The 52,232-nt window shown below is 61.7% G+C and carries 42 protein-coding genes, 1 tRNA gene and 1 rRNA gene (1 of these 44 only partly in view); 17 read left to right on the forward strand and 27 right to left on the reverse strand.

Annotation, left to right across the window (positions count from 1 at the left end; genetic code table 11):
* A protein-coding gene (locus tag VSR34_RS17530; RefSeq protein WP_342963073.1) for a patatin-like phospholipase family protein crosses the window boundary here: on the forward strand, positions 1-81 show its end. The gene continues 1,050 nt to the left of window position 1, outside the view; 81 of the gene's 1,131 nt are visible here — the last part of the coding sequence; its start codon lies off the left edge, out of view; it ends in the stop codon at positions 79-81.
* 40 nt (positions 82-121) lie between these two features.
* Here the strand turns inward: VSR34_RS17530 and VSR34_RS17535 are convergent, their stop codons facing one another.
* On the reverse strand, positions 122-355 hold the full coding sequence (locus VSR34_RS17535; RefSeq protein WP_081716071.1) for a hypothetical protein: 234 nt from the start codon (positions 353-355) through the stop codon (positions 122-124).
* A 522-nt stretch (positions 356-877) separates the two neighbouring features.
* Here VSR34_RS17535 and VSR34_RS17540 point away from each other — a divergent pair.
* The gene (locus VSR34_RS17540; protein WP_028231402.1) at positions 878-1,246 is read left to right on the forward strand and encodes a DUF2784 domain-containing protein; all 369 of its coding nucleotides are present in this window, start codon (positions 878-880) and stop codon (positions 1,244-1,246) included.
* Between the two features lie 60 nt (positions 1,247-1,306).
* Here the strand turns inward: VSR34_RS17540 and VSR34_RS17545 are convergent, their stop codons facing one another.
* The 6 genes from VSR34_RS17545 to VSR34_RS17570 all read right to left on the reverse strand — a co-directional run bounded on the left by VSR34_RS17545 (position 1,307) and on the right by VSR34_RS17570 (position 7,224).
* The gene (locus tag VSR34_RS17545) at positions 1,307-2,971 is read right to left on the reverse strand and encodes a sialidase family protein (protein ID WP_342963074.1); all 1,665 of its coding nucleotides are present in this window, start codon (positions 2,969-2,971) and stop codon (positions 1,307-1,309) included.
* A gap of 525 nt (positions 2,972-3,496) precedes the next feature.
* Positions 3,497-3,700: a cold-shock protein gene (locus tag VSR34_RS17550; protein WP_028212843.1), complete on the reverse strand. Its 204-nt coding sequence runs from the start codon at positions 3,698-3,700 to the stop codon at positions 3,497-3,499.
* 298 nt (positions 3,701-3,998) lie between these two features.
* Positions 3,999-5,180 (reverse strand): TIGR03118 family protein, encoded by a 1,182-nt coding sequence (locus tag VSR34_RS17555; protein ID WP_342963075.1) that lies wholly within the window; start codon positions 5,178-5,180, stop codon positions 3,999-4,001.
* A gap of 229 nt (positions 5,181-5,409) precedes the next feature.
* Positions 5,410-6,327 (reverse strand): methyltransferase domain-containing protein, encoded by a 918-nt coding sequence (locus tag VSR34_RS17560; RefSeq protein ID WP_028212845.1) that lies wholly within the window; start codon positions 6,325-6,327, stop codon positions 5,410-5,412.
* A gap of 208 nt (positions 6,328-6,535) precedes the next feature.
* A complete protein-coding gene (locus VSR34_RS17565) occupies positions 6,536-6,895 on the reverse strand; it encodes an antibiotic biosynthesis monooxygenase family protein (protein WP_342963076.1) in 360 nt (119 codons plus the stop codon).
* Positions 6,823-7,224, reverse strand: coding sequence for a hypothetical protein (locus VSR34_RS17570; protein WP_342963102.1), 402 nt, complete (start codon positions 7,222-7,224; stop codon positions 6,823-6,825). The genes VSR34_RS17565 and VSR34_RS17570 overlap by 73 nt, the downstream gene beginning before the upstream one ends.
* A gap of 70 nt (positions 7,225-7,294) precedes the next feature.
* Here VSR34_RS17570 and VSR34_RS17575 point away from each other — a divergent pair, with 70 nt between their 5' ends.
* From VSR34_RS17575 to VSR34_RS17585, 3 genes are all read left to right on the forward strand, one after another.
* On the forward strand, positions 7,295-7,666 hold the full coding sequence (locus tag VSR34_RS17575) for a YciI family protein (RefSeq protein WP_342963077.1): 372 nt from the start codon (positions 7,295-7,297) through the stop codon (positions 7,664-7,666).
* Entirely contained in the window at positions 7,663-8,961 is a 1,299-nt protein-coding gene (locus VSR34_RS17580; protein ID WP_342963078.1) for a DUF6596 domain-containing protein, read from the forward strand. Before VSR34_RS17575 ends, VSR34_RS17580 begins: the two co-directional genes overlap by 4 nt.
* A 150-nt stretch (positions 8,962-9,111) precedes the next feature.
* Entirely contained in the window at positions 9,112-9,528 is a 417-nt protein-coding gene (locus tag VSR34_RS17585; protein ID WP_028212847.1) for a universal stress protein, read from the forward strand.
* A gap of 54 nt (positions 9,529-9,582) precedes the next feature.
* On the opposite strand, the gene VSR34_RS17590 is transcribed toward VSR34_RS17585, so the two are convergent.
* The gene (locus tag VSR34_RS17590; RefSeq protein ID WP_342963079.1) at positions 9,583-10,416 is read right to left on the reverse strand and encodes a glyoxalase/bleomycin resistance/dioxygenase family protein; all 834 of its coding nucleotides are present in this window, start codon (positions 10,414-10,416) and stop codon (positions 9,583-9,585) included.
* 400 nt (positions 10,417-10,816) lie between these two features.
* Between VSR34_RS17590 and VSR34_RS17595 the strand changes: the two genes are divergently transcribed.
* Positions 10,817-11,839 (forward strand): hypothetical protein, encoded by a 1,023-nt coding sequence (locus tag VSR34_RS17595; protein WP_342963080.1) that lies wholly within the window; start codon positions 10,817-10,819, stop codon positions 11,837-11,839.
* A 570-nt stretch (positions 11,840-12,409) separates the two neighbouring features.
* Here the strand turns inward: VSR34_RS17595 and VSR34_RS17600 are convergent.
* From VSR34_RS17600 to VSR34_RS17615, 4 genes are all read right to left on the reverse strand, one after another.
* The gene (locus tag VSR34_RS17600) at positions 12,410-15,148 is read right to left on the reverse strand and encodes a glucosidase (protein WP_342963081.1); all 2,739 of its coding nucleotides are present in this window, start codon (positions 15,146-15,148) and stop codon (positions 12,410-12,412) included.
* A gap of 111 nt (positions 15,149-15,259) precedes the next feature.
* Positions 15,260-17,227 (reverse strand): amylo-alpha-1,6-glucosidase, encoded by a 1,968-nt coding sequence (locus VSR34_RS17605; RefSeq protein ID WP_342963082.1) that lies wholly within the window; start codon positions 17,225-17,227, stop codon positions 15,260-15,262.
* Between the two features lie 20 nt (positions 17,228-17,247).
* Complete coding sequence (locus VSR34_RS17610) at positions 17,248-18,150, reverse strand: NAD(P)-dependent oxidoreductase (RefSeq protein WP_342963083.1); 903 nt, start codon at positions 18,148-18,150, stop codon at positions 17,248-17,250.
* Between the two features lie 108 nt (positions 18,151-18,258).
* Complete coding sequence (locus tag VSR34_RS17615) at positions 18,259-19,734, reverse strand: sigma-54-dependent Fis family transcriptional regulator (protein ID WP_028231396.1); 1,476 nt, start codon at positions 19,732-19,734, stop codon at positions 18,259-18,261.
* 339 nt (positions 19,735-20,073) lie between these two features.
* Between VSR34_RS17615 and VSR34_RS17620 the strand changes: the two genes are divergently transcribed.
* Positions 20,074-21,474: a GntP family permease gene (locus VSR34_RS17620; RefSeq protein ID WP_342963084.1), complete on the forward strand. Its 1,401-nt coding sequence runs from the start codon at positions 20,074-20,076 to the stop codon at positions 21,472-21,474.
* Between the two features lie 24 nt (positions 21,475-21,498).
* Positions 21,499-22,290, forward strand: coding sequence for a 3-hydroxybutyrate dehydrogenase (locus VSR34_RS17625; protein WP_342963085.1), 792 nt, complete (start codon positions 21,499-21,501; stop codon positions 22,288-22,290).
* Positions 22,291-22,611: 321 nt separating this feature from the next.
* Here VSR34_RS17625 and VSR34_RS17630 read toward each other — a convergent pair whose 3' ends face one another.
* Positions 22,612-23,172, reverse strand: a complete 561-nt coding sequence (locus tag VSR34_RS17630) for a hypothetical protein (protein ID WP_342963086.1) — start codon at positions 23,170-23,172, stop codon at positions 22,612-22,614.
* 443 nt (positions 23,173-23,615) lie between these two features.
* On the opposite strand from VSR34_RS17630, the gene VSR34_RS17635 reads away from it, so the two are divergent.
* A complete protein-coding gene (locus tag VSR34_RS17635) occupies positions 23,616-24,347 on the forward strand; it encodes an MBL fold metallo-hydrolase (RefSeq protein ID WP_342963087.1) in 732 nt (243 codons plus the stop codon).
* Positions 24,348-24,380: 33 nt separating this feature from the next.
* On the opposite strand, the gene VSR34_RS17640 is transcribed toward VSR34_RS17635, so the two are convergent.
* Entirely contained in the window at positions 24,381-24,722 is a 342-nt protein-coding gene (locus tag VSR34_RS17640) for a hypothetical protein (protein WP_028212856.1), read from the reverse strand.
* Positions 24,723-25,303: 581 nt separating this feature from the next.
* Here VSR34_RS17640 and hpnJ point away from each other — a divergent pair.
* Positions 25,304-26,725: a hopanoid biosynthesis associated radical SAM protein HpnJ gene (gene hpnJ / locus VSR34_RS17645; protein WP_342963088.1), complete on the forward strand. Its 1,422-nt coding sequence runs from the start codon at positions 25,304-25,306 to the stop codon at positions 26,723-26,725.
* Positions 26,726-26,759: 34 nt separating this feature from the next.
* Here hpnJ and VSR34_RS17650 read toward each other — a convergent pair whose 3' ends face one another.
* Together VSR34_RS17650 and VSR34_RS17655 are read right to left on the reverse strand one after the other, a co-directional pair.
* Positions 26,760-27,668: a lysozyme inhibitor LprI family protein gene (locus tag VSR34_RS17650; RefSeq protein ID WP_342963089.1), complete on the reverse strand. Its 909-nt coding sequence runs from the start codon at positions 27,666-27,668 to the stop codon at positions 26,760-26,762.
* A gap of 69 nt (positions 27,669-27,737) precedes the next feature.
* Positions 27,738-28,232: a hypothetical protein gene (locus VSR34_RS17655; protein ID WP_036019509.1), complete on the reverse strand. Its 495-nt coding sequence runs from the start codon at positions 28,230-28,232 to the stop codon at positions 27,738-27,740.
* 347 nt (positions 28,233-28,579) lie between these two features.
* Here VSR34_RS17655 and VSR34_RS17660 point away from each other — a divergent pair, with 347 nt between their 5' ends.
* Positions 28,580-28,804 (forward strand): hypothetical protein, encoded by a 225-nt coding sequence (locus tag VSR34_RS17660; protein ID WP_036019511.1) that lies wholly within the window; start codon positions 28,580-28,582, stop codon positions 28,802-28,804.
* 104 nt (positions 28,805-28,908) lie between these two features.
* On the opposite strand, the gene VSR34_RS17665 is transcribed toward VSR34_RS17660, so the two are convergent.
* From VSR34_RS17665 to VSR34_RS17695, 7 genes are all read right to left on the reverse strand, one after another.
* Positions 28,909-29,157 (reverse strand): hypothetical protein, encoded by a 249-nt coding sequence (locus VSR34_RS17665; RefSeq protein ID WP_028212860.1) that lies wholly within the window; start codon positions 29,155-29,157, stop codon positions 28,909-28,911.
* A gap of 113 nt (positions 29,158-29,270) precedes the next feature.
* On the reverse strand, positions 29,271-29,429 hold the full coding sequence (locus tag VSR34_RS17670; protein WP_167334426.1) for a hypothetical protein: 159 nt from the start codon (positions 29,427-29,429) through the stop codon (positions 29,271-29,273).
* Between the two features lie 104 nt (positions 29,430-29,533).
* On the reverse strand, positions 29,534-29,731 hold the full coding sequence (locus VSR34_RS17675; RefSeq protein ID WP_028212861.1) for a hypothetical protein: 198 nt from the start codon (positions 29,729-29,731) through the stop codon (positions 29,534-29,536).
* A 107-nt stretch (positions 29,732-29,838) separates the two neighbouring features.
* A complete protein-coding gene (locus VSR34_RS17680; RefSeq protein ID WP_342963090.1) occupies positions 29,839-30,330 on the reverse strand; it encodes a phasin family protein in 492 nt (163 codons plus the stop codon).
* Positions 30,331-30,460: 130 nt separating this feature from the next.
* Positions 30,461-33,487 (reverse strand): EAL domain-containing protein, encoded by a 3,027-nt coding sequence (locus VSR34_RS17685; protein WP_342963091.1) that lies wholly within the window; start codon positions 33,485-33,487, stop codon positions 30,461-30,463.
* On the reverse strand, positions 33,484-34,728 hold the full coding sequence (locus VSR34_RS17690) for an extracellular solute-binding protein (protein ID WP_036045348.1): 1,245 nt from the start codon (positions 34,726-34,728) through the stop codon (positions 33,484-33,486). Before VSR34_RS17690 ends, VSR34_RS17685 begins: the two co-directional genes overlap by 4 nt.
* A 392-nt stretch (positions 34,729-35,120) precedes the next feature.
* On the reverse strand, positions 35,121-35,417 hold the full coding sequence (locus VSR34_RS17695) for an H-NS histone family protein (protein WP_342963092.1): 297 nt from the start codon (positions 35,415-35,417) through the stop codon (positions 35,121-35,123).
* Positions 35,418-35,696: 279 nt separating this feature from the next.
* Between VSR34_RS17695 and VSR34_RS17700 the strand changes: the two genes are divergently transcribed.
* Complete coding sequence (locus VSR34_RS17700) at positions 35,697-36,038, forward strand: H-NS histone family protein (protein WP_028212865.1); 342 nt, start codon at positions 35,697-35,699, stop codon at positions 36,036-36,038.
* Between the two features lie 2,530 nt (positions 36,039-38,568).
* Here VSR34_RS17700 and VSR34_RS17705 read toward each other — a convergent pair.
* Together VSR34_RS17705 and VSR34_RS17710 are read right to left on the reverse strand one after the other, a co-directional pair.
* Positions 38,569-39,537 (reverse strand): ParB/RepB/Spo0J family partition protein, encoded by a 969-nt coding sequence (locus tag VSR34_RS17705; RefSeq protein WP_342963093.1) that lies wholly within the window; start codon positions 39,535-39,537, stop codon positions 38,569-38,571.
* On the reverse strand, positions 39,534-40,745 hold the full coding sequence (locus VSR34_RS17710) for an AAA family ATPase (protein ID WP_028231388.1): 1,212 nt from the start codon (positions 40,743-40,745) through the stop codon (positions 39,534-39,536). Before VSR34_RS17710 ends, VSR34_RS17705 begins: the two co-directional genes overlap by 4 nt.
* Positions 40,746-41,667: 922 nt before the next feature.
* Between VSR34_RS17710 and VSR34_RS17715 the strand changes: the two genes are divergently transcribed.
* Entirely contained in the window at positions 41,668-43,092 is a 1,425-nt protein-coding gene (locus tag VSR34_RS17715) for a replication initiation protein (protein WP_342963094.1), read from the forward strand.
* Positions 43,093-43,230: 138 nt separating this feature from the next.
* On the opposite strand, the gene VSR34_RS17720 is transcribed toward VSR34_RS17715, so the two are convergent.
* Entirely contained in the window at positions 43,231-43,947 is a 717-nt protein-coding gene (locus VSR34_RS17720; protein WP_342963095.1) for a GNAT family N-acetyltransferase, read from the reverse strand.
* A 381-nt stretch (positions 43,948-44,328) separates the two neighbouring features.
* The gene (locus tag VSR34_RS17725) at positions 44,329-44,802 is read right to left on the reverse strand and encodes a hypothetical protein (RefSeq protein ID WP_028212870.1); all 474 of its coding nucleotides are present in this window, start codon (positions 44,800-44,802) and stop codon (positions 44,329-44,331) included.
* Positions 44,803-45,323: 521 nt separating this feature from the next.
* Between VSR34_RS17725 and VSR34_RS17730 the strand changes: the two genes are divergently transcribed.
* From VSR34_RS17730 to VSR34_RS17745, 4 genes are all read left to right on the forward strand, one after another.
* Positions 45,324-47,537, forward strand: coding sequence for a glycoside hydrolase family 3 C-terminal domain-containing protein (locus VSR34_RS17730; RefSeq protein WP_342963096.1), 2,214 nt, complete (start codon positions 45,324-45,326; stop codon positions 47,535-47,537).
* Between the two features lie 301 nt (positions 47,538-47,838).
* A complete protein-coding gene (locus VSR34_RS17735) occupies positions 47,839-50,121 on the forward strand; it encodes an EAL domain-containing protein (protein ID WP_342963097.1) in 2,283 nt (760 codons plus the stop codon).
* A gap of 438 nt (positions 50,122-50,559) precedes the next feature.
* A 16S ribosomal RNA gene (locus VSR34_RS17740) occupies positions 50,560-52,090 on the forward strand.
* Positions 52,091-52,155: 65 nt separating this feature from the next.
* A tRNA-Ile gene (locus VSR34_RS17745) sits at positions 52,156-52,232 on the forward strand.

Consider the following 52,232-nt stretch of genomic DNA (forward strand, 5'->3'; position numbering starts at 1 on the left):
TCGCCCGTTGACGTCAAAGATACGTTGCTCGATCCGATGCTCAAGCAACGTAACGCGCCGCAAGCGCAACAAGGTTCGTAAAGCACGAACGCCACGACACAACGTCGCCGCGTGCGTCAGTTCAATGACCTGTTCTCTCGAGCCGATCGAGGCGACCGAGCAGATCGTTCGCCTGCTGCTGGACCTGCATGGATAGCAAAGGGATGGCCAGGATGCCCCGGACGCGGCCGCGCCAGTAGTTCAGGTTGACCATCATGCCCTTCTCGATGGCGCGAAGGCTGTCTGCCGAGTGCTCGAGATGGCAGAGCACGTTCCGGATATGAGCCAGATCCCTTTCAGCAAATTCGTCGCGCATGATGGAGTCCCCGTTCCTTGTGTCCGCCCCGCTCTTGTTTCCCTGTCCACCTTCCTGCATCGGAGCCGCCTGCCCTACGCGCTGCACCGTGGGTCCGTTGCCACCAGGCGTGATGATCGAAATTGCGCAGAACGTCCGCCCGACGCCGCTCACGAAGGTAGTGCGCCGTTACGCCAACCACGGCGATGACAAGCACGGTTGTGCCGGCGGCCATACCCAGCCACGTTTGGTCCACGTCAGCCTCTCCAGTTGCACGACAGCGCTACTGCGCCTCATAGACAGGGTGCTTGCAGACCGGTCAAGCAACCGGCCGCCCGCAGCAGCGCACGATGCAGATGTCATGCCATCCGGGCACGAACCGCGCAGAGCGCAGCCCAACGTGAATTGCGATGTTGCGAGTCTGGGCGCGACCATCACTTGCCTGAACGGTGTTGGAAAATCGCCGACATGGGCCGGTTTGGCTCGCGCGAGCTGTGCATCGCGCCCGCCTGCTCGCAGCGAGGGGCACACACGGGGAACGTCATGAACTGGCTGGCCAATACCGTTCTCGTCTTGCACGCGCTGGTCGTGTTATTCATCGTCGGCGGGTTGTTCGCGATCTGGGCAGGCGCATGGCTACACCGTGCCTGGGTGCGCAACCGCGCATTCCGGCTCGCGCATCTGATCGCCATAGGCGTGGTTGCGATGCTCGCTGCTCTCGACATACCGTGTCCGCTAACGGTCCTCGAGGACTGGCTACGGACCGGCAACATGGGGCCGCAGGGCTTCATCCAGCGCTGCGTCAGCAACTGGCTGTATTACGACCTGCCCGGCTGGGTGTTCGCGACGGCCTATGCAGTGTTCCTGCTGGTTGTGGCCGTCACCTGGTTTCGTGTCCCGCCGCGGTCGTAGTGGCAGACCGGCCGCTGCGAGAAACGGGCGGCGACTTTCCGCAGCCGCCGCCGTTTGCGCTCACGGCAACGTGATCGTGCGCGTGAATTCGCCTGTCACGTTCGCACTCGTCGCAACACCGAAGACCGGGTGTACCGTCTTGGCGCCGCTAGCGGCCAGGCCCATGTAGTCGCCGAGGAAATGACCCTCCGCAAAGGGAGCGTCAAGGATGTTGAACGAAGCATCGGTCAGCTTGCGTTCGTTACCCCAATTGGCGGCGTTCTTGCACGCCGTGGCGGTCGAGCAGAAGACCGCGAAATAGTCGGTGCCCTCGAATCCGGCAGGTGTGTTCGTGTCGTTACGGAAATCGTAGTAGGTCACCACGATCGTACTGCCGTCGCCCGACGCTACCACCGCTGGAATGAAAGCCTGCTGCCGGCAGGGGTTCGTCCCGTTCGCCGGCGTCTGGTTGATCATGACGGGTGTCGACCAGCTAGCCCCGCCGTCATCCGATTCGCTGAAGACGATCCCTTCAATCGGAATCGAGCCCGTGGGTGTGGTGCAAGTCGCGGATGAAAAGCGATCGTCCTGCCAGGTGAGGTAGATCGCCCCCGAAACGGGGTTCACCGCGGCACTGTAGAGAATGGCGGCATCGCGTACCGGCTTGCCGCTGTCAGGCGTGACCACGCCGTTTCCGGCCTCGTAGATATCGTTGGTGAATGTCGGCGCCGACCAGTGGCCGCCTTTATCCACGGACTTGATATAGCCAATGCTCAAACCCGTGGCCGGCGTCACATTGATCGCCGTGAAGAAGTCGAGCAGGGTTCCATCGGGCAACACGCGCACCATGTTGTCGATGGTCTGTGCGTTCGTGCCCGGCTGGTAGATCGGCGCGGCCGTGCTCCATGTCACACCGTTGTCGGTGGACCGCGAGAAGAAGCTCGGGCCGGTGTAATTGAACTTGAAGACGGGCGCGCCGCCCGCGGCGGACGCTGCAGCGTTGCGCAATTGCTGCGCGATCAGGACGCCATCGTTTTGCGCGAGCAACTGGGCGCCTTCCTTCGTTTGCGGGAAAACACTCAACTGATCCCAAACCGCATAGACGTACTTGTTCGCAGTCGGATCCGCAGTGAGCGAATTCTTGTCGTTGAGCACGTGCGGCGAGTTGCTGCGGATGAGCGTAGCGGGAGGCTGCCACGTTGCGCCGTGGTCGGCGGAACGGCTGACCAGCATGCCGCTATTTCGCGCACCGAACGGCGTCGTCGGCTTTGCGGGATCCAGTACCAGCGAGAAGAAAAAGGCCGTTCCGTCCTGCGCAAAGTCTACCCAGGGATCGGAAGCGCGCCGGAACTTACCGCCGGTACAGTCGGTCACCCCGGACGGAATCGTATTGGTCCACGTGCTCCCTCCATTGGTGGAGACGACGCCGACGAGTCCGCGCGAACCGCCGTTGCTCCAGCGGTCCTGCTGGTGGCCGGCGAGCAGGCGAGACGGGTCGGTCGGATCGACCGCGACCCAGGGCTCGATCGAGGTGGCGGGAAAGAGGACGCTGCCGAATGCCGATTCCTGCGCGTGCACCTGGTCGGCGGTGCAGCCGCTAAACGGGTCGCCCCCGGCGACCTGCACGAGCGATCCCAGCGTTTGCGCTTGCGCGCCTGGGCCGATCAGGCATGCGAGCGCGATGACGCCGCCCCCCGCAATGCCCTGACAAACGAACCGGGATAGGCAACTGCAATGGATTTTCATTCGGAGCCTCGCGAAAAAGGTATGCAGATGGCCGCCTGTCGATTACCGGCGCCGTGGTGTCTGCACCGTCAACTCCTGAGGGAAGCGAAAACGACCTGACGCAGCAAAAACCGAACCTGGTTCGTTCGCCTGGACAGATAGCGGTGCATCGACCCAAACACACTAGTTCGTGGTCGCCCCAATCGTGTGAAAAATTCATCGCGTATGCCGCTTTGACGCGCCGCGTCCCCGATTCTATTGAACTGGTATGAGGAATGCAGGGCGAACGCAGAAGCATGTATGCGCTTGCAGAAACAGCGGTGATAGCTGCGCCTTGGCCCAACCGGCTCAGTCTCGGGCTTTCAAAGACGTCAGTCTTCTATTTGGAATACTTATTTATCAGGCCGCGCAAGGGCGACGAAGGCGGGGATTCAAGCGAAGGAGAACGGAGCGCGAGAACGCGCGCACGGAACGCGTGGCAATCAACCGCCACGGTTTGAAGCAGAGGTTCGCGCCGCCCACATGGGCAGGCGCGATGCTTACGCTTTACAGCGGCGTAATGCTCGAGGCTTGGAGCCCCTTCGGACCACGCTTGGTCTCGTAGCTGACCTTCTGGCCCTCGGCAAGCGTCTTGAAACCCGTGCCGCGCACTTCGGAGAAGTGAGCGAAGAGGTCGTCGCCGCCCTTGTCCGGGGTGATGAAGCCAAAGCCCTTGCTGTCGTTAAACCATTTAACGGTACCGGTTTCCACTAGAAAATCCTTAATTTGACAAATAAAAACACGCGCGCCCTGACGAGCGGCGAATAAAAAATCGAGCGGGAGAAGTCAACGAGAGCCGCGAGTCGCGGCAAATGATGAGCAGACACACCTGGAAGATTCGAACGGTGAAGGTACGCGGTATCGGTGGCCACGTCAAGGAATTTTCTGCGGCCCGCCCGAGAAGGCGCGCCCGCCCCGCCACATCGCAGCATCCGAGGTCATAACGCCTTCCAAAAAGAGGGCCGCCGCTCTCGCATGGAGAGCGGTCGCTTCCGATGCGCGTTCAGCACTACATGCCCATGCCCGTTCCTTCTCCGATGCCTGCGCCCGTGTTCGAACCGGTGTTCGTCCCCGGAATCGGAGTTGTATTCAGGTCGATCCGCCCATACACCCCATCGGCTTCGTCATTCGGCCCCGCCGCGAAGAACAGCGTATTGGAAGGCTGATTGCTGAGGTCGTTGCCGAACGCGATGCCCCACACGCCGTGTTCGACCAGCGGACTTCCGTTCGACGCGCTGAGTGGTCCCATCGACTGCCCGCTCGATGCGTTGAACGCGTTGATCGTCCCGTCGCCGAAATTGCCGATCAGTATCGCGCCGCTCATCGAGCCGAAGTTCCCGGGCGCTTGCGCGACGCCCCATGGCGCGTTTAGCGGACCGCCCGTCGCGAACCGTTGCTTCAGGTTGCCGGCCGTGTCGTACATGTCGACCATGCCGAGTCCCGTGCCCGCAACGTCGTCGTGCTTCGCGGCGTCTTGCATCGCGTAAGTGACGAACAGGTTTGCACCGATCGCCTGGATGCCGAACGGTGCGAACCCGGCCGGAATCGCCGGGTCCGAGAACGCACCGGGCATTGCGACCTTTGCGAAAGCGGTGTTGAAGACGTCGATCTTGTTGTTATGAAAGTCGGTCGCGTAGAGGAAGTTGCTGTTGTTCATCGCGGCGAGCGCGAGGCCCTTGTACACGGCGCCCCCCGTCCCATCGTCGTACATGACGAATGCGCTGGTCGGCGCGACGGCGGGCGCCCACGCCGTAATGGTGCCGCCCTCGCCCGCGAAAATGAACGCCGCGGCCCCTGACTTGCCGGTTTCCGTGACGGTGAAGCTTTGTGTGCCGTTGAAAACGATGCCCGTGGGCGATGCCGAGCCGTTCTTTCCCGCCGGTATCGTCACGATCAGCGATTGCGGCACGCCGTTGCCGTCATAGAGCGTCGCGACATTGGTGCCGTTGTCGGCCACCCAGGCGAACCCTTTCGGATTGAAGGCGACGCCCCAAGGGTTCTTCAGATTGACGTCGGTATGCGCGGCGGGCACCGCGCCGTCGGACACGAGGGCCGTCGCGGTGAACGACGACAACTGGATGGGCGGGCTCGTGCTGCTGGAACTGGAGCCAGACCCGCCACCGCATGACACGAGCGTCGCGATGGCCGCGCCGCATGCTACGACACCGAATACGTCGAATCGTGACTTCATGACCGCACTCCTTCTGCCCAAAGGACCTTACGGTCAATGAACGAGAAGGACGCGACGATTATTCCTGCGGCCAGCAGCTTGTTTCGCGACGTAATGGCGTGCGATCGCCATCGCTGAACCGGCTAGCCAGGCGCGAATGAAGGGAAACGAAAACTGCATCCAGCCTATTCCAACCGGCGGGAGAGACAGTGTATGCGCGCAACGTGCCGTCCTCCGGCGCGACCAGCGTCTACGGCCTTTTCGCCGTCAGGTAAGCAATGCGCTCGGCGCCGAACTGTTGTCCGCTTTCGAAAATCGCCCGCATTCGCACTTCCAGGTACGTGCGCTCTTCGCGGGTGAAATTCTCCTCGAGGACTTCTTTCAGGGTGGGCGCCAAAGGGTGGGGCGAGGTGAGAAGAAACGTTTCCCAGGGGAGGCTGTCCTCCGTTCGCACATCGATATGCAATTCCAGATGAATATCCGTGAATCCGGCGTCGATGGCAAAGCGAACAAGGTCGCGCTCGCCGTAGTTCGTGATGGGCAGCGCGCGCACCTTCTCCTCCGTATCGGGGTACTGTGCCGCCCGGCATCGCAGCAGGAGGGGGAAAAACGGATCGTCGGTGTTGAACGCACGCTGATCGACCAGTCGCTTGAGCATGCAGACCTCGAGCGCTTCATCACGCAGGATCGGCTCCGCGATGGCCAGGCGGCCACCCGGCTTGAGGATGCGGTACAGCTCGCGCATTGCAGCGGGCTTGTCTTCCACATACGCCAGAACCGCGCGCATCGTCGCCGCATCGACTGCCTCATCGGCAATGCCTTGCAGATTCTCGGCAGAGCCGTGTACGAATGCGCACTGCCCGTTCACCCCGAGCGTTCGGGCAGTCGCTTCCGCGTGCCGCAGCAAGGGGCGCGAAATATCTGTCATGACCACCCGGATCGCAGCACCAGCCCGCTCGATTGCCCGAAAGCCGACCAGACCGTCACCCGTACCGATGTCGGCCAACACTATGTCGGAACGAAGGCTAACGGAATCCAGCAAACGGTCAGCGTACTTCGTGATCTCGGCACGGACGGTATGCTCATGGGCGCGATCTTCGCCGTGGCGCTGCCCGAGAATCCATGCGGACCAGTTGTCATGAGTGACATCGTTCGTGAGCGGCGACAAAGTAACTTTCCAGGAGGCGTGAGCGATCCGCGCGATGGTAGCTTGGTATGCTGACGAACACCTTAACGAAAGCAGATTTTCGACACGGGCGCCGAGCTTTTTGAGGCAAAGGCGTGTCCGCTTTTAACCTGAATGAAAGTCGCTTTCATTCCGTGAAACTGCGCCAACGATTTTGCGCATCGGACGGTGGCCGCCAGGGCTTCTACCCCTAACCCACGCAAATACCTGGCACTGCGACCTTTTGAAAGAGATGCGGCGAAGCGACGGCCGAGGAAGGATAAGCCGCGAGGCTCGATCTTAGATCCGGATGAGAAAACGCCGCACGAAAGTGTGCGGTGGATTCCCAGACAGCGGAATTCATGTACGTTGGCTTTTCTCCGAGTGCGCGATGAAGCTGAGTCGAAATGAACCCGGCTTGTTGCTTCATGAACGCTGCGTCGTCCTGCCAGACCTTGAGGAATATCGGCTCATCGGCGGGATCGAGTGTGAAGACGTTCACGAGCACAACAGGAGCGGCCTCGGTCGCCAGTTGACGGTCGATCGCAAAGGAAGGGTCAAGCGGTCGCAACTTCCGATGGGTTGACTGTCAACGAGATCAAGGCCGCGCATCGGGTCATCATGAAATTGCAGAAGAATCTGGACGCAATGACCGAAGCCGATGACATCGATTGCGCGCTCCATCATCGTTCCCTCGCGGGCCGCTGCGGCATGCAATGCGGCGGAAATACGTGATCGAGTCCTCTGCCACGCGGCAATCACAGGTGACAAGGCGCGCCGGTCGCTCGACAATGCTTTGCGAAAGACGGCCGTATGCGCTGGTTTCCAAACGTCTTTTTCAATGCGGCGTAGCGCGCGACTCCCGCCAGCGGATTTTTTTGACTTCGTGTCCGTCGGCATGCGGCCCGTGCGTCATTGTGATGGCGGCCCGTTGCAATTCATCCGCCTCAACCCCATGACGGAGGCTCAAATGGAATACCTGTTGATGATCTATTCGGAAGAAAAGCGCTGGAGCCAGATGACTGACAGCGAGCGGCAGCAAGGCGTTGCCGCCTATCATGCATACACCGAATCGTTGCAGAAGGCGGGCGCGCTGGTGGGCGCAAACCGGCTGCAGAACACGAACACGGCCACGACCGTACGGCTCGTCGACGGCAAGCCGCAGGTGCTCGACGGGCCGTATTCCGATTCGAAGGAGCAGCTCGCCGGTTATTACCTGATCGACGTGCCCAACCTCGATGCGGCAATGGCGTGGGCGTCGCGTTGTCCCGGCGCGGCGCACGGCATCATGGAGGTGCGCCCGGTCTGGACCGCACCCTACGATGCGCCAGCGGGTGCATGAGCCAGTCCGGCGGCGGCCGTCACGCTGACGCCGCCGCGCATTCGATAGCCGAAGCGGTCGCGCGCCGCAGCTACGGCAAGCTCGTCGCGCTGCTCGCCATGCGCACGCGCGACGTCGCCGCGGCCGAGGACGCACTCGCCGAAGCGTTCGCGGCCGCGCTCGCAACCTGGCCGCAGCACGGCTGCCCGGCCAGCCCCGAAGCGTGGCTGATGACGGTTGCGCGCCGTCGGGCGATCGATGGCGCGCGTCATCGCCAGGTCGGCGACGCGGTGGCGAACCAGCTCGCGATCCTCGCCGACGAAATCGACGAGTGCGAGCCCGGCGCGTTGCCCGACCGGCGGCTCGCGCTGCTGTTCGCGTGCACGCACCCCGCGCTCGAAGCCGCGATTCGCACGCCGCTGATGCTGCAGGTGGTGCTGGGACTCGAGGCGAAGACGATTGCGTCCGCGTTCCTGACGTCGCCCGCCGCGATGGGCAAACGCCTCGTGCGGGCGAAGACCAAGATCCGCGAAGCGGGCATTCCGTTCAGCGTGCCCGAGCGCGAGGAGCTGCCCGGCCGCCTGGCTGCAGTGCTCGAAGCCGTCTATGCGGCGTACGCCGAAGGCTGGACCGACCCGGTCGGCGGCGACGCCGAGCGTCGCGATCTCGCCGACGAAGCGCTGTATCTCGCACAGCTGCTCGTCGAGTTGCTTCCCGATGAACCAGAGACGCTGGGCCTGCTCGCGCTGATGCTGTTTGCGCAGGCGCGGCGCGGTGCGCGACGCGATGCGGCCGGCGATTACGTGCCGCTCTCGGCTCAGGATCCGGCTACATGGAACGCGCCGATGATCGAAGCAGCCGACGCCCTGCTCCGGCGCGCGAACGCGCTCAACGCGATCGGGCGCTTTCAGCTCGAGGCCGCGCTGCAGTCTGCGCACGTGCATCGCTGCTTGACGCGCCGCCCGAATTGGCACGAGATCGTGCAGCTCTACGATGGTCTGCTCGCCATTGCAGCATCGCCGGTGGTTGCGGTGAACCGCGCGCTGGCACTGGCGGAACGCGACGGCCCGCAGGCGGCGCTCGACGCGCTCGCGCCTTATGCGGACGATCCGCGGCTCGCCGACTACCAGCCCTACTGGGCCGCGCGCGCCGATCTGCTCGCGCGTGCCGGCGCAACGGCCGACGCGCTCGGCGCATACGATCTCGCAATCGGCCTCGAACGGGACCCGGCCGTGCGCCGGTTCCTGCAGCGCAAGCGTATGGCGCTTTCATTGGCGAACGTGCACGGCCGGGATGGACGGCAAGACCATGAATGATGATGCGGCGTCGAGCACGTCGCCATGCCCCAACTTTTTGCACCATATTTACGGGCTTGTCTCTACGCTATACGAAGGCGATCCCTGGATCGATCTTCGTGCTTCCGTGCTCATGCGGTAACGCTGAGCCTCTTCGTGACGAGAGCGAGCGTGCTGAAAATCCTCATACCCATCTTCGACCCCCACGGCGCGGAAAAAGCCGCGCGCCATAGCGCGTTCCTCTTCGCCCGGCGCTGCGTGGCCGAAGTCGAAATCGTGGAGGTCCTGGAAGACGTCACCATCGAACGCACCAGCGCGTTCTGGTCGCAGGACGAACTACGCGAACAAAGCCAGCGCCACCTGAGCCGCGCGCTCAGTGAAACCTGCGCGATTCTCGACGATGCCGGGGTGCCCTATACCTCGAGCTACATGTGCGGGCCCTTCGTGCGAAGCGTGTCCCGTCGCGTCGAAAGCGGCCATGCCGACATCGTCGTCGTCGATGCCAGCCATCTCGGCATGCTGCGCAAGCTGGGCATGCTCTTGAAGCTTTGGCGGCTGCGCGCGACACCGGTCACGCTGCTGCATTGAGGCGCCGGTGCGCTTCCCCTGCGCGCGCCCCTTGAGGGATGCGCCGACCAACGTCTAGAACGCGCCGCTGCGCATATCGCCGCCCTTGCGGTAATTTCGGTTGCTTTGCTCGGGATCGCGGTTCACCAGAGGTCGCGCATAGAGCGGATGACGCAGGCTCCGCACCTCGTGTTCGAGCTTGAAGCACTGCCCTCCGGTCACGGGATCGGCGATGTCGGCGAAGCGATATTGATGAGGCTCCTCGCCGTATGTCAGCCCGCGTTGCGCGAGCCAGGCGTAGGGTTTGGAGAAATTCGCGACGTACACCTGAATATGATGCCCGTCGTACTCCGGGATCGCCGCGCGCGTTTCAGCAAAGACGAGTTGCTGATGCGTTCCCACGGCGACTACCGCTTGCTGCAAACCGTAGCTGTCCCGAACGTCGGCGGGCGCATCGAAGACCTCGTGGTAAAAGGCGGCAATCGATTCCGCGCTGCCGGCCGGCACATCGAGCTGCACATAAGCGATGCCGAGATCGAGGTCCGACCACGGCGCTTGCCCCTGAAAAGCATCCCGATCGAGGCAGTCGTAACGGTTTCCCCAGGGACACGTCACCTCGACGCGATCGTCGCGCTCCACCCATCCGAACGCGGTTCCGTCGAGCACCGGCTGAACTCTGTGCAGTCGTGCGACGAGCGCCTCGCGCGGCCCCACGACCAGCCCGGCGTGCCCGCGCAAGCGCTGGGCTTCGCCTTGTGGCAAGTGGATCTGTGAACGGCCAATGTTGATCCACATATTGGTCACGCCCGTCATCACAAAGGGATCGCGCGTGAGCCCGAGCCCGCTGACGTAGAACGCCGTCGCGAGACGCTGGTCCGGTATCGTGAGGTTGACGTGCTCGAGCAGCACGAGGTTGCCCGTGTCCTCGAGTGTGTACGCTGAACGTTTCATCTTTTCGCCTTCGGAGAATGCATCGCGTCGGGAGACGCCATGGTAACGAAAGCGCACGACGGATGTCGGCTAGCCCAAGCCGCGATGACTCCGGCACCGTTCAAAAATGTGCGGCGTCCCGCACAATTTCGTTTTTGTCCACTCGACCATGGGATTTGATTCCCGCTATTATCGCGCGTAGTGCATCACGTCTTTTCGCCGGCGCTGGCCACTCGGCGCAGGCATCCTGATTCATCAGTTTTTTTTCGAAGCATGCAGCACATGCCTGCATGAGCGGCGCTTTACGCGCCGGCGCCTGAATCCTCTGATCCCCGCAGGACTGCCGGGCAACGGTCACCGGCGACAGGAGAGACGTGGCATGATTGGCAACCTTATCGACATTGCAAGGCAAATCCGGCAGAGCGAAGGTTTCAAGAACGCGCTCAACACGCCGGTACGCCTTTCCCTGCATGCGCGGCAGCGCTTGAACCGCGGTTACTTCGTCATCGAGATCCGCGCCAATTCAGGCTTTTTCTCCGTGATGCAAATCGTTTTGTGCTGCCTCCTGTATTGCGAGGAAAGGAATTTGACGCCCATGATTTCGGCGCGTGGCGGCAGTTATGGCGACGCCGAAGGCAAGGTGGACTGGCTCGGCGAATGCTTTGACAACATCACGCCGGTACCCGTGCCGCCCTCGGGCCTGCATTTGCGAACGTCCATCGTGAGCGATCTGAGCGATCTGGGATTTCGTCGTTACGAGCTGGGCCTCGAACTCAAGCGCGCGAGCACAGTGTTCCTGTCGAACTTTCGGCCGGCAACGGCGATTCGCGCAGAAGTCGAAGCAATACGGCGGCGGCTCCACATTGGTGCGTCGACGTTAGGGGTGCATTTTCGCGGCACCGACAAGAAATACGAAGCGCATACCATCGAATGGGATGCGCTTTGCCGCAGGGTCGAGGAAACGCTCGCCGCCGAGCCCCAGCTGACGAACATCTTCGTATCGAGCGACGAACAACCCTTCCTCAATTTTTTCGTGAATCGCGGTTTCGCCGTGCCCGTCAACGTGGCGCCCGCCAGGCTGCTCTCGACGGGCGAGAAGCCCGTGCACTTCAGCGGCCATCCCGGACTCGCCATCGGCCGCGAGGCACTCGTCGCGAGCCTGCTGCTCGCGAGTTGCGGGTATCTGCTGAAGACCCCTTCGTACCTCTCGGGCTGGTCGAAGGTTTTCAATCCATCGCTGCCCGTGAAGCTCGTTGTGCCGCCGCGCGACAGTGCTTTCTGGTTTCCCGATAACCAGATATGGACCGAACAGCAAACGAGCGGCGGCGACCTCGCGAATCTCGAGGATCTGCAAATCGCACAATCGGATCCGCCTCTCACTGAAACCGGCTCGACCGCCTGAAGTTGCGGTTTTTCATCGCCCTTGGCACTCTCGCGCTTCGTTCTCGAGAACGGCGGCAAACCTGCCTCGCGCTACGAACCCGAAAGTGGCAGGCGCTAGTGGACGCGCTACGCGACGCACTTCACGCGGCCGCCAGACGCGACGGCGCGAACGCGCCGAACGCGTTGCTGCGCAGTCACGCAATCGGGACAGGCCGCTTTCGCCGCCCATAGTGGCTTCATTTAAAGCGCTGGACGGCACGTCGATGGATGGGAGCTCCGTACCTTGCTGCGCCGGCACGAAAACACGGGCAAGTTCGAAAAGGATGCGTCTGAACATCGGACATTCTCCGGGATGACTACTGCTCCGGACGCCCTTGCCCGATGAGTGTCTAATCTGTCCGCCGCGATGCCTGTGATCGCATTGGGCCAGCGTCGATGCTGGCCACGTGTCCGGACCGCTTGCATCTGACATTCCATCAGCGTGCATTCTCCGTGGACAAAATTCCGGGGACAAGCCTTTGCGCGAAGATCGATTGCCGGCATGGAGGCAACCGCGAACGACGAGGTATGCATCGCCTGGCAACGCGCCTCACTTGAGCGCCGCCACCGCTTCGATCTCGCCCGCGACCGGCACGCTGCCCGACGGGCTCATCATGCGCGGCTGCAGCATCAGCGCGACGAGCCCTGTCCAGCCGGTCTGGTGCGAGGCGCCGACGCCGCGCCCGTTGTCACCGTGAAAGTACTCGTGAAACAGCACGAGATCGCGGCAACGCGGATCGGCCTGCAGTAGCGGGTACGTGCCCATGACCGGGCGCTCGTTGTTGCGGTCGAGCAGGAACAGCGTCGTGACGCGATGCGCCAGCTCGTCGGCGATTTGCGCGAGCGACAGCTTGCTGCCCGAGCCGGTTGGATACTCGACGAGAAAGTCATCGCCGTAATAGCGGTGGAATTCGTACAGCGACTCGATCAGCAGATAGTTGACGGGCATCCACACCGGACCGCGCCAGTTCGAATTTCCGCCGAACACGCGCGTATCCGATTCGGCGGGAAGGTATTTGACGGAGAAGTTACAGCCGTTGTGCCGATAGACGAAAGGCGTTTCGAGATGAGCGCGCGATAGCGCGCGCACGCCATGGTCAGAGAGAAACTCGGCTTCGTCGAGCACGCGGCGCAGCAGCGCCTTCATCCGGTGCCCGCGCAACAGCGAGAGCAGCAGCGTGTTGCCCTTGCCTGGCTCGTTCCAGCGCGAGACGAGCCGGGCAAGATCGGGCCGGTGCTGGAGGAACCAGACGAGCCGGTCGCGCAAACCCGGCAGGCCGCCGTGCACCCGCTCCTCGAGCACGCGCACCGCGAAGAAGGGAATCAGCCCGACAATCGAGCGCATACGTAGCGGCACGCTGGTGCCGTCCGGCAGCCTGAGCTTGTCGTAGAAGAATTCGTCGATGCTGTCCCAGAGGCCCGTATCGCAGCCGTCGTCGCAACTCACCGCGCCGGCGATATAAAGAAAGTGCTCGAAGAACTTCACGCCCATGTCGACGAACACGTGATTCGCAAACGCGAGTTCGAGCGCGATGCGCATGAGGTCGAGTGCGTATGCGGCCATCCATGCGGTGCCGTCCGCCTGATCGATGTGGCCGCCCGTCGGCAGCGGCGACGAACGGTCGAAGATGCCGACGTTGTCGAGCCCCAGAAAGCCGCCCTGGAAGATGTTGTGGCCGTCCGCATCTTTGCGATTCACCCACCACGCGAAATTCAGCAGCAGCTTATGGAAGATCAGTTCGAGGAAATCGCGGTCCGCCTTGCCCGTGATCGAGCGGTCGATCTCGTACACGCGCCATGCCGCCCACGCGTGCACCGGTGGATTCCCGTCGCCGAACGCCCATTCGTACGCGGGCAGCTGTCCGTTCGGATGCTGATAGCGGTCCTTCACCAGCAGCAGCATCTGCTTCTTTGCGAACATCGGATCGACCAGCGCGAAGGCGACCGCCTGGAACGCGAGATCCCATGACGCGTACCACGGGTACTCCCACTTGTCCGGCATCGAGAGGATGTCCGCGTTACACAGATGCCGCCAGTCGCCGTTGCGCCCGTGCTGGCGTGCCGCGGGCGGTGTGGGCTGCAGCGGGTCGCCTTCTATCCAGCGATTCACGTCGTACTGGTAGTACTGCTTCGACCACAGCATGCCCGCGAGCGCCTGGCGCTGCACGAGCCGCGCGTCGGCGCTTTCGATGTCGCGCTGCAGGGCCTCGTAGAACGCATCCGCTTCGGCGATGCGCTGCGCGAACAGCCTGTCGATGTCGAGCGGCACCTCTTCCCTGGGCGCGGACAGCGAGCGCCAGCGCAGCGTGACGGCGGCGCGTCCGTGCGCCGCCAGTTCGAGACGAACGCGCGCGGCCGCCTTCGTGCCGGTGTCGCGGCGGATCGCGTCGTGGCGGCCATGCACGACATAATCGTTGATGCCGTCCTTGAACGGGCCGGCGCCGTCCATGCCGAATAGCCGCTGCACGTTGGTGTCGTTCTCGCAAAAGAGCCATTCGACACTCGCCCCCTCGTTCGACGCAGCCGTCACGACAAGCGGCTCGTGCGAGTTATCAGCGCCGCAGTGCGCGACCACATGCTCGCCCGCCGACGACGAGACGAGCGCGAGCGACGGCTTGCTGCTCGTGGGCTTCCACGACCAAGTATTGCGCGCCCAGATCTGCGGCAGCACGTCGATCGACGCATGCTGCCCCGCGCGGTTCTCAACCGTCACGCGCATGACGATGTCATCCGGCGTGTGCTTCGCGTATTCGATCTGCACATCGAAATAACGTTCGTCGTCGAATGCGCCTGTATCGAGGATCTCGTATTCGGGCAAACCGGCGCCGCGCCGCGCGTTCTCCTCGATCAGATCCTGGTAGGGAAACGCGGCTTGCGGGTACTTGTATAGCATGCGCATATAAGAATGCGTCGGCGTGCTGTCGAGGTAGAAGTACAGCTCCTTCACGTCCTCGCCGTGATTGCCCTCTTCGTTCGTGAGGCCGAACAGACGCTCCTTCAGGATCGGATCGCATCCGTTCCACAGCGCGACCGAGAAGCACCAGCTGAGCCGCTCGTCGGCAAAACCGGCCAGGCCGTCCTCGCCCCAGCGATAGGCGCGCATGCGCGCGTGATCGTGCGGAAAGTAGTCCCACGCGGTGCCGTGCTCGCTATAGTCCTCGCGCACCGTGCCCCACTGGCGCTCGCTCAGGTAGGGGCCCCAGCGTTGCCAGCGGGCATAGTCGCCCGAGTACAGGCGTTGGCCTTCAACGGTGTGGATGAGGCCGGCGGCGCGCTGCAGCATGGGCATCTCCTTCTACTCGGACCTTGGCGTCGGATATTGCGCGGCGCGCGAGCGCGTCGAGAGTCACATGCTAGCGCGGTTTGTCCGCACACTGGGAATACAGCGGATGCTGCGGTCTTAGCACGCGTCGCCGAGCCGTTCGAGCACGCGCAGCAGTTCGCCAAGCGACCACGCCTGGAACGGTGTGCCGCCCGGCAGATGCGGCGCATCTCCATCGGCGACTTCGGAAACATGATCGAGCCCCGCATGGTCGAGATGCGCGAGCAGCGGCGCCACGAAATGCGCATGCGCGTGCGCGCGTTGCGCCGCGCCGTCGCCATTCACGCGCAGCCACGCCTCCACGAAGGGTCCGAGCAGCCAGGGCCAGACGGTGCCCTGATGATAGGCGCCGTCGCGCTCCAGGACACCGCCCCGGTATCGGCCGCGATAGGCGGGGTCCGACGGCGAGAGCGTGCGCAACCCCATCGGTGTGAGCAGATGCGCTTGAACCTGCGCGACGACCGCGCGCGCCGCATCGCCTTCGAGCAGCGCGAACGGCAGACCGCCGATCGCGAAGATCTGATTGGGCCGGATCGAGCGATCGACGGCGCCCTGAACATGATCGACGTCGATCACGTCGAACAACGCGCCCGTCGACGGATCGACGAAGCGCGCGGCGAACGAGGCGCTGGCGCGCGCTTCGAGTTCGCGCCAGCGCGTGTCCCATGCGCAGGCAATGCGCAGTGCGTTGATCCACAGCGCCTGAATTTCGACCGGCTTGCCGATGCGCGGCGTGACGACCCAGTCCCCCGCCTTCGCATCCATCCACGTGAGCTGCACGCCCGGCACGCCGGCGCGCAGCAGCCCATCGCGCGGATCGACGGCGATCGCATAGCGGGTGCCGCGCGCATAGCCGTCCAGGATCGCGTCGACCGCGCCTCGCAGCACGTGCCGCGCCGCGTCCGGCACGTTCGCTGCGGCGAAATAATCGTGCACGGCGACGACGAACCACAGCGATGCATCGACCGAGTTGTATTCGGGCGCACCGCCGGCGTCGGGAAATCGGTTCGGCAACATGCCTTCGGAAACCGTCGACGCCCATTCGAGCAGGATCGCGCCCGCCTCTTCGTAGCGGCCATTCGCGAGCAACAGGCCACGCATCGCGATGAAGGTGTCGCGGCCCCAGTCGGTGAACCATGGGTAGCCGGCGACGATCGTGCGGCCATCGCCGCGCGTGACGACATAGGCATCCGCCGAGCACGCCAGGCGCGAGCCGCGCGACGCCCGGCGCAAGGCCTCGAAGCCGGCGAGCAGCACGGCGCGGCTCGCGGCGCTTTCGCTGGCTTCACGCACCGTATTGGCCGTGTCACCGAATGGTTCCGCGCGCAACAGGATCACGGCGTCGCCTTGGCCGAGATCGAAGGAGAACACGCCGGGCGTCGCGAGGTCCTCTACGCAGTCGAGACCGCGCTCTCGTTCGCGCACATAGCAGAAGTTGCGGTACCAGTCCGGCGCATGCGCATAGCTTCCGTTCGAGCGCGCGACGATGGCAGGAAGATTGCCGTACGGTTGCCAGCGCACCCGCTCGCCGTCGATCTGCGCGTCGAACACGAACGCCGGATTCTCGTGATGCAGCGCGTGGTAATCGCGGCCGGACATCAACGGGCGCACTTTCAGCACCGGCGCGGCTGCATCGCTGCGCGCCGCTGCTTCGAGGCGCCAGCGCAGCACGGTCTCGCAACTGGCCTTTGCAACGAAGACTTCGGCGGTGAGCACGCCGCCGTCGTCCAGCCGGTAGCGCCATGTCGGCCACGGCGACGTGTCGAAGCTCGCCATGCGCTGCGTGGTATCGGGCGCGAGGATATCGGGCGCGTAGCGCTGCATCGTCAGCGCAGTCTTGGAGCCCCCGTATTCGAGCCACGCCTCGATGCCGTTGACGAGCACCACGCGGCCGGTGGGCGGCTGCGTCGCCGCCAACAGCAGTGCGTGGTAGCGGCGCGTACGCGCGGTGCCGGCCGTGCCCGACGCGAATCCGCCCGAGCCGTCGGCTTCGAGCCACTCGTCGTCGAGGCGGGCAGCATCGATGGGGCTCTCGAGGCGCGTCATCGGATTGACCAGGCGCTCGCCTACGGGTTGAAGCGTTTCACTTCATCGCGCCAGTAATGCTGCTGCCGCCAGCCGAGCAGACCTTTGAGCTTTTCGTTGCTGAGCAGCGTCTCGAACTCGCCGAGCGCCTTCTTGACCGGCACGCCGGGATAGTACCGGTCGAGCAGCACCTGGGTCGGCAGGTCGGAGGACACATCGTCCGCAGCGACATTCATGATCTCGAAGCCGAGCCCGTCCGTTTCGATCGCCAGCCTGCACGCATTGGCGAGGTCCCGCCCGTCGATATAACTCCATGCAATGCGCTTGCGCAGCGCGGGATCCTTGAGCCATGTAGAGAACTTCGCGTAGTCGTCGGGATCGAGCACGTTGCCAATGCGAAAACAATAGATATCCGAACCCGTGCGCGCCTGGAACGCTTTTGCCGTCACTTCGTTGACCACTTTCGACGTGGCGTAGCTGTCCATCGGATCCACCGGATAGTCCTCGTCGAGCGGAAAATACGCGGGATCGCGATGCCTGTGAGCGAACACCACGCCGTACGTCGTCTCGCTCGACGCCACGATCACCTTGCGCACGCCCAGCTTCGAGGCCGCATCGAGAATGTTGTACGTGCTCATCACGTTGATGCGGTAGACCTCGTTGTCGGTCGTCAGCATGATGCGCGGGATCGCTGCAAAGTGAACGATCGCATCGATCGGCTTCGGCTCCAGGTCGTCGGCGAACTCCACCGGCGCGGTGGTCGAAGCGATCGCATTGAAAACCTGGCCGGCGTCGGTGATGTCCGCGATCAGCGTGCGCGCCGTGCGCTGCGGCATGGGCACACGGTCCAGATTCAACACTTCGTAGCCATGCTTGACCAGGTCCTCGACCACCCATTTTCCGGCGAGGCCGCTGCCTCCCGTCACAATCACTCGCTTCGTCATGTGCTTCTCTCCTCCAGTCTGTTTTCAGGGGCGACCGCCAACTGTCGTGATGGTCGCGCAATTTCAGCCGCGCTGCTTCGATCGAAAAATCATTGAGTGACCCGGCCGTCAAACCTCGATACCGAGCGCAACGATCCGCCGGTACAGCGTCGCGCGCGCCATGCCGATCTGCGCGGCGGCTTTCGTGACGTGGCCGCCCGCCGCGCGCAACGCATCGGTCAGGAAGCGACGCTCGAAATCGTGCATCGCCTCTTCATACTGTTGCACACCGGCGCGATCGGGCGAGGCGGCAAGCGGTGTATCGCGCCGGTCGTGAGCCATGTCGCGCGCCTCGTCCTCGGCCCGATGCCCGCGCCCGTCGCCGATGAAGCGCGCGAGCGAACGCGCATCGATTCGCTCGTTCTCCGATAGCAGCACCGCGCGCTCGAGCGTATTGCGCAGCTCGCGCACGTTGCCTGGCCAGCTGTACGCGCACAGCACCGCGAGCGCATCGCGGTCGAGTTCGAGATGCACGGCTCCGCTTTCCACGGAAAGCTTGTCGAGGATCGCATAGGCCATCGCCTCGATGTCGGCGAGGCGCTCACGCAGCGGCGGCACGCGGATCGTCAGCACGTTGATGCGGTAGTAGAGATCCGCGCGAAACCTGCCCTGCGCTACCAGCGCGGGCAAATCCGCCGAGGTTGCCGCGATGATGCGCACGTCGGTATGCACGATGCGATTCGAGCCGAGCGGCTCGAATTCCTGCTCCTGCAAGACTCGCAGCAGTTTACCCTGCAGCGCCAGGGGCATGTCGCCGATCTCGTCGAGAAACAGCGTCCCGCCCTGTGCCAGTTCGAACTTGCCGATGCGCCCCTTGCGGTCCGCACCCGTGTAAGCGCCGGCTTCCGCGCCGAAGAACTCCAGTTCCAGCAGCGTGTCGGGAATCGCCGCCACGTTCACCGTCACGAGCGGCCCGTCCGCGCGGCCGGACGCGCCGTGTATGGCGTGCGCAAGCAGTTCCTTGCCCGTGCCCGTTTCGCCGAGCAGCAGCACGGGCGACGCGAGACGCGCGGCCCGGCGCGCCTGGCGCTTGACTTCGAGACTCGCGGCGCTCGTGCCGATCAGGCTGGAGAAGCTGTACTTCGCGCGACGCACCTGCGCAAGCGACTGGCGCGTGCTGATCAGCTCGGCGCGCAACCGCGCGTACTGGCTGAAGAGCGGCGAGAGCCCCTTGAGCTCGTTGAACAGCACGAAGCCGACCGCGCCGATCGTTTCGCCGTTGTCGTCCTTGATCGGCAGTCGCGTGACGACGATCGGGTCGCGATCGGTTTCGAGAATGTCGAGGAGGATGGGCTCGCCGCCCTTCACGACCTCGCGCATCATGCTGTTCGGAATGACGCTTTCGCAATCGAGGCCGATCACCGCCGCCGGGTCGTCGAATCCGAAGCGTGCCGCGTAGTCCTTGTTGATCCAGACGACGCGCGCGTTGCGATCGACGATAACGGTGCCTTCGCTGAACTTGTCGAGTGATTGAAAGAGCGATTGCATCGCCAGCTTGCGCACGTGGTCGAAGTCGGCCAGCAGCGCGGTCGTTTCGATTTCCATTCGGTTCTTTTCGTCGGTCGGGCCGTTGCGGCCATGGATTCTCGTTTTCGGGACCGATTATCCCAGAAATGAGAATGCGCCGCGCGCCCGAGATTCATGGGCCTGCGCGGCGGATCGGATTGCGGGCGCGTGCTTTTGCGCCCATGCCGTCTCAATTCCGGGACACCTTGCGGCCACAACCATCCCGGCCGATGCCGGGCACCCGCCGCTGGCCGGCATCGCGCCCTCTCCCGCTGGGCTTGCAGCCCCTTGGCACATATCGTGCTGTATTGCGCGGTCGTGCCGGCAACGGCGCGCAGAACAAACACACCTGCACGAATAAACCCAACTGGAGACAAGATGTCCTTTGTGATCGTGATCGCCGCTTTGGCGTTCCTGATGTTCGTGGCCTATCGCGGCTACAGCGTCATCCTCTTCGCGCCCATCGCCGCACTAGGCGCCGTCCTGTTGATCGAACCCGCCGCTGTCGCACCCGTCTTTTCCGGCATCTTCATGGAAAAGATGGTGGGCTTCGTGAAGCTCTACTTTCCCGTGTTCCTGCTAGGCGCCGTGTTTGGCAAGGTCATCGAACTCTCGGGCTTTTCCGAAGCGATCGTCCACGCCGCCATCCGCTATATCGGCCGCTCGCGCGCGAATGCCGTGATCGTTGCCGTATGCGCACTGCTCACGTACGGCGGCGTGTCGCTCTTCGTCGTCGTGTTCGCGGTGTATCCGTTCGCCGCCGAACTCTATCGCCAGAGCAATATTCCCAAGCGCCTCATGCCCGGCGCCATCGCACTCGGCGCATTCACGTTCACGATGGATTCGCTGCCCGGCACGCCGCAGATCCAGAACATCATCCCCACCACGTTCTTCAAGACCACTGCCTGGGCCGCGCCCTGGCTCGGCGTGATCGGCTCGCTCTTCATCATCGTGGTCGGCCTTTCGTACCTCGAATGGCGCCGCCGCAGCGCCATGGCGAAGGGTGAAGGCTATGGCACGTCGCTCGTGAACGAGCCCGACCGCGTGGAGACGGGCAATCTTCCGCATCCGGCGCTGGCCATTGCGCCGCTCGTGCTCGTTGGCGTCGCCAACTTCGTGCTGACGAAATGGATTCCGCAGTGGTACGGCGAGAGCTTCACCGTGGCACCCGACGTGCTGCCCGGCATTCACGCGCCCGTGACCGTGGCCGTAAAAAGCGTCGTGGCCATCTGGGCCGTGCAGGGCTCACTGCTGCTCGGCATTCTGCTTGTCATCGCGACGGCGTTCGGCCGCGTGAAGGCGCGTTTCGCGGCCGGCACGAAAATGGCCGTGAGCGGCGCGCTGCTCGCCACGCTCAATACCGCTTCCGAGTATGGCTTCGGCGGCGTGATCTCGGCCCTGCCCGGCTTCCTCGTGATCGGCAATGCGCTCAAGGCCATTCCGAATCCGCTCGTCAACGCCGCTGTGTCAGTCTCCGCGCTCGCGGGTATCACGGGCTCCGCTTCGGGCGGCATGAGCATCGCGCTGGCCGCGATGTCGGACACCTTCATCAAGACCGCGCAGACCATGCACATTCCGATGGAGGTCCTCCACCGTGTCGTGGCCATGGCGAGCGGCGGCATGGACACGCTGCCGCACAACGGCGCGGTGATCACGCTGCTCGCGGTCACGGGCCTCACACACCGGGAGTCATATCGCGACATCTTCGCCGTGACCATCATCAAGACGCTCGCCGTCTTCTTCGTCATCGCCGTGTTCTACCTCACCGGTATCGTCTGACCGGCATTCACACGAGGCTCACTCATGCACCACACCAACAGGCCCGCCCTCGCGGGAAAGACCGCCGTCGTCACCGGGTCGACGAGCGGCATCGGGCTCGGCATCGCGACCGCGCTGGCCCGCGCGGGCGCCAACCTCGTCCTGAACGGATTCGGCGACCCGACTGGCGCACTCGCCCAGATCGAAGCCACCGGCGTGCGCGCCGTGCATCACAACGCGGACATGAGCCGGCCGGCCGAGATCGAAGCGCTCATCGCCTTCGCAGCACAGACGTTCGGCGGTCTCGACATCCTCGTCAACAACGCAGGTATTCAGTACGTCGAAACAATCGAGAACTTTCCGGTCGAGCGCTGGGATCAGATCATCGCGATCAATCTGAGCGCGACGTTTCACGCGACGCGCGCGGCGCTTCCCATCATGCGCGCGGCGGGCTGGGGACGCGTGATCAATGTCGCGTCGGTGCATGGGCTCGTCGGGTCGGTCGGCAAGTCGGCGTATGTCGCGGCCAAGCACGGCGTCATCGGGCTCACCAAGGTGGCCGCGCTGGAAACGGCGCGCAGCGGCATTACCGTCAATGCGATCTGCCCGGGCTGGGTGCTCACGCCCCTCGTGCAGAAGCAGATCGACGACCTCGCCCATCGCGAGGCGCTGTCCATCGAAGATGCGACCCTCAAGCTGCTGGGCGAGAAACAGCCGTCAGCACGCTTTGCGAGCGTCGAGCAGATTGGCGGCGTGGCCGTGTTCCTGTGCTCGGAGGCGGCCAGCGAAATGCGTGGCGCAGAGCTCAAGGTCGATGGAGGATGGCTCGCGCAGTAAGGGCGACAGCGGCGCGGGCTCGCGCAACGAGTTGCCCTGAACGATACGACGGCTGAATGCCAAGGGCTGGCCGGGGGGGCCGGTCATCCATCGACGACTTTAGCGGTGCGCTTGCATTCTGGCCGCCAGGTTCTCACCCACACGCGCGGGTTCGCCGCGATGATTTCGGTGGCTGATCGGTCTCGTGAACGTCACAACCACCTGCCCGACCTGCTTCGACGGCTGCTCGATCGCCCTCGCAGGCAGGCTCCGGGCTACACTCCCGCCCGCCGGATGGGCTCTGGGCGGCGCAACGGCGGCCCACCCCCGCAACGCCCAGTTCTAGTGCTTTTGCGAGCCGGCGCCCTGGCCGGTGCTGCGATCCGAGGGCTGCTCCGTCTGCCGCCCCGTTTTTCCGGCTTCCGCCACGGTGCTGGCCGTGTCCCTGGCGTCCCTCGCGCTGCGCTCCGCGAGGCTCGACACGTTTTCGGCGTTCTGGCGAATCACGCCCGAAAACTCGTCCGCCGTCCTGGCGGCCGAATCGGACACTCTACCGACCTGCTCGGCCAGTGTTCGCATGCTTTCTTGCTGGGCGCCCAGCTGTTCCCGGGTCCACTGAGCCAACCCGGCCTGCACATCACACGCAAGCTCGAACATTTCGCGTGCATAGGACTGTGCCTTGTCCGGCGAGGGGAAGGCCGCGGCTATCAGATCGGGGCGGGTATCGGCACGTCTTTGTTCCGCGGCAACCCGTTTGGCGTCCTCATGCGCCGCATTCATCATTGACCGCGACGCTTCGGCCGCCAGATCCGTGGTGGTCTTAAAAGCGTCGATCCCTTTCGAAGCGAGTCTGAAAAACAGGTTTGCATTGGCCTGCTGCAAATTCCAGAACGTCGAATACATATGGCTGCTCCTCATGGTTATGCCGCTGATTGCGACTTCCGTGGTGCAGCAATCGGGATGCCTCGAGTCGCAGATGCCGCGCCGGGGATCGCGCCCTGGATCAAAATCCTTCCGTGGAGCTATGGCTCGAACCTGACGCGGCTAACCAGTTCGCTGCCCGCTGGCGACCCGCGATCGGCATGCCCGTGAGGCTTCACGCGCTCACCAGGCTTCTCGCACGATAAAGCCGATCAACCATGGATGCTGCATTGGCTTGCCGCCGAAAGGCGTTGGCGGGACGTGGCCGGGCTGGACGGTTAGTTGCACGATACGCATGAAATATCTACGCGGAATCCATGTTCTACACTCTGAGGGTCGTCTTTCGACATCCGTATCCGCATGATCGACAATCGGCGAACACGCACTTTGTGAGTGACATCAGTTGTCCAGGAAAGGAGCGCACCATGGCGACCCCATCTCTGCCCGGCGGTACGACGGTCGATGAAATCGCGGACGACATCTATCGCATTTCCACTCCGGTCGAACTGCCGGGTGGCGGCGGATTCTCGTTCAACCAGTACCTGATAGTCGACGACGAGCCGCTGCTATTTCATACAGGATTGCGCGCGCACTTTGCGAGCGTGGCGGAAGCCGTCGAGCGGATCATGCCGCTCGACCGGTTGCGCTATATCGGGCTCTCGCATTTCGAAGCCGACGAGTGCGGATCGCTCAACGCGTTTCTCGCAGCGGCGCCGCATGCGGAGCCGCTATGCGGCAAGATCGCGGCCATGGTCTCCGTGAGCGACTATGCCGACCGGCCGCCACGCGCGCTCGAAAACGACGAAACGATTTCGCTGGGGCAGCGCAGCGTGCGCTGGCTATATACGCCGCATCTGCCGCACGCGTGGGAATGCGGCTTCCTCATGGAAACTACGTCGGCAACGCTGCTCTGTGGTGACCTGTTCTCGCAGGGCGGCTCCCGTCACCCGGCGCTGACTGAGGGCGATATCCTCGAACCGAGCGAGGCCTTCCGTCACAAGATGGATTACTTCTCACACACGAGAAATGCGCGCGACATGCTCGAAGGCCTCGCTGCGTTACAGCCAACGACTCTGGCCTGCATGCACGGCAGTGCCTGGCGCGGCAACGGCGCGGCCCTGCTGCTCGCGCTCGCCGATAGCGTCGAACATAGGTAGGCGCCAAGGCGGGATCGCGCGCGGGCGCCGCGATCAGGCATCCGCCTCCAGCGTGACGCCGGCACCGCGAATCACCTGAAGATACGCGAGCGTATCGCCGACGGCTGCCGTTGCCTGCTCTGCGAGCCTGCGCATCTGCGCGGATTTTTCTGCGCTTGCCATCATCGATTCGAGCGCGTCCGCGTGCGCGAACCCGTGAGCCGCGGCGGCACCGAGCACGGCATCGAGAACACGCCGGGCGGCCACGCGGGCGTCGATCGGCGCGAGCGATGCGCGGTACGTGAGAAAACCCGCCATCAGCAGAAACTCGGCAGGGCTGATATGCCGGCCATTGCCAACCGGCACGCCGTTCGTATTGCCGTGATCCAGCGCCATAAATCGCCTCCCACTTTGGGACACCGAGCATCGTGAACGCACGCGCGGTGTCATTAACGTAAGGGATTTCCCGTAATCCGGGTTGCCGCGCGCGGCGCCGCACGCCGCGTAGAGAAGATCACTCTGCCAACCCCCGTACCGCTGTGGAAAGCAGGTTCCGGAAAATATAGTACAGAAAGGATCGTGCCCGCCAAAGAATGCGACAAGGTTCGACTTGGGGTTAATACCAGCCCCGGCATTCGAACTTCTCTTCGGTGCCACAAGCGGCGGCCGCATACGTCCATATTTTTCGGCATTCCGGGATCGCAAGTCGTAGTATTCTTGATCCGCCGCTGGTTCCCCGGTGAGAACATCTCGCCAGCTCGCGTTATTCGATCGCGCGGCTCGAAAAGGATGGTGATGTGGCCCCCGCCACGCGTCCTGATTGATCCAAAGGTGAGAACGGCATGGCAATGCCGCTCTCCTGCAACACTGTCATGTTTTTGAAGGCTTCGAAATAATTCGTGAACGTCGCCGATGCATGGCGAGTCCCTGCGGATAACTAATCAAGTCCGCGCGGACGATATTCTTCGAGGGGATTCATGAAAACGTTGTTTTTGCAGGCGCCTTCCTATGAAGGCTTCGATGGCGGCGCAGGTTCGCGCTTCCAGACGAAGCGCGAGATCAAATCGTTCTGGTATCCAACGTGGCTCGTCCAGCCCGCTGCGCTGGTCGAGGGCAGCCGTGTCGTGGATGCCCCCGCCGACGATCTGTCGCTCGAAGCGACGCTCGACATCGCGCAGGCATACGAACTTGTCATCATCCATACGAGTTCGCCGTCGTTCCAGAGCGACATTCAATTCGCGGAGCACTTGAAGCAGCGCAAACCCTCGATCCTCATCGGGATGATCGGCGCCAAAGTGGCCGTCGATCCTCATGGTTCGCTCACCGCAAGCAATGCGCTCGATTTCGTATGCCGTGAAGAATTCGATTTCACTTGTCGCGAGATTGCGCAGGGACTTCCGTTCGAATCGATTCTCGGCCTGAGCTACCGTCTGCCAGACGGCGGGATCATGCACAACGACGCCCGGCCCATTCTCGAAGACATGGACCAGTTGCCGTTCGTCTCGCCCATCTACAAGCGCGACCTCACGCCGGAGCATTACTTCAGCGGCTACCTCAAGCATCCGTATCTTTCGCTCTATACGGGGCGCGGCTGCAAATCGAGGTGCACCTTCTGCCTCTGGCCGCATACGGTCGGCGGCCATCGCTATCGCACGCGCTCGGTCGAACACGTCCTCGAAGAAGTGAAGTGGGTCAGGGACAACATGCCCGAGATCAAGGAGATCATGTTCGACGACGACACCTTCACGGATCTCAGACCGAGAGCCGAGGAGATCGCTCGCGGACTCGGCAAGTTAGGCGTGACGTGGTCGTGCAACGCGAAGGCGAATGTGCCCTACTCCACCCTCAAGGTGATGAAAGAGAACGGGTTGCGGCTCCTGCTCGTCGGCTATGAATCCGGCGACGACCAGATTCTCGTAAACGTCAAAAAGGGCCTGCGCACCGATATGGCGCGGCAGTTCAGTGAGGACTGCCGCAAGCTAGGTATCAAGATTCACGGCACGTTCATCCTCGGGCTGCCTGGCGAGACGCACGAGACGATACAGAAGACGATCCAGTATGCGAAGGAGATCAATCCCCACACCATCCAGGTGTCGCTCGCCGCGCCGTATCCGGGCACTGTCCTTCACAAGCAGGCCGTCGAAAATGGATGGCTGAATGACACCAAGGTCATTACGCTCATCAATTCCGCCGGCACCCAGGCCTCCACGATCGGCTATCCGCACCTGTCGCGCGAAGAGATTTACCTTGGCGTCGAGGAGTTCTACAAACGCTTTTATTTCCGGCCGTCGAAGATCTGGGAAATCGTGCGCGAAATGCTGATGAGCTGGGAGATGATGAAGCGGCGCCTGCAGGAAGGTGCGGAGTTCTTCAGATATCTTCGCGCACGCAAGGTATGAAGCAGTCACGCCGCCGGCGGTGACCGTCACATCATCACGGCTGCGTCCGCTTGAGTTCGGCGACGCGGAGCTGATAGCTCCGCAGCAGGCACGCTTTATCCTCGCACACGTTGCGCGAATTGCGTAGCCACGCTCGTTGATCCGCCCGCAGCTTTGTCTTGTTGGCCGAGGTCTTTAGCTTCTGGTTAAAGACCTCGGCCATTGTTTTATCCAGGCGGGCAAGCTCCGGATCTGTGCAAACGATCTGCGCCTGAACGCTCAGGAGCCCACTGCAATCGAGGCTTTGGGCCAGCGCATCTTTGGTCCCCGATTGCGTTTCGAGCAGCCCCGGGCGGCAAAGTCCACGAAGCGTCGTGCAAGCAATGTTGCGCCCGACCCATGCCATTTCGCTCGCGCCATACTCCTTGACGAAACGATTGATGGCTGCGTGACTCACTCCCCTTCGCATGGCGTTCGCCGCGATGATTTCGTTGCACAGGGAGTCTTCGGTATAGGTTTTTCCGTCGCGCCGATAGCAGCTGTGAAAGCCCAGCATGCCCGTGCCAACAACACTGCGACGCTCCCCGGAGGCGAACAGGATCGAGGCGCATGCGGAGGCACACTTCGCGTTATCGGGGACGATCGTATAGACACGCACTTGATCCATGGCATCCACGATCCGGAACGCGGCCTCGACATTGCCGCCCGGACTATCTAGAACAAAGGGGACGAGCCCTTCGCCATCGCGACCCGCGAGTTTGGCGACCGCCAGGAATTTATCTGCGTCGCCACTCTGAATCCGTCCCTTCCCGATGATCATGTTCAGCTTGAGCTCGGGTTGGTAGTAAATCTTGAAGTCCATTCCCGCCGACATACCCGGCAACATGAGCAGCGCCCAAACGAACCAGGCAGCCAGGCAACGAACCCGCGCGACCATGGCTGTCGGGTGCCGAGCGCTGCACATGCCGTCCTCCTCCTTGCAGCCCATACCGCCGAAACGGGCTGTTGGGCAATTTCGCAATGTCGGTCGATGCTAGAACCCGCGCCTCAGGTTCCGGTCCCGCATGGGATCTGGCGTTTTTTGCGTGAGCCGCAGAATGCCCTGATCGTCGAAGTAGAAGTGGAACATCATGTAATCGATGTTGTTCTCCATGTACCGGTAGGACCAGACTTCCCGCTGCATGCGCGAAAAGTATGCGGTCTCCGCGGGGCGCCCAAAATGGATCAGGACGTCATCGCGCGTCCACTCGTTGACTTTCGCGCGGTTGAACTCGCTTTCCTGCAATACCTGGCGCACGCTCAGGATCTTGCCGTTGATATCGATGTCCGCGGCGGTCGTCGTCGTGCCCATCGGCTGCGTTGGCCACATGAGGCGCTTACCGCCCCCCGGCAGGTTATAAGTCTCGCGGGGCGGGCCAAGACGAGCGATCAATGCCGACTGGTCCGCGCCTGGCTCGACGCTCTGCCACGGCTGGGCGCAGCCGGCCATGAACGCCGCCGCGACGATGACCCACGCGAGCTTCATCATGTCGAACCCCTCCTCGTTCCCCTCCCAGGCGCGCCGAGCGCCTGTGCAATCGTGAGGGAAGTCCCGGATCAAGCCAATCGGACCATGGTCCTACCGGGCGCCACAGCGGGCGGTGCTAGAGGACTGACCGGGTTTTCATATCGTGCAATGCCTGTTCAGTTTGCGAAGACAACGATACGTCAACGAGCGCGCGGAATTGCGCATCGGAAGACCTCGTCCCTTATGGTGAAACAAGATTGGCAAGCCTTTGAATATCCGGGATATTTAATCTCCGGGGGCGCGCGCATTGCCGATGTTTCACTGCGATAGACTCAAACCCATCACCTTCTACTCACTGGAGATTGACGATGGACGTGTATATCGAACCGTTGCCGCGCGGCCAATGGGGACCAATCGATGGCTACTCTCTCGAGTTTGCCGATGGCAGCAAATTCACTCATGACATATTTCGCTCGGAGCTTCTCGCGATCAGCGAGGTCATCCTGCGAGGCTACAAACCGCTGCTGGCAAAAGTCCGCATAACGGACAAGCAATCGACCGCGCATTGGCAGCGCCCGGAAACGGCACGCTAATGCGCTCGGGCGCTAGCGCGCTCGCTGTTATTCGATGCGTTGGAAACTTCCCGGCTCGACGGCTTGCTGTTGCCGTCGAGCGGCACACATGCCGGATGCGCGATTCAAGCGTTGTTCGAGGTGTATCGCGAGGCTTCCAGATGGTCGAGGCGCCCCAGCAGGTCGATGCCCTGCAATTCGATCTGGATGGGTAGCCGGGGCATGGCCAGGACCGTGCGAATTCTGGCCCGCCAATCATTCACGCCGACGATCGCCCCTGAATCGTAAGCGCGCAGGAAGTCGGCCGAGTGCTCCAGATAGTTGAGCACGTTGCGGATCTGCGCCAGATCCTTTTCTGCCAGGTCGTAGCCCACGGGGGGCCCCCTATCGGTGTGATGGTGCAATGTCTCGCTCGTTCATCGAGGCGATGAACGTGAGGGCACAGGTGGCTCGACGTCGGTGCTCGATGCATCGCGTCCCGAACCGTTCAGTGTCGCGAGCGAGTCCAGCGGCACCAGTCATGATGGTCGAGATTGCGTAGTAGATCCGCACGACGACGCTCCCGGCGGTAATGCGCCGCGACGCCAAATACCGCTATTGCCAGCACGATCGTGCCGGCAGCCATACCCAGCCAGGATGGATCCATGTCAGCCTCCTCAGGAACATACAGGATCGCAGCCCCTTTTTGGGGCGGCTCGCACGGAAAATACGCGCGGCCTGAATGACGGCCTGTTTGCGCTCGACCGCCCGTCAGCGTACCCGCGCGATGGCGCGCAGGACTGCATCGCCGCGCGGCGTGACGCGAGGAATGAGAAACCCGGCTTCAGGTGAATCATTGGCAATCAACTGAAGCGCGCGCAGCGCACCCAGTTCGGCGCGGTCGGCCTCAATACGTTCGGGCGCGTCCTTCACCAGCAATAACGTGGCGACTTCGTGCGGGCTCAACATGGCGTCTCCGTTTCGAAGGGCAACTGTGAAAAGAGCAACTAATTCGGACTACATACCGAAAGTCTGCGAGAACACACGGCGAAGGCAGTAGAAGCGTTAGAAATCTTCTATCTGGATAGCGACAGCGGCTCCTGGGAGGTCCTTCGTCGCTTCGCAGCGGTTGGCGCCGCATTGTCGGGAGCGGCAGTTGAATCGGCGCGCGCAGGATTCATCGCATCGACACCCCCTTCGCACTTCGTGACGCCATTGAGCATCGTGCTTTCATGGCGCGCCTGCCCGTGATGGACATCACTGGCGGAGCGGTTCAGGCTTGCCGTCGTTCGCGACGCAATATCCATCCAGCCCTCGGTGTAGCCCGAGATTTGCAGCGCAAGCCAGGGCAGTGCATCGGTCTGATGTCTGACCCACTGCTCAGGTGTCTGCGCCCGTAGCACGTTTTCCCAGTGCAGGACTGCGCCGGCCTGTACAGAACGGCAGGTCTCCAGATTCAAACGCATCCACTCACCGAAACTGGCAAGCAGTTGAACGCTGGCCAGCGAAAAATTCGTTACGCAGGATTCATACGGCGTGGCTAGGGATGCTTGCTCAGGAGTACTCACGGAATCTCCCCCCTTTTTCTCATCGTCGTTAATTGGCCGCTGCCACGAGGCGGGTGACCAGCATGTGTGCAAAGACACGCTGCCCTTCGCGGGCGGTCGCCGCCGATCTAGAGCCTCGATTCTAACTTTGTTAAATCGCCGTTGTTGCGGCGTCTTGACCAGGGACTTTCCCCAATATGTGGGATGCAGCGGGACTCCCAGGGCTAGCTTCGCCGTTGGGCGTCGGCCGCCCTTCCGCGATCAGCGGCCATACCAGCGGTGCGAACCGGTCCGCCGGGATCGGCCGGGAGTACAAGAAGCCCTGGGCAAAATCACAGCCCATCGCCTTGAGAAAATCGCGTTGCTCGACGGTCTCCACGCCTTCGGCAATGACCTGGATACCGAGTTTGTGTGCGAGCACCACCATTGCCTCGCAGAGCACCTGATTATTTTCGTCGACGCTCAGGTTCTGTACGAATGAACGGTCGATTTTCAGGTAATCGATGTCGAAGCGCTTGAGGTAGGCAAGCGAAGAATACCCCGTGCCGAAGTCGTCTATCGAGATTCCAATGCCGGCGACACGGAAGTCCAGCAGCTTTTCGTCGATGTTGGATTCGGCCTGCAGCAGCAGCCCCTCGGTGATTTCCACCACCACGCTCTGGCCCGGCATGCCCTCGCGGTCGAGATATTCGTGCCACCGCGCACCCATGCCGCTGTCTTGACGGACCTGCACGGGAGACATGTTGACGCTGATCTGGAACGACGGATCATACTGCTCTCGCCACTGCCGCACCTGTTGCACCGCTTGCCTGAAAACCCAGTCGCCGATCGGAATGATGAGACCCGTGTCTTCGGCCAGCGCAATGAAGTCCAGCGGGTTGATCATGCCGCGCTCAGGATGCAGCCAGCGGATCAGCGCTTCGGCTTTGCGAATCCGTCCCGTTGCCAGATCGACAACAGGTTGATAGAGCACCTGGAACTGATTGCGAGAAAGCGCTGCGCGCAAGTCGCTCGTCAAGCGCAAGCGCGTTTGCGCCTCCAGCTGCATGTCGGGCGTGAAGTAACTGAAGCGGTTCCGCCCGGCATTCTTGGCCGCATACATGGCCTGGTCGGCGTTCTTGAAGAGCGCATCGAGTTCGGCAGTGTCATCGGGGAAAACGGTGACGCCGATGCTGGCCGAGATGTACACCTCGTCCGCACCGAGCTTGAATGGCTCGGTCAGTTTGCGATTGATGCGTTTCACTGTCGTCTCGACGGCCTCGATGTCGTCGAGATCGGGGAGGATGACCGTAAATTCATCGCCGCCGAGTCGGGCTACGGTGTCCAGATCGCGCACGCACGAGGTGATGCGCCGGCCAGCCTCGATCAGCAGGATGTCCCCCGTGTCGTGACCCAGTGAGTCGTTGACCTCCTTGAAGCGATCGAGATCGATCAACATCAAAGCCATACGCTTTTCCGAACGGCGCACGCGCGTGGCTTCCTGACTCAGACGGTCCTGAAACAACTGCCGGTTCGGAAGACCCGTCAGCGCATCGAAATTGGCCTGCTTCCAGATGGTGGCCTCGAACGCCATCCGGTCGCTGAGGTCGCGACCGACGGCTAGCACCGAAGTGATGCGGCCGCTGCGATCGATCTCGGGCGTGATGCGGATATGGGTGCAATATTCCTGCCCGTCCTTGGCCGCCCACCTCAGTTCGAACTGCGTGCTCTTGCCGGTGGCGATCACGTCGCCAATCCTTTTTTCGTAGACCAGCGCGTTAGGGCCGCCGGGGAGCTCCGAGGGCCGCTTGCCGAGCGCAGTGGCAAGATCGCACCCAGCCGACGAACAAAAAGCGGGATTGGCGTAAGTGCGGCGCAACTCCCTGTCGTATCGCGTGATCGTATCGGGCGAGTTCTCGATCAGCGTGCGCGATTCCCGCTCGCGCGCGACGAGTTCCGCCGTTCGATCGACGACGGTCTGCTCGAGCGATGCATTGATCTCGTTGATCTTCTGGATTTTCTGCCGGATCGCAGTCCGCATTCGCTCGAAGCGGTGAGCCAGCCGGGCCAGTTCGTCCAGTCCGCCGACGGTGCCTTGCCCGTCCTGCACGCCGTCCTCGACGGCACCGGCATCTTCACCGGTGTCATGCATCCTGCGAACGAGATCCCGTAACGGGGCCGAAATGCTATTGGAAATGAAGTAGGCCAGGAAAATCGAAAGCAGAAACCCGGAAATGCCAACCAGCACGATCTGGTTGCGTACCGCCTGTGCCTCCGCAGTCAAGTTTCGCTCAGGGATCATGCTGACGACGAACCAGCTCGTGCCGGGGATGTTCGCGTAGGCGGCAAGGTAACGTCCGCTGCCTTTCCCGGCCATCGGGATACACCGGCTTGCCTCACCCGATGCGCCGTGGCGGGCGATATCGTCGATCAAGTCCGGTGCGGGCGTGGCGCCAGCATTGGGCGACGAGCCGTTATTGGGAACGACGATGATCTTGTTGTTGCTTGAATCGAACACGTAAATCGCCGTGCCGCTGCCCGAGGCGACGTCGTTGAAAATTGTCGAGAAATACTCGGGGCGAACGACAAGAACCAGATTGCCGATCTTCCTGTTGCTGCTCTTGTCGTAGATGGCGCGCACCATCCCCAGGTTCTGTTGCCCGACTCCGTTGTCGTAGCTGCCCCAGTATGTGTGCTCGTGCGCGCGTTCCGCCAGACCGACGAGCGTCGTCACGCCCGTGGTCAATTGGGCGAATGCCTGCGTATCCAGAATCCGGCCTTCATGGTCGAGCAGATACTTCTGGTTGATGAAGTCGACCGATCCGTAGTGATCGAGCAGCATTCTCGCGAGGTCCTGCCGCGCTTCGCTCTGTTCCGTCGCGCTTGCGTTCGCCGCTTTCCCCAGCGCGCCCTGGACACGACCCGAAAGCACCAGGAGATTGCTTTCCGTTTCGATCTGTTGCATCCGCAGCTGGATGTTTCGCGAAACCTGCCTCACCACTTCTTTGGAAAATATCTCCGCGTTTTCCTTGATTGCCGCGATCGACTTCACATACGAAATACAGCCCGAAATGATAATGGGCAGCAACGACAACAGAATAAAAGCGCCAATGAGTCGATAGCGGATCTCGACGCGCCGAAGCAATTCCTGGCAGAGGTAGTCGGAAGCGCGCCGCAGCAGCGCGGAGATCGAGTTCATTTGTAGTGCATCTTCGCTTCAGTCTTGACCGAGACATCGAGGCGCTCCGCAGCCTGCCCGGGCGTCAATTTCCTGAGCAGCACATCCTGCATCAGTTTATGCAGCAGCTCGATCGTGTTGGAAGGAAGCGACGAATAATAGGGACTCGCAGTGACCGGAGAGCGGCTGACCGTGTTCGTGTAGTCGACGATCTCCGCGTCGGTCACGACGGTTCCGATCCCCCGCTGAAACGGCGAAATGTTGTGACGCTTCTTCTGGAGAATCGGAAATCCCTTTCCGGCGATGAATTCCAGAAAGCGCATGGCGGCAGCCTTGTTGGGCGTCTCGCACACGCCAAAACCGGTTTCGCTGCCGAGCACCGGCACTGCCCGTTCTCCTCGTGCATTCCAGGGTGGAATGAAAACTCCAACCTCGAAGTCGTTCCCGTGCAGCATGATGCCGGCGGCCCAACTGCCCTGAAACGCCATTGCAACCTGACCTTCCTTGAAAAGCCGCATGCCTTCGTCGTACCCCGTCGTCATGAACGATGGCTGAGCGTAACCCCGCTGGGGAATCATGGCGATGCGCGCGAAGATTTCGGCCACCTCCGGCGTATCCAGATTCAGCGTGCCATCCGCCATTTTTTCTTTCCAGCGCGGCTCGTGTGCAACCACGCCGTTGGCAAAGCCGGAAGCGAACGGCCCATTGCCGAGCATGTTGGGAAAGCCTCCGTTCCACATGATCGGGACTATCCCCGCCCGCTTGAGCTTCGCGCAAACAGCGAGAAATTCTTCGAAGTTGGTTGGCAGCGTGTCGATTCCTGCCTTCGCGAACATGGCCCGGTTGTAATAGATCATCGTTGTCGCCACGCCGCCGGAAATGCCAAATCCCTTGCCGCGGCGACTGGTCCAGTCGGGCTTGAGCGGATCCAGCATGTTCTTCCATGCCGAGGTCTCGCTGACGTCGGCAAGCACGCCTTGTTCGGCCAGTTCGGCCGAGTAGGCATTCGGGTTGATACTGACGAGATCCGGCAACGTGCCGGCTGCCACGCGCGGCTTGATATTCTCCTCGACCGAATTGCCGATCATGAACTGCACGTTGACGTGCAGATCGGGATTGAGCTTGCCGAATTCGGCAGCGATCTGGAGCATCTCCTCTGGCCAGTCAGGCGCCCAGACCAGTGCGGTAATGGTGGTTTTTGGCGCCGGCGCCTTGCTGCGTGGCGCGTCGGTTTGCTGATCGCAACCGAAGAGCAAAACCATGCCGATCAGACCAGACAGCAGCCAGGCAAACTTGATTCCGTGCACGCAACGCTCACTATTCAGTTCGGGTATGGCAACCCAGGCGTCAGGCGAACTGGCGTCAGATAATGAGCCGTCTCGCGAAACGGAGGGTCAGTCGGCTACGGCTGCCCTGATCCAGACAGGACGCAGAAGAGCCAAACTGCATATCGGCCGAAACTGTGAGCCACTTTAGGGGGGATTGATTCGCCGCGTGTGGCGGCGACCATGTGGTTTCCGGGTGTTATCTTTCACGTTTCCGGAAACGGACAGACGAACGTTCATGCATGTTGCCAGACATGTTCGCGCTGTACTGGCAAACGGCCCCTTGTGCTTCGGAGTAAGGGGCAAGCATCGGAACGTCGGCAACCGATCTATCCGGAAATCAGGAACCGGTCGCGATTCTTTGCATCCTTGATCCAGTTCGGCGCGCGCCCCCTGCCAGACCAGGTCGCGCCGGACGCAGGATCACGATATCTCGCGGACGTCGCGCCAGGCGACTGCCCCGCCCTGCCTCGGCGACTGCCGAAGATATCTCGCGGCGTATATCCAAACTCGGCCACCTTCTCGCGAATATCCGCGAGAACCGTCTCGAACTCCTGCTGACGGACGGCGGCGGCCTGACTCTCGAGTTCCGCAATTTGCGCCTTCAGTTCTTTGTACGTTGCCACGAGTCGTCTCCCACAGCGTGGATGCCACACGCCAATCATAGTGGCTTTCGCACGACGCTGACCGCAATCGGGATGGCCACCTGGCGCGCGTCGTCCCTACCGCTGGCATCCCGGATATCCGGGTGCGCGACAGCCCGCAAACGACGCGGAACGCCTGGAGAATTCCCGCGTACCGGTCAGCCTCCGTTAGCTGCCGTGCTATTCTTGCGGCATGCGACTTGCGACTCAATAACGGTGTGGTGCAGCTAGGCAGTCACTCGCATGGAAGGAGTTTTAGACGTGGATGAACGAAAACGAGAAAGTATAGTTTCATATCTCCGCCGCCGAATGGCGGAATTTGGAATCGAGCCAGACGATATTGCGGCTTCGATTGCGCAGGACCAGCTGCGACTGCGCGCTGCGCGTTACCAGAATGCGGCTGGCAACACATGGGACGGCAACGGTGAGATGCCGCAGTGGCTTGTTCAGGCGATCAGCGCCGGACAATCGCTCGAACACTTCGCCATTGGGAATTCCGACGAGAAACACGCTCCCCAACGCGCGCGCGTCGATTGGGCGAACGATCCGTTCGCCGGCAGCCGGCTGGCCACGGAAAATCCGGAGCGCCTGGGCGCCCGCTGACTCTTTGCGTACACATCTACGGTCGGGCAAACGTTTGGACTTGCTCAAACGCGGCCGAACTGTTTTCTGTTCCATTTCTTTCGCCGACCAACTCGTCGTTGCGACCGCGATCTTCCGGACGATCCGGTGAATGGCCGGCGTCTCGTGCGTGAAGCTTCGTTGGCAAACATCAAACGCATGCGGTTTGCCTGGTGCCTGGTGCCTGGTGGCTGGCCGCCATTGACACAGGAGCCCCTGGCCGTCGCGTCGTGCGAACGCACTTTGGCGATTTAGAGCGAAGGGATTCGGCTGCGCCCCACCGCGATGGATAACAAGCTGCGAGTCGCGGTCATTGGACATGTTTTGGCGCGAAAGCTTTCACTGGATCTGCGAGCGCAGTCTTCCGAATTTTAATTCGGATAACGAAACATATTGGATGTTGCGCCTCACGGCCGGTGCGAAGGACTCCGGGGGATGCGTGCGCCAGCCGGCGGCCTTTTCAGTGGAAGGAAGCGGTAGGCGGGGCGCTCATGCACCCAACTTGCCCGGCAAGCGTGGCAAATGGCGGCGCGCCGCCGGCGCGATGCGCTTCGTCGAACGCGGGGTCACTGCTGATGCACATCTGGGCAAAGAATTTTAAAACGTGCTGATTTGCGAATGGTGCCAGGCCTGTCTCGCGCGCTCCCTGGCAAGCTAGCCGACGACCAGGAACGTCGCGCGACGTTTCACTACAAAATACGTGTCGTCTGTTACGCCGAAGGCGCGGCGGTCGTTGCGTTCCCCAATGATGCGTTTGTCTCGACTATTTCAGCTGCGGATCTCGGCTAGCGCGTGAAACAATTTCGCGAGAATTCTCGGAAACGTCCTTTGTGTGGGGCGTTGGAGCTTTTGAAACTTTGACCCCGAATGTTTCACGAAACAAAGCGGTCAAACTGCCCGCGCTGACCAGGCGGTTCGATCAAGAGGGTCGGCATGTTCTGCACGATAGGCGGCGCGGCGATACGGTAGCTGCGTCGTTGTACGGTTAGTTGCATTAACTGGACAATCTTGAGGGACTGGGCGTTTGACGCGCCGCTCCTCCTGCACTGACCAAAGCACTATCTGTACGCTCATCGGCTCGAAGCTTCGCGTTCAAGAAGAGGATAGCGACATTCAAACGAGCATCGAGATCCGCAGCTAAAGAACCTGATGAGCTGTTGTACCGCCTTTCGCTGATCAATCGCCGAGCTTCGCATTGCGCCTGATATCCAGGCTTTGTCGGCCCCGTGCATTCGACGCGTCATTCCAGCCAAGTGGTCCGAGGTGTTCATCCCAGTCGATTCTCGACCTCAGCACGGGCGAAGCAATCTTGGTCAGATAGTGGGTGGGCTACTGAACGATTTCCAAAGCCGTCGGCAAAACACCAGCGAGTCGGAAAAGCGGAACGCTCGGGAAAGAAATCACTGCAGGGGAATGGTTCGGAATCGCTCTTGGCCGATCTCTGCCCGGGGAAAAAAGCACGCTTGCGCATCGTCGTCTGCTGTGGGTGCCAATCAACCCCGTCCGGGGGACGAGCCAAGTGGCATCCGTCCAGGTTCGAGCGAGACAGCAGACGCGTGACTAGACGTCATTGCGCCTGCCGAGCGCCTCGGGCTCGGCGTAGCAGAGATGACAACAGACCGCCCACTAGATTGGGATTGGGCGGCCAAGAGGCTTCGCGCTCAGTCGGCCTCGACGCCGCAAAAGGCAACAGCCGCGTGCAGATCGCGGCGTTCCTGCGCTTTCGAATAGTGTTCGGCACATCGTACGGGAAGGGCAGGCGCGGTGGCATCTGACGCAGTTCCGCCGTTGAATTCAATCGCACAAAATCAATCCCTTGCTCGACTAACCAGGGCTTCTGTTTGCACTTCGCCTCAACGCGGTGATTTGTTTCACTCTCCACCTATTCGCTTTCGTTTGCGCGATGGAGGCCCACCCCAACCCATCTTCCCGGCGCGTAATGTGAGGGAGTCCGAGTCCATAGTACGGACTCGTTGTCGGGTTATTTTCGGCAATTTGTTCGACGCGGCGCTGCACGGCCGACGTACTCCGCGTTGCTCCGCGTTGCTCCGCGTTGCTCCGCGTTGCTCCGCGTTGCTCCGCGTTGCTCCGCGTTGCTCCGCGCTGGCGAACGTCGTTTGCGCCCAACCCGGGTCCAATGGCCGACAGTCCATACTATGGACCGGTTCGCATCGGACTCTAGCCTTCTATGCTCGAGAAACCAGCCAATTGCGCCGGCCGCGATTCCCCGCATGGATCGCCGGAATCCATAGTATGGACTCGCCCGGGCAATGCCACTTCGGCTCCTTCGCCGGCACAAGTCGCCAACAGCAATCGGTTCGAGACAATGCGCTAGCGGTTGCCTCCCCCTCCTCCGGACGACTCCATAGTATGGACTCACGTTGTCGTCGGGCTCAGACCACGCCAGGTACATCACATCGCCGGGACCCCTCAGTCCATACTATGGACTGCTCGCAGCGTCAGCCGAAAAAAAAGCCCGCTTTTGGCGGGCTTCGAGAAGGGTGGGATCACCTCACTTCGGATCTTGATTGAACGTCTGGCTAATGAGCGCACGAATTTGCGTTTCCAGCGCCTCGGTCATCATCCCTGGCTTGAACTTGACGGTAAAGCCGTTCACGTCCTTCGTAATCGATCCAGCATGTTCCTTTCCGGCGAAGAACTTGTCGATGCTTCGCTCATTTGCCGGCGCCGACGTCGCTCCCCGCGTCGCGATCTGCCTGATCGCCGCTGCGGCTTTTCCTTGCTCGATCTCCCCTGAGACCACTGCGGGCCAAACCTCGCGCGCCGCGGCCAGGCCGGCTTCGCCGAACTTTCGGATAGCCGATACGATCGCCTCTGCCGCGTTCGCCCCCAAAAGCCTCGGCTGAAAATCCAGGTCACTGAGGATGAAGGAAGGCAGCTTGTCGAAACTCAGGAACTGAAAGAGGCCGCTTCGCGACAAACCAAGCGCTTCCGCCAATCGCTTCCGGTCCGGAAATTCCTTTTCGGTACGCCGGATCGAGAGGCTGATTTCGTAGTCCGCCAGATCATCGCGGCTGACGTTCTCGACCATCGCCAGAACGGCCATGTCCGAATCCGAGCAATCCGCGACCACGGCTTTGATCGATTCCAGTCCCAGAACCTTGTGCGCACGCCAGCGCCGCTCCCCCGCAACGATCTGATACCCTGCCTCGACACGTCGCACGACGATCGGCTGCACCTGCCCGACCTCGCGGATCGATTCGGCGAGTTCGCTCAACTTGGCTTCGTTGAAGATGCGTCGCGGTTGCCATGGGTTAGGCGCAATCTCGGCGACCGGCAACTGCGACGCAACACCCGCCGACTCGAGTTCCTGCACGCGCAGTTGCGCGACAGCGAGCGCGCCGGCGAGTCCGGGCGCAGTCTGGGTGCGCTCCGAACGCTTGACCTCGTCCTCCTTGATGGACGACGTCTTTCGAATGCCCGCCGTTTTCGCGAGTAGTTGTTCACGCATGTTGCTCATTGCGCGGTCCTCCATTTTTCTTCGTAAATTTCGTCTAACCAACGGCAGTAGTCGATGAGCGGCTGTCGCACGCGCTGTAGCGCCTTGGCCGCGCTATGCGAACTGCTCACATCGAATACCGTGGAAAAAGCCAGCGCGCCTGTGCTCATCACCGAGCTGGCCGGAACCTCGATCGCATGGAGCCAGTTTTCGTAGGCGCTCTCTGCCCACGCGCGAACGATCGGCGCCGACGAAGTGCGTCCATAATCCACCCGGGAAAGCAGCAGCGAAATGAAGTCGTACTTCTTGCCCTGCTCGTATTTGATAAAGCTCTTTGACACGTCCGAGAACAAACGCCAGAAGGACAACGAGCTGATGAAATCGAGGTTCTCGGGGACCATCGGCATCACCAGCGAGTCCGCCGCGAGCAGCGCGTTCAGATTCATATAGGAAAGCGACGGAGACGTATCCATGAGGATGTAGTCGTACTGCTTGCGAAGCGGCTCGAGACCTTCACGCAGCACCGTCCAGAACTTGAATCCCGGCTTGATCTTTTGCATCGCCGGCAAGTGGAATTCCGCTCCAATGAGTTCCGTGTGCGCCGGGATTACATCGAGGCCGTCCCAATAGGTCGACTGAACACGCGCGGCGAGACCCCCCTCGATTTGCTGGTCGTAGATATAGGGGAGCACCGTGTCTTCCGGCGTTACGTCCTTTTCGGCGTACAGCCCGCAGAGCTCGGAAAGCGAAGCTTGCGGATCGAGGTCGACGACGAGGACCTTGCGTCCGCGCAACGTCAGGCCTTGCGCCAGACACATGGTCGTCGTCGTCTTGGCTGACCCGCCTTTGAGCTGGGCGGTTATGATGATTTTTCCGTCCGGCTCCCTTGTGCCGGTGACGAGGGGAGTCTGATAGATATCCGAGACTTTCTGTACCCAGATACGGGCCTCTTCGAGGGTGAACGTCCGCGTGCGGCCGGTGCCTGCTGCGGTGCCGGGCGGTAACTCGCCATCGCCTTTGGTGGCAAGATACTGAACCTGCGAGTGGGTGATGTTGCACATCGCGGCGATTTCACCCGTCTTGAACACGGGTGCGGTCTTGCGTGGCCTGGGTGCGAGGATGGTTTCGCGCAGTTCATCCGTAAAAATCGAGACCTTTTCAGCGAACGCGCTAATCTGCTCCAGAGGCACAGTCCGATCGACGGCTGGAAGTTGGCTTGTTTTCACCATTCTGAGGTTTTCGTGATGATTTCGATAAACCTCATAATACAGAAGCGATGCGATATTTTCAGCCTAAATCGTCGTAAACGTAGAAATTTATTGGATTTTTTGCCGTCCGAACGCGCGCAATCGGATCGATTCGGGCCGAAGCCTCGCCAAATCGAGCACAACGAGGCTCACCTTCTCAGGGCTGACCGAGCTGAAACCGCCGACCAAAAGGCAAAAACAGGGCTTCTCATCGCCCGATTGCACAAATGACCTCACCTTTGGCTGCCTTCCGACGCTCCAACCATGGGGCCTCCTGCCACCCAGAGACGCTGAGATCCAGTGTGCACAATCGACCTCACCATAAATCCTTTGCCTTCTCTTGGCCAAAAACACAAAACCATCGAAATATCCAACAGTACCCCGTTATTCGCAGCCGCCGTTGATACGTCACGCACCTATCCAGGTCGGTGCTTCCCGGTTTGTATGTTGTTTTGTAAACCTGAAACCGAACCGACAAACAAACAAGTGCTCGCTATTTCCATAAGAATCAATGAGTTAGGTAGGAAAAGGTGAGGCCCGTTGTGCTGAAGGTGAGGTCGTATGTGCACAAGAGGGAGGTTTTGTCCCCGGAGAAGTGAGGTTGAGTCCGCGCGATGGTGAGGTAGGCTGTGCAGCGCTCCGATCTATCCACAGGGGTGAGGTTCATTGTGCAAACCTGACCGGCAACTCGTCGGGAATCAGGTAGGACGGCCGGCTTTCGATGATCGGCGGACTTCCGTGGTGAGGTTGGTTGTGCGTCAGGTGAGATTCTTTGTGCACCAGCTTCCAAACGCCCCAAACTCGCTGGTTAGCCTCTCCACATGGTGAGGTTTGTTGTGTTGACACCTCACCCACGAGTGATAAAGTCCCATGACTCCAAATCGGCACATGGGCAAACCACGCGATGGCATCGGACAATCCGCAAGAGGGCAGAACCAGAACGACGCCCCGGCAGATGGCCTTGGCGCTCTTCGAGGACATGTTCGATCTGGGTTTGCCGGTGAACGAGTCCAGCCGCGAGATCGGGTATCAGCGCAACAACTTCTTCACCGAAATCGTGAACATGGGGTTGCCGGCGCGACGCTTTCTGGACGCCGCGTACTTTATCGTCGCCCAGGAGCCGCAGCCCCAGGACCAGTACGATGTCGAACTGAACTACTTCAAGTGGTTGATGCGCTATGACAGCCGGAATCTCAAACATCTCCGGACGATTGCCGACGAAGCGCAGAACGCAAAGATCCGCGTAACGAATACGCCCTCGGATCGCGATCCTCACGAAGACGACCTGTGGGTGCAGGTGCAGCTCATCGGGCTGGTTGGCTTTCATCGCGGGCGCATCCGGTTCGACGTTCACCCCACCCTGGTGCCGCACATTCGCGACCCGCGCAAGTCGCACTGGCTCAGCCTGCGCATCTCGACCGCTTTCACCCGGAGCCTCGCAAGGGCGATTTACGACAAGGTTCTGCCAAGCGTTCCGGCAGGCCGCACCGACTGGATTCCGCTCGAAGTGATGCGGACGTGGCCGGGCAAGATGGGCGCAAACGCGGCCATTTTCAAATACTTCAAGCGCGACTGGCTCGAACCGGCAGTCAAGGAAATCAACGAGGTGTCCGACATCGAGCTCTCGTATGAAACGAGGACCGAGTCGACATCGTCGAAGAAAATCGATCGCATCCGGTTCGTGCTCAAGCGCAAGGACACCGCGGACGCCGTGATGGCGAGCCTTGCCGACGCGAGTCACGTGTACAAGGTGCTCAAGGACGAGTTCAACCTCTCGTCGAGACAGTTCAGCGAGATTTCGGAGAATCGCGAAACGTGGACGGACGAACGCATCCAGCAGGCGATCGAATACACACGCTTCCGCCTTCACCGCGGCCAGGTGAAGAAGAGCCCGTCGGGCTATCTGATGAAGGCGCTGCGCGACAACTGGAAGATGTCGGAGGCCGAGCGGACGATGGTCGAAGTGCAGGCCAAGCTGCTGAACCACGAAGCCCAGCAGAGCGCCGAAACGGTGGAGGTTCAGGCGTCGGTTGCGCATAGCATTGCCTCGAAAGAGGAGGAGTCGCGCGCGCGCATGAACGAGGAAGCGAGGCTGGGCCGTGAGCACTACATGGCGGCCGATGAACGGAGCAAACGGGAACTCATTCGTGGCTGGGTGACATCCCGCGAGGGAAAGTTGATGCTGCGCCGCATGAAGCTCGAGCCCGCCGAAGTCACCGAAGGCGACATCCTTGCAAACGCAGATCTCGCCTGGTATCTGGGTCAATTCGTGTTCGGAAGGATCAGCGCGTCGAGAGCCGGCAAGCACGTGGCGCTGAAATCCGCGTAGCGTATCGGGGCTGGCTTCGGCTTTCGCCAGAACGGATGTCTGCCCGCGAAGGGGATCGCCGGATGGAGATTCGCGCTTTAATGAGGGCGATGCCTCTTTCGCATTCCTTACTTTCTGGCGATAGCGCCCGGCGCGAGTTCAGGGCTGAGCGATGCCGAGCACCGTGAGATGCATTTCGCGTCGCTCGACAAAGCCCATTTCCCGATAGATCGAAACGGCGCCGCGATTCGACGTCAGTACGTGCAGGAAGGGTGTTTCGCCGCGCGCACAGATTGCCGCGATCAGCAGTCTGATGAGGCCGGCGGCGAGGCCCTGCCCCCTGAAGGCCGGGTCCACGCAAACGGCGCTGATTTCGGTATGTCCGTCGATCTTCATGCGCTCGCCTGCCATGGCCACGAGCTTACCGTTCTTGCGTACGCCCAGGTAGTCGCCGAGTTCGATCGTGCGCGGGCCAAACGGACCGGGCTCCGTCACGGCGGTCAGCGCCATCATCTCCGGCACGTCGCGCGCTTCGAGACTAACGTGTTCGAGCGAGGTCGCCCCAACGGGTTGGCCTCCCCATACCATCTGCAGCAGCGCCGCGTGCCGGATGACCACGAAGCCGTCGGGCGGATCCAGTGCGTCGAGGGTGGTCAAGGCCACGGGTTCGTGTTCCGCGATCAGGCGGCGCAAGGCTTCGAATGATTCCGGCGTGGTGTCCGCCATCGCGGCGAAGGGCGCGACCGCAGGCGCATACCGCAGCACGCGCTGGTCCCCAACGGCAAACTGGCGATGCCGGCCCGTCAAGGCGCCCCATACCGCGTCGTCCAGCGCGTGTGTTCGTCGGATATTCCTTGTTGCTGGCACGTCTAGCATGGCAAGTGCTCCCTTTACCGATATGGCCGGCGCGCCGGGGTGTCACCGGTTTGCGACGAGATCCCAGGCGCGCTATGGTAGCGCCGGCTACGGCAGAACGCGACATGATTGGCATCGTTTGCGCCAGGCGATGCCCGATTGCCTCCGCCAGGCGTGGTGCGGTCCGATCAGTCCAATCCCGCGGGTGCCGTTCGATGGTTGCTTCGATTCGACCCGGGGAAGAGCTGCCACCCGAAGCGAGCCTTGGCATCGAAAAAAGCATCGCCAGGCCGGGTACGATCGAAGTGAGTGAGGGCCGTGCCGAACTGCGTTCTCTCGCCGAACTTCTGGAGAGTTCGCGCCTGGTGAGCCGGGCCACCAGGCGGGAGATGCCAGTCGCGCTCAGTGGGCGGCCGGAAACGAGAATGTCGCGCGCGCGCTACCGTTGCCACCGACGTTTACGTGTTGCGTTCTCGTCGTGCTGCCATACGTCGCATTGATCGTGTAGCGGCCCGGTGCCAGTCGCACGAGCATGTGCGGGCCGTGCGAACGCGTATCGAGCACGGATGCGCCGCTCGGGTTCGTGATCTGCACGTGAACATCGGCGACATAACTCGAACCGGGGCCGGTGAACAGCAGCGAGAGCGGCCACTGGCTGCGCGCTTGCCGCAGCGCAGTCGATTCGTCGCGGCCAACGCCGCCGGACACGAAGGATACGTCGCCCTGCTGTTCGGTTGCCGGCATGCCGGTCGTCGAAGGTTCGCTGGCGCCTGGCGCCGCGGCCGTCTGCGCGATTGCGCTGCCCGCGAGCGCGAGGAAGAACCCCGCAGCCAGCAGGGTCGAGGCGATCCGGGTAGCCTTGCGTTGCCTTTTCATCGTGGTCACTCCTTGCAGTGATGTCGATTTCGCGCGCGCGCCGTGCGCCGTGGGTCCGCTGCGGCTCGCGCAGGCCGGATCACAGCTTAGTCTTTTTCGGCCCGCGATGCGTGCAACGCGCCGTGCTATTGAGACCCTGAATCGACTTCGCGAAAGTCACTCAATTCGCATTCATTTCCCGCTTGTCGTTGCGTCCGCAACGAAAGCGTTACGACATTCTTACCGTTGGCTGTCGAATTTGTCGGCATTCATGCGTGATGGCTATCGCCAGCCGGGAAAACACTGACATAAAAGCGCGTAAGCTGGCTCAATAGTTTTTATATGATTAATTGGAGTTTCGCTACATGATCAGACAGGGCCGTTGCGGACGCAGGCAGGCAAACGTTTGCGTCACTCGCGGCCGGCCCTGATTCCCTGCAGAAGTCCGGCGGCGCTTCACGTGGCCGGATGCTTTGCCCGGACCACGAATCCCCCGGTCTGATAAGGACTCCATAGCATATTCAAAACTCACGGAGAGACATATGAGGATCACCCGTTGGCCAACAGCCGCATTGCTGGTTGCGATGGCCGCTACCGCCTATGCGGGCGACAGCAGCAACGACATGCCATATCCCTTGCCGATGCAGCTGATGCCGATGCCCGAAAACTATGGCGCACACGTGCGTGCCGAGTTGCTGCTAAAGCGCATGACGCAGGACGAAAAGCTCCAGTTCATTCATTCCGAATATCAAATGAGCGCTGTCCCCGGCGGCGGCGCGGGCTACATCCAGGGCGTGCCGCGTTTGGGCATTCCCGATCTGAACATGGTCGACTCAGCAACCGGTTCCGGTAGCACGAGCCAGAAGAGCACGACCTTCCCCGCCACGATCGCGCTGGCGGCAAGCTGGAATCCGTACCTCGCGCACGAGTTCGGCGCGCGCATCGCCGATCAGTTGCGCGACCAGGGGTTCGGCATGGGACTCGGCGGCGGCACGAATCTCGCGCGCGAACCGCGTGGCGGTCGTCTCTTCGAGTACCTCGGAGAAGATCCCGTGCTCGCGGGGGAGATGCTGGCTGCGCGCACGATCGGCACACAGAGCCATCAGGTGATTGCCACGATAAAACACTACGTCGGCAACGAACAGGAAACAGGGCGCCAGGGTGGCAATAGCCAGATCGACGAGCGCACGCTGCGCGAACTCTATCTGCTGCCGTTCGAGATCGCGGCGAAGGAGGGGCGGCCGGGCAGCGTCATGTGCAGCTACAACCGGCTGAACGGCACCTACGCGTGCGAGAACACGCATGTGCTGACCGATGTCCTGAAGAAGGACTGGGGCTTCCAGGGGCAGATACAGTCGGACTGGGGCGCGACGCATAGCACGGCGGCGTCGATCAACGCGGGGCTCGACGAAGAAGAGGACGTCGGGCCGACGGTCTATCTCACGCCCGATCTCGTCAAGCAGGCAATTGCCGCGAACGCGGTTTCACAGGCGCGTCTTGACGACATGGTGCGCCGCAAGCTCTACGTGATGATCAGCACGGGCGTGCTGGATCATCCGGCGCAGGGCGGCGCGGCGATCGACTTTGCGAAATATGATGCGTTCACGCAGGCGGCTGAAGAGCAATCGATCGTTCTCCTCAAGAACGACGGCGGCCAGTTGCCGCTTTCGGCGCCGAGCCTGCGCAAGATCGCGGTGATCGGTGCTCACGCCGATGCGGCCGTGCTGACCGGCGGCGGTTCCGGCAATACGCGCGATCCGGTCACCGGCAACTTTTCGGGATGCGGCGGGCTGTCGTTCGCATCGTCGACGGGCTGCGGATGGTGGACGAACCCGTGGCTCAAGCTCGATACGCCGATCGTCAAGGCGATCCAGCAGCTCGCGCCTTCGGCGCAGGTGAGCTTCGCGGGCAACAGCGACCAGACACAGCCGTTCCGCGCCTATACACCGCAGGAGATCAGCCAGGCCGTGACGCTCGCTAGCCAGTCCGATGTGGCAATCGTCGTCGTGGCGCAACCTGCAGGGGAAGACTTCGGTGATCTGCGGAGCCTGGGTCTCGCGAATCCGACGAATCAGGATCAACTCGTCGAAGCCGTTGCGAAGGCCAACCCGCACACGATCGTGATCATCGAGAGCGGCAACCCGGTGCTGATGCCGTGGAAGGACCAGGTTTCGGCGATCGTCGAGGCGTGGTATCCGGGCGAGGGTGGCGGCAAGGCGATCGCGAACGTCTTGTTCGGCCAGGTGAACCCTTCAGGCAAACTGCCGGTCACGTTCCCGGTACGCGACCAGGACACGCCGACCTGGGGCACGAACGGCGCGTTCGCGACAGATCCGGTTTACGCCGAAAAACTGAACATGGGTTATCGCTGGTATGACGCGAATAACCTCACGCCGCTTTACGAGTTTGGCTATGGCCTTTCGTACACGCACTTCAGCTATTCGGGGCTCACGGTGACGCAGGGCCCGGGCCATACGATCACGGCTTCGTTCACGGTGCGCAACGATGGGCGCGTGGCTGGCGCGGAAACCGCACAGGTCTATCTTGGCGTGAGCTATGCGGGCGAGCCGCCGCGCCGTCTGGTGGGCTTCCAGAAGGTGTATCTGAAGCCGGGCCAGGCGCGGCCGGTGCGCGTGACGATCACCGAACGCGCGCAGAGCGTGTGGGACACGGCGCGCAATGACTGGACCTACGTGCCCGGCAGCGCGGTGTACGTTGGCGCGTCGTCGCGCGATATCAGGCTGCAAAGCCGTTAGCACAGGGGCGCCCGGAGGCCGCGTTGGCGGCTCGCGGGCGCTTTGTGTGCTTGAGAATGACCGACTTTCTCTTGTTGCTTTGGAAGCATTCGATGCGTTATTCGGCGAGCCCGCGTATGCACCGCGGGTAATCCCCATCCAATATCAAACCACATAGCGGGTAGACTTACCCACCCGTTCGTGGGCCTTCCGCCGTTTGTGCGTATTCCGACACGCCGTCGCGCTCTACCGTGGCGCCCCTCGTGGCGCCGCGCGCACGCGACGCATGGAAGCTGAACCGATAACAAATACTAAATCAGCCATGGGACTGATCACACGCGCCGTGAACTGGTTTATCGAGGGCACGCACCGAGGTCGTATCGCCGTCGTCCTCGCGCCATTGTGGGTGAGCGTCGTCGCGGCGGCCGCGCTGGCCGTGTCTTTTCGTGCGGCGATTACCTGGGTCCTGGTGCTGGCGGTGCTCACATGCACCGCGGTGCTGGTGCTATGCCTGTGCGAACGTCTTGCCGCCCGCCTGCGCCTGAGCGAGGAGCGCTTAAGCCTCGGTTTCGAAGGAATCAATGCCGGGCTGTGGGACTGGGATCTGGTCGGCGACCGCGCTTACTACTCGCGCTATCTCTATCGTCAGCTCGGATATGGCGACGGTGACCTCCCCATGGACACCCCCGCTTTCAACGCGCTCGTACACCCAGCTGACCTGCTGCGTCTGCGCGAAACCATCATCAGCCATCTGAAGCATCACACGCTCTACGACGTCGAATACAGGCTGCGCATGGCCGATGGCCAATACCTCTGGTGCAGAGGGCGTGGCACGGCAATACGCGACGAGCGTGGCCGGGCGACGCGTATCGTCGGTTGCCTCTTCGACATTTCCGAACTCAAGCGCGCCGAAGCGGCCGCGGCGAAGGAAAAGAGCCTCACCGCGGCGACGCTCGCCTCCATCGACGACGGTGTGATCCGCATGGACAACCAGGCGTGCGTGACCTATTGCAACGCTGCCGCCGAGCGCATGCTGGGGCGCTCCGCGAGCGATATCTGCATGAAGCCTCTGTTCGATGTCTGCGATCTCTACGACGAACGCTCCTGCAATATCGTCACTGCGCAATGCATGCACAACCCCGCAGCTGCGCTGGCCGACGATACGGATCGACGGCTTTCGGTGACACGACCGGACGGGTCGCTCCTGCCCGTGGCCTGTTCAGTGGCGACCATACGCGATGATGAAGGGGGCGTGCTGGGGACGGTGATGGTGCTTCGCGACGCCAGCACGGAGCGCAAGCACGCGGCCGAACTCGAGTATCAGGCTACGCACGATCATTTGACCGGTTTGCTGAATCGCCGCGAATTCGAGCGCAGGTTAGCGGGCCTGCTCGACAAGCGAGGGGAGGGCTCTCACGTGGTGATGTTCCTCGACCTCGATCAGTTCAAGATAGTGAACGACACATGTGGCCACGCGGCCGGCGACGAGTTGATCCGCAGCGTGGGCACCGCCTTGAAGCAACAATTGCGCGCTGCCCACATACTCGCGCGCCTCGGCGGCGACGAATTTGGCGTCGTTCTACCGGAATGCCGGATCGAGGACGCCCTGCGCATTGCTGAGGACTTGCGCGAAGCGGTGACGGTGATCCGTCTGCCGTGGGATCAGCGGTTGCTGACGACTGGCGTGAGCATCGGTGTCGTGTGCGTGGAGGCCGCGCTGAAATCGACGTGGGACATCATGAAGGCGGCCGACGTCGCCTGCTACATGGCCAAGGAGAAGGGCCGCAACCGCGTGCATCAGTACAGCCTCGAAGATCAGCTTCAGTCGACGACGCATACGCAGATGGAGTGGGTGGCCCGCGTGAAGGCCGCCCTCGAGCACGGCCGCTTTCGCCTGTACGCCCAGCAGATAAGGTCGCTGAAGCAGGATGGTCCCGGAGAGCAGGTGCACGTTGAACTGCTGCTGCGGATGATCGGCGAATCGGGCGAGGTGATTCCTCCAGCGTATTTCATCGGGGCGGCCGAGCGCTTCAATCTGATGCCGCTCGTTGATCGCTGGGTGATCGGCCGCGCATTCGAGGCCATCGCGGCGGGCCATCTCACGGCGAACGTCTGGTCGATCAATCTCTCCGGCGCGTCGCTCGGCGACGAGGCGCTGCTTGCCTATATCCTGCAGCAGCAGGAGCGCTGCGGCATCAGCTTCTCGAGCGTCTGCTTCGAGATCACCGAGACGGCCGTCATCACGAACCTCACGAAAGCGATTGCGCTCATGGTGAGCCTACGCGCGCTAGGGTGCCGCTTCGCCCTCGATGATTTCGGCGCCGGCATGTCCTCGTTTACCTATTTGAAGAGTCTGCCTGTCGATTACCTGAAAATCGACGGCAGCTTCGTGCGTGGTATCGCCAGCAGCGATCTCGACCGGACGATCGTCCAGTCCATTCACCAGGTGGCGCACGCGGCCGGCAAGGCAACGATCGCTGAATTCGTGGAAAACGAGGCGATCATCGGGCGCCTGAGCGGAATCGGTATCGATTACGCACAGGGTTTCTGCGTCGGCTTGCCCGAGCCGCTTCCCGAAGGAATCGGCGAGACCGTGGCGGCCTGATTTGCGACGGCGGACGAACCGGGCGGCATGCACCATCGAGCAGGTGCGAGCGCCGTGTGTCGTCTGGCCTGATGAAATACTGCGCTTATCGAACAGGCCGACCGGGGCGGCGGAATTGGCGTAGCGGCCCTCAAAAAAATAAATATTCCAAATGCGCTTGACGGCATCCGGAATGACCCGCATAATTCGCCTCCTTCGCTGATCGCTGCGAACGAAAACGAAGCGATTAAGACGAATTGCTCTTTAAAAATTTACAGCCGATAAGTGTGGGCGCTTGATGCGGTGGCGGCCCGGCCTTGCCTTTCGGGGTGAAGCCGGAACAGCAAAAGTATCAAGAGTCTCACACTAAAGTAAGTCAGGTTTTTGAATTTATTCAAGACCTGTCAGCTTTGAGTGAGCGACCGGTTCTTAACCGAACCGAAAACAGTAACAGGTATTGAACTGAAGAGTTTGATCCTGGCTCAGATTGAACGCTGGCGGCATGCCTTACACATGCAAGTCGGACGGCAGCGCGGGCTTCGGCCTGGCGGCGAGTGGCGAACGGGTGAGTAATACATCGGAACATGTCCAGTAGTGGGGGATAGCCCGGCGAAAGCCGGATTAATACCGCATACGATCCATGGATGAAAGCGGGGGACCGAAAGGCCTCGCGCTATTGGGGTGGCCGATGGCGGATTAGCTAGTTGGTGGGGTAAAGGCCTACCAAGGCGACGATCCGTAGCTGGTCTGAGAGGACGACCAGCCACACTGGGACTGAGACACGGCCCAGACTCCTACGGGAGGCAGCAGTGGGGAATTTTGGACAATGGGCGCAAGCCTGATCCAGCAATGCCGCGTGTGTGAAGAAGGCCTTCGGGTTGTAAAGCACTTTTGTCCGGAAAGAAATCCTCTGGGTTAATACCCCGGGGGGATGACGGTACCGGAAGAATAAGCACCGGCTAACTACGTGCCAGCAGCCGCGGTAATACGTAGGGTGCGAGCGTTAATCGGAATTACTGGGCGTAAAGCGTGCGCAGGCGGTGATGTAAGACCGATGTGAAATCCCCGGGCTTAACCTGGGAACTGCATTGGTGACTGCATCGCTGGAGTATGGCAGAGGGGGGTAGAATTCCACGTGTAGCAGTGAAATGCGTAGAGATGTGGAGGAATACCGATGGCGAAGGCAGCCCCCTGGGCCAATACTGACGCTCATGCACGAAAGCGTGGGGAGCAAACAGGATTAGATACCCTGGTAGTCCACGCCCTAAACGATGTCAACTGGTTGTCGGGCCTTCATTGGCTTGGTAACGTAGCTAACGCGTGAAGTTGACCGCCTGGGGAGTACGGTCGCAAGATTAAAACTCAAAGGAATTGACGGGGACCCGCACAAGCGGTGGATGATGTGGATTAATTCGATGCAACGCGAAAAACCTTACCTACCCTTGACATGGACGGAATCCTGGTGAGAGCCGGGAGTGCCCGAAAGGGAGCCGTCACACAGGTGCTGCATGGCTGTCGTCAGCTCGTGTCGTGAGATGTTGGGTTAAGTCCCGCAACGAGCGCAACCCTTGTCCCTAGTTGCTACGCAAGAGCACTCCAGGGAGACTGCCGGTGACAAACCGGAGGAAGGTGGGGATGACGTCAAGTCCTCATGGCCCTTATGGGTAGGGCTTCACACGTCATACAATGGTCGGAACAGAGGGTTGCCAAGCCGCGAGGTGGAGCCAATCCCAGAAAACCGATCGTAGTCCGGATCGCAGTCTGCAACTCGACTGCGTGAAGCTGGAATCGCTAGTAATCGCGGATCAGCATGCCGCGGTGAATACGTTCCCGGGTCTTGTACACACCGCCCGTCACACCATGGGAGTGGGTTTTGCCAGAAGTGGCTAGTCTAACCGCAAGGAGGACGGTCACCACGGCAGGATTCATGACTGGGGTGAAGTCGTAACAAGGTAGCCGTATCGGAAGGTGCGGCTGGATCACCTCCTTTCCAGAGCTTGTCGTTCGCTGCGTTAAAGCGCTCACACTTGTCGGCTGTAAGAAAGACAGACTCAGGGGTCTGTAGCTCAGTCGGTTAGAGCACCGTCTTGATAAGGCGGGGGTCGATGGTTCGAATCCATCCAGACCCACCA

It is taken from the genome of Paraburkholderia sp. JHI2823, from assembly GCF_038900695.1.
GTDB lineage: Bacteria > Pseudomonadota > Gammaproteobacteria > Burkholderiales > Burkholderiaceae > Paraburkholderia > Paraburkholderia mimosarum.

Coding starts and splice junctions, on each gene's coding strand:
- VSR34_RS17535 (WP_081716071.1), bottom strand. CDS start 355: ATGCGCGACGAATTTGCTGAAAGGGATCTGGCTCATATCCGGAACGTG.
- VSR34_RS17540 (WP_028231402.1), top strand. CDS start 878: ATGAACTGGCTGGCCAATACCGTTCTCGTCTTGCACGCGCTGGTCGTG.
- VSR34_RS17545 (WP_342963074.1), bottom strand. CDS start 2,971: ATGAAAATCCATTGCAGTTGCCTATCCCGGTTCGTTTGTCAGGGCATT.
- VSR34_RS17555 (WP_342963075.1), bottom strand. CDS start 5,180: ATGAAGTCACGATTCGACGTATTCGGTGTCGTAGCATGCGGCGCGGCC.
- VSR34_RS17570 (WP_342963102.1), bottom strand. CDS start 7,224: ATGCCGACGGACACGAAGTCAAAAAAATCCGCTGGCGGGAGTCGCGCG.
- VSR34_RS17575 (WP_342963077.1), top strand. CDS start 7,295: ATGGAATACCTGTTGATGATCTATTCGGAAGAAAAGCGCTGGAGCCAG.
- VSR34_RS17580 (WP_342963078.1), top strand. CDS start 7,663: ATGAGCCAGTCCGGCGGCGGCCGTCACGCTGACGCCGCCGCGCATTCG.
- VSR34_RS17595 (WP_342963080.1), top strand. CDS start 10,817: ATGATTGGCAACCTTATCGACATTGCAAGGCAAATCCGGCAGAGCGAA.
- VSR34_RS17600 (WP_342963081.1), bottom strand. CDS start 15,148: ATGCCCATGCTGCAGCGCGCCGCCGGCCTCATCCACACCGTTGAAGGC.
- VSR34_RS17605 (WP_342963082.1), bottom strand. CDS start 17,227: ATGACGCGCCTCGAGAGCCCCATCGATGCTGCCCGCCTCGACGACGAG.
- VSR34_RS17610 (WP_342963083.1), bottom strand. CDS start 18,150: ATGACGAAGCGAGTGATTGTGACGGGAGGCAGCGGCCTCGCCGGAAAA.
- VSR34_RS17615 (WP_028231396.1), bottom strand. CDS start 19,734: ATGGAAATCGAAACGACCGCGCTGCTGGCCGACTTCGACCACGTGCGC.
- VSR34_RS17620 (WP_342963084.1), top strand. CDS start 20,074: ATGTCCTTTGTGATCGTGATCGCCGCTTTGGCGTTCCTGATGTTCGTG.
- VSR34_RS17625 (WP_342963085.1), top strand. CDS start 21,499: ATGCACCACACCAACAGGCCCGCCCTCGCGGGAAAGACCGCCGTCGTC.
- VSR34_RS17630 (WP_342963086.1), bottom strand. CDS start 23,172: ATGTATTCGACGTTCTGGAATTTGCAGCAGGCCAATGCAAACCTGTTT.
- VSR34_RS17635 (WP_342963087.1), top strand. CDS start 23,616: ATGGCGACCCCATCTCTGCCCGGCGGTACGACGGTCGATGAAATCGCG.
- VSR34_RS17640 (WP_028212856.1), bottom strand. CDS start 24,722: ATGGCGCTGGATCACGGCAATACGAACGGCGTGCCGGTTGGCAATGGC.
- hpnJ (WP_342963088.1), top strand. CDS start 25,304: ATGAAAACGTTGTTTTTGCAGGCGCCTTCCTATGAAGGCTTCGATGGC.
- VSR34_RS17650 (WP_342963089.1), bottom strand. CDS start 27,668: ATGTGCAGCGCTCGGCACCCGACAGCCATGGTCGCGCGGGTTCGTTGC.
- VSR34_RS17655 (WP_036019509.1), bottom strand. CDS start 28,232: ATGATGAAGCTCGCGTGGGTCATCGTCGCGGCGGCGTTCATGGCCGGC.
- VSR34_RS17660 (WP_036019511.1), top strand. CDS start 28,580: ATGGACGTGTATATCGAACCGTTGCCGCGCGGCCAATGGGGACCAATC.
- VSR34_RS17670 (WP_167334426.1), bottom strand. CDS start 29,429: ATGGATCCATCCTGGCTGGGTATGGCTGCCGGCACGATCGTGCTGGCA.
- VSR34_RS17675 (WP_028212861.1), bottom strand. CDS start 29,731: ATGTTGAGCCCGCACGAAGTCGCCACGTTATTGCTGGTGAAGGACGCG.
- VSR34_RS17685 (WP_342963091.1), bottom strand. CDS start 33,487: ATGAACTCGATCTCCGCGCTGCTGCGGCGCGCTTCCGACTACCTCTGC.
- VSR34_RS17690 (WP_036045348.1), bottom strand. CDS start 34,728: ATGGTTTTGCTCTTCGGTTGCGATCAGCAAACCGACGCGCCACGCAGC.
- VSR34_RS17705 (WP_342963093.1), bottom strand. CDS start 39,537: ATGAGCAACATGCGTGAACAACTACTCGCGAAAACGGCGGGCATTCGA.
- VSR34_RS17710 (WP_028231388.1), bottom strand. CDS start 40,745: ATGGTGAAAACAAGCCAACTTCCAGCCGTCGATCGGACTGTGCCTCTG.
- VSR34_RS17715 (WP_342963094.1), top strand. CDS start 41,668: ATGGCATCGGACAATCCGCAAGAGGGCAGAACCAGAACGACGCCCCGG.
- VSR34_RS17720 (WP_342963095.1), bottom strand. CDS start 43,947: ATGCTAGACGTGCCAGCAACAAGGAATATCCGACGAACACACGCGCTG.
- VSR34_RS17725 (WP_028212870.1), bottom strand. CDS start 44,802: ATGAAAAGGCAACGCAAGGCTACCCGGATCGCCTCGACCCTGCTGGCT.
- VSR34_RS17730 (WP_342963096.1), top strand. CDS start 45,324: ATGAGGATCACCCGTTGGCCAACAGCCGCATTGCTGGTTGCGATGGCC.
- VSR34_RS17735 (WP_342963097.1), top strand. CDS start 47,839: ATGGGACTGATCACACGCGCCGTGAACTGGTTTATCGAGGGCACGCAC.